This window comes from Porphyromonas uenonis DSM 23387 = JCM 13868 (genome assembly GCF_000482365.1).
GTDB lineage: Bacteria > Bacteroidota > Bacteroidia > Bacteroidales > Porphyromonadaceae > Porphyromonas > Porphyromonas uenonis.
In genome coordinates this window covers 57,672-115,342 of the sequence record NZ_AXVC01000018.1, presented here as the reverse complement: position 1 = coordinate 115,342, position 57,671 = coordinate 57,672, and the positions used below count along the sequence as shown (strand labels likewise).

The following is a 57,671-nucleotide window of genomic DNA, read 5'->3' as shown; positions in this document are numbered from 1 at the left end:
TTCTCTAGCTCTTGTTCGGTGGGGATCTCTACTTTTTGGTTCTTAGCGTGGAGTAGGTTCTTACCTTCTGCATGGAAGATGGCCGCCTCGGCAATGTTTGTCGCATTGTCACCGATGCGCTCTAGATTATAGGCTATACTGCTGATCGCCAGTGAAGCCTGTATAGAGTCTACGTCGGGACTCAGCTCTGTGTCTAGTAAGACCTGGGGTAGCGAATCGTTGACCTGATAGTGCAGGTCGTCTATATGCGTATCTCGGCCGATGACACTGCGTGAGAGCTCGGAGTCACCAGCAAAGAACGATGTGACCGCATCTGTAACCATCCTATAGGTCTCAGCAAGCATCTCACGAAGCGTGTCGGCATACTGTAGGTACAGCACATTGCCCGTGTCGATCGCACGGGTGAAGTTGGCCACATTGAGCAGTAGATCACCGATACGCTCTAGGTAACTGGTCATATCGTGCAGGGCAAACATGCGCCTCGCCTCAGAGGCTCGAGGCGTGTAGAGGATGATCCCGTTGATGACTTCGCTCCGTATCTTGACCTCTAAGCTATCTATGATGGTTTCGTTCATCTCAATATGCTCGTAAGCCTCAGGCTCGACGATCCCGCTGAGGAGATGCTGTATCGCCTCGACTTGGCGAGCGATTACTTTGTTGAGTACGTTGAAGTCTTCCTTGATTAGGACGACGTGATGATCCATATTGGGTGACATAGGCTGTGACAGTTTCGTTTTTTACTTGATAGTGTGTCTGTCTGTACGGCAGATCTAAGTTACAACGTTTTATCCGAAGTTGCCCTGTAGGTAGTCCTCGGTGCGCTGATCGCTGGGGTTGGTAAACATCTTGTCGGTGCGGTCATACTCGACCAGCTCGCCGAGGTACATAAACATCGAGCGGTCGGATATGCGCGCCGCCTGCCCCATATTGTGCGTGACGATGAGGATAGCTATCTCCTTCTTGAGCTCTAGGATCAGCTCCTCGATGCAATTGGTCGCTATCGGATCTAGGGCGGAGGTCGGCTCGTCCATCAGGAGTAGCCGAGGACGTAGTGCCAAAGCACGAGCGATGCAGAGTCGCTGTTGCTGTCCGCCCGAGAGGAAGGAGCCACGCTTGTCCAGCCGGTCCTTGACCTCCTCCCAGAGTCCGACCGACTGCAGAGAGCTGGTCAGGATCTCTTCGCGTTGCGCTTTGGAGACCTTGATGCCGTTGAGCTTGTAGCCCGCCATCACATTGTCGGCGATGCTCATCGTCGGGAAGGGATTCGGCTGCTGGAAGACCATCCCCGCCATACGACGGACGACCATCGGGTCTTTCTCTAAGATGTTCTCCCCCTGTAGGAGGATACGCCCGTCGGTACGTATACCGGGGTAAAGCTCGTGCATGCGGTTGATGGCACGTAGCAAGGTACTCTTGCCACAACCACTGGGTCCCATGATGGCGGTGATCTCATGGTCGTGGATCTCCGCCGAGACATTGGTCACGGCACTCTTCTCAGGAGTGTACCAGATGCTGACGTTGTCTAGCTGGAGGACCACGTCGGGCGTTGTCGTCTGTATAGCGTTTGGAGTCATGCTTTGGACAAAAAGAGGTTACTAGTAGCGTGTCCGAGCGGAGATACGCTTGGCGATAAAGTTTAGAAGGAGCACTAGGAGCAAGAGGAAGAGTGAAGAGCTCCATATCAGCTCCTGAAGGTTGGGATCACTGTAAAACTCCCAGATGAGTAGTGGCACAGCCGACGAAGGGGTGTCGAGCGTCCACGATATGCGGGCACTGCCCAGAGCGGTCATGATGAGCGGTGCCGTCTCGCCGATGATACGACTCACAGCTAGCAGGATACCTGTCAGCAGACCACCCATGGCGGAGGGAAGGAGGATCTTAAGGACCATCTTACGGTAGGAGCAGCCGAGAGCAAGCGCCGACTCTTTGAAGGACTTAGGCAGTCGCGCCAGCGTCTCCTCGGTAGAGCGTATGATGAGCGGTAGCATCATGATCGCCAGAGCCACAGCACCCGCCAGAGCCGAGTAACCCCGCATCGGTAGTACGATCCAAGCGTAGACGATGATACCGATGACGATCGAGGGGGTGCCTTGTAGTAGATCTGTGACAAAGCGTACTACACTGGCAAGGCGTGACGATCTATTCTCCGAAAGATAGATACCCCCCAGGAGACCTATGGGGATAGCGATGATAGAGGCTACGAGGGTCATGAGGAGCGTGCCGACGATACCATTAGCGATACCGCCTGGGAGTATCGTGCGAGAGCCTTCGATCGTGTTAGCGTTCTTAGCCATCATAGCCTCGACAGCTGTCGGTGCCGTCTTGGTAAAGAAGTCCCAGTTGATCTGATGATACCCCTCCATGACGATCTTACCGATGATGAGAAAGAGCGGTATGACGGTGATGCAGGCGAGTACGATATTGACTAGATAGACCGTACGGTCCCAGCCCTGTCTTACTTTGAGTGATGCCATGGTTGGTTAAGCTCGTTGCTTGTTTAGGATAATCTTCACAATGCCGTTGATGATGGCTGTGATGAGAAAAAGGACGAGTGCGATCGCTATGAGCGAACTGAGCTTGAGGCCATGTGCCTCGTTGAACTGATTGGCGATCAGCGAAGCCATACTCTGTCCCGTGTCAAAGATTGATGTAGGCACCTTGTCCGTGTTACCGATCAGCATGGTCACCGCCATCGTCTCGCCGAGCGCTCGTCCCAGAGCGAGGATGTAAGCTGCGATGATCCCGCTCCGCGCATTGGGTAGGATGACTGATCCGATCACCTCCGTGCGGGTGGCGCCGAGACTGTAAGCGGCCTCCTTGAGTGACTTAGGCGTGAGCATGACAAACTCTGCCGTGAGCGACGAGGCATAGGGGATGATCATAATGGTCAGTATGAGCACCGAAGTGAGGATCCCGTAGCCATTGCCCTGTGGTCCATCAATCATGTCAATGAGCGGACGAAGGGTGTAGAAGCCCCACAGACCGTACACGATAGAGGGAATGCCCGCCAGCAGGTCCGTCAGCGAACGTATGACACCGGCGATCCGCTTCCCCTTGAAGTACTCTCCGATGAAGAGCGCCACCGGTAGCGAGAAGGGGATGCAGAGGATCAAGGCTAGTATCGAGGTGACCACGGTCCCAACGATAAAGGGCAACGCCCCATACTGTTCCCGTCCAGCCGTAGGATCCCACTCGGAGGAGCAGATGAAGCGAAAGAAGCCAAACTCACTAAAGGCCTCCATGCTGTTACTAATCAGACTGATCAGCATCGCTAGGCAGATCAGTAGCACGAGGAGCCCAGAGCTCATGAGTAGACCTCGGAAGATCTTGTCGCCGATGGGACGTGACGCTTTACGGACGAGGGTGGACATACAGTTTGAATAGTAGGTGTGGAAGGTAAAGAGACATCTCTCCTCCGAATAGAGAGCGGTACAGGTCGGATGCGACTCACTAAGCAATCGGAGCTATCCAGACGGCACTACTGTTGAGAGGGGAGGAGAGACGTTCTTTTGGTGTGAGGAGACTGCTACAGAGACGGTAGCAGTCTCCTTTTTTTTGTTTTTCTGGTGTATATAGGAGCTACTTCTTAGGAGAGCTAGTTAAGTCTATCGGATTACCGCCATAGGTCAGCTGAGCCAGCTGCGCCTTGGCTGCAGCGATCATCTCAGGAGATAGCGGTGCGAAGTGGATCTGCGAAGTGATCGCCTGCGCCTCATCACTTAGCATCCAGTTGAGTAGACGAGCCGTCTCGGTAGCCTCAGCCTCTGAGTGGTTGCTGTAGCTGAGATCCTTGTAGGAGATGAGCCAGGTGAGGCAGCTGATAGGATAAGCCTCAGGGTGTGCCGAGTTGGTGATCATCTGTCGTGTATCGGGCGCCACCTCGCCAGCAGCTGCCGCAGAGATTGACTCAAGTGAGGGGAGGACAAAGTTGCCCGCCTGATTCTGCACCTTTGCTGTCGGGATCTTTAGCGAAAAGCTGTACTCGCTACCCACATAGCCGATTGCACCATCCGTCTGAGAGATCACGCCAGCGACACCAGGGTTGCCCTTAGCAGCCATACCGGTAGGCCACTTGAGCGACTTGCCCGTGCCGATCTGCGCAGCCCAGTCGGGGCTCACCTTCGTCAGATAGTCGCTGAAGACATTCGTCGTACCACTACCATCGGAGCGATAGACGGGTGAGATCTCCTTGTCGGGTAACTTTTCGTCGGGGTTGATCGCAGCGATAGCGGGGTCATTCCAGCGGGTTATCTTGCCTAGATAAATGTTTGCTATGATCTCGCCCGTGAGCTTTAAGCAAGCGATCTCGGGGCAGTTGTATGCGATGACGACAGCGCCCATGCAGGTCGGTATGTGGATCACCTCGCGAGGCATCTCCGCCAGCTCCTCATCAGAGAGGAAGGCATCAGAAGCGGCAAAGTCGACCACCTCGTCCTTGAGGCTACGGATACCACCGCCACTACCCACGGCGCCATAGTTAACATGTATCCCCGACAGCTCCTCATAAGCTTTGAAGGCCTCGGTATAATAAGGTAGCGGGAAGGTCGCTCCCGCAGCGTCGAGCTGGGTCACACGACCACCTTTGCCAGCACAGCTGGCAGTCATGAGAGCGATGGAGATGAGGACTAAAGCCTTGAGTGTACTCTTATTCATAGTTGTATTGGTAAGTTTGTTTGTTGCTGAGAGAGGGACCTACCGAGACGGTCGGGAAGGTTAGATCTCCCTTTTCGCTTGCAATATTACGCCCAATGGATTATTCCACTGTGACGAAAATGTTACGACACGGTGAAGTTGTTAAGTTCTCAGACGACTCCCCTATCGCTTTACCGCTCTAGGTATACGATTTCCACACCTTTCGTATACTCATCTCACTACGCAATAAAAAAGCTCCGCGAGAATTGCGAGATCCCCACGGAGCTATTCTTGATCCTTCACCGAGGAACGGTAAAATTCTTCGTACTTACCATTTCATTCTTCGGAACTTTCATTTCATTCTTCCGAACTTTTATTTCAGCCCTCCGTGGGGAATTTCCGTTTGCTCCCTAGAGATTCTCAATTTCCTCCGAAGAGACTCCTTTTTCCCATCAGCTGCTCAACCATAAGGAGACTGTTGCATAAAGGCGAATCGCTGTGTTGCTTTCGGGATTCGGCTTCGGTCACATACGGAGGTATGCTCCCTTCAGACCTCACCCTCAGCGCCTTGCGCTTCATCCTTTCTGCAAAGTCTAGACAATCTTGCTTGCAAGATTGTGAGACTGTTGACTTTTGCAACAGTCTTATAAGGTGAGAGGCATCCCCCTTTACAAACCTCAAAAAGCACGACGAGGATGACGCATCTGCATCACCCTCGTCGCAATATCACTGCTACGCACTTAGCTTAGGAGCGTAGCCGCTATGTCTCTGAGCTTTTTCTTACAGTATGAAGCGGTATGCCTCGCCGTCGATCTGAACTAGATAGACACCGCTAGGTAGTGTAGCGCAGTGGATCGTCTCGCCGACGACAAAGTTCGGACGCAGGTAGATCTGATTGCCCTGCATGTCGTAAAGCGCTACGTTGTAACCCTGCCCAGCAACGAGACCCTCGATGAAAATATTCTCACCATCGGAGAGTAGCTTGTAGCTACTGACGACAGGACTAGCAATAAGTGGTAGCGCTGTCGGCTTCTTGCTCGTGGAGAAGGTACACTTCGTCACATCCTTGCAAGCGAAAGCGGCACTGTAGTTGGCCTTCTGGGTGTAGTGCATCTGCATCTTACCATCTGCGAAGGTAATCTTCTGAATATCTGTGAGAGGGATTACCTCTTCAGGCTGACTGCTCTGCTCTACGACGAGGCTGAGCGGATAGCTCTCCTGTGCCTGCAGATAGGTCAGAGAGATGATGAGTAAGAGTGCTGCAGATAGAAGTCGTACTGGTCTCATATGGCTATTATAATATTGATGATTAGCGTGATAGATAGTCTTGATAGACGTGGCGCTCCCGTAGAGAAACACACGTCCACAGCGCAAATATAGTAAATTATATCTAATGTCGCACGCTCTCCTCAATGCCGCCATCTAACAAGTAGCCGTGCGACCCTACAAATCGTGGCTCGTCTCGCTCTAATCTCTAACCCCTACCCCGTCCGAATGCTCCTCTATAAAAACAAAGCGAGAGCATCGACACGACTAGCGTGTCAATGCTCTCCTTATGGTGTTCGCCTACCTAATTAGAGAGATGTGGATAACGTCCTCTCTACGGTAGCGACTCTATCTCGTATTCAGATTACTTCTTGAGGAAGTCCTGTACGTGGTCATTTGGTACCATCTCCTCTTGGAAGGTATAAGCACCAGTCTTAGGCGACTTGACCATCTTGATAACCTTCGAGTATGAGCGACCATCGCCCGTTCTAAAGGTTGCGACCGATTTCTTAGCCATTGTACTTAGTTCTTATTTGGTTAGTGAAGGGGAGAGATGATTACTTAATCTCACGATGTAGTGTGTAGCGCTTGAGGATAGGATTGTACTTCTTAAGCTCTAGACGCTGTGTCGTATTCTTTCTATTCTTTGTGGTGACGTAGCGAGAGGTGCCTGGCATGCCACTCTCTTTGTGCTCTGTGCACTCGAGTATCACCTGTACTCGATCGCCTTTACCTTTCTTAGACATAGTAAATCAGTGTAATTAAGGAGTGAGTGGTTTATTTGCTCTTGATGCTTAGGTAGCCAGCATCGCTAGCGCGACGGAGAGCCTCGTTGAGCCCTACGCGGTTGATGAGCCGAAGCCCTGCTGCTGAAACCTTTAGAGAGATCCAACGATCCTCCTCGGGCCAATAAAACTTCTTGCGGAAGAGGTTGACATCAAAGGTGCGCTTCGTGCGACGCTTTGAGTGGGATACATTGTTGCCCACCATAGCCTTCTTACCGGTGATCTGACATATCTTAGACATGACGGTGTGGTATTTCTTTTATACTTCTACGATGTTTCTGAGATCGACACAGCCCATCCATTAGCATCATCATGGTGTGGGTCTGCAATCAGACTGCAAAGTAACGGAAATATTTTGACAAAAGCAAATCCTCCTTTGCCCCCGTTGCGCTCTTTGCTAAGTGGAGAGGGCTCTTTTATTGAAATTCAAAGGGTAGCAAACTAGCGCAGATACAGCCTTACGGAAGGCGTCTCGTAGTGAGCTGGTTACCACTGGTTCCAGTGGATGACCTCGTCGGGGCGCTTGCGCTTCTTCTCACGGGTCGGCTGCTCCGAGTAACCGAGGAGGATGTCTAGGACTACCTGACGGTTGCTGGGGATGCCGAGCTCCTTGCGCAGAGCCGAGTCATTGATCCAGCCAAGGATACAGTTCCCGACACCCTCCGCCTGTGCGGCCAGGACGATGTGCGCCACGAGGATGCCTAGATCTATGGGGCGGTAGTCCACACCCATCACGCGGCTCCCCATACGCGCTATCCAGCGTCCACGCTCCGCTACGATGAGTAGGTGGGCGGGTGCCTCTAGGGCGAACTTATTCATATTGGTCACCCCCTTGATGACCGCCTGCCCCACACGCTGCACAGTCTCAGGGTCGGAGACCGCTACGATACTCCAGGGCTGCTGATTGGTCGCTGAGGGTGCCAGCATAGCGTTGTGCAGGATACGCTCCAGCACTTCCTGCGGTACGGGGCGATCGGCAAACTTTCGATCGCTCTGACGCTCCCGATAGAGAGCATATAGGTCTTCCGCTTTCATAGCTACAGTGGTTTAGTCGAAGGAGCGAAGACGAGCAATGTATTTGCCCAAGATGTCAAACTCGAGGTTGACCACGCTTCCCTCCTTAAAGTACTTGAAGTTGGTATGCTCTAGGGTATAAGGGATGATCGCCACCTCGAATGAGTTTTCCTGCGAATTGCAGACGGTGAGGCTCACGCCATTGACCGTCACGGAACCCTTCTCGACTGTCATATAGCCCTGGCGCATCATCTCACGATCCACCTCATAGGCAAAGGTAAAGTAGTGGCTTCCGTCCATCTCACGAATGGCTGTACAGCGAGCCGTCTGATCCACATGTCCCTGCACGATGTGACCGTCCAGACGACCTCCGAGCATCATGCTACGCTCCACATTGACATAGTCGCCTACCTGTAGGAGTCCCAGATTACTACGATCCAGCGTCTCCTGGACGGCTGTCACCGTGTAGCCTCCCTCCTCGAGCGAGACGACGGTGAGACAGACACCATTGTGTGCGATGCTCTGATCTATCTGTAGCTCTGCGGCAAAGCTACAAGCGAGTGTGATGTGCAGGTTGCTCCCTTCGCGGGTTAGGCGACGTACCTGCGCCATGCCTTCTACTATTCCACTAAACATATGTATATTCGGTTTGCTCTATTGATTGGTTACTTCGCAAAGATACGAAATCATTGCCGTCTTGTGAAGGCTTTTCCTCTAAACGAGCTGTCGCAGTAAGGGTACCTTGCGCATCAATGCGGTGACCCCTAGCGAGATGAGCGCAATGAGCAGGATGCGCAGGGGGACGCTTACGGCTGGGCAAGCGGACAATGCTGGGAGGAATAGCTCAAACAGCTTGAAGACCACTTGTAGCACCGCAAAGTGAACCAAGTAGATCCCCATCACGTAGGGATAGAGCGTACTTGCCGAGATGAGGAGCCGTGCCTTGGGACGCCAGCTATAGCAAAGGGCGAAGAGCGAGAGAACCTTGAGGACGACCAGTGGCTGGAAGTTGACACCCATCCGCTCTAATAGTTGGTAGGGCACGTAAATGAGCAGCGCTCCGTGTAGTAGCATACTCCCGATGAATAGGATCAAGAGCCAGCCCCTACCAGGCAACCGACTTGAGGTGCGAGCGAGCAAATGCCCCGCAAGGAAGTAAGGCAGGTACTGTACCCACCATAGCAGGCAAACTTGACGAACGCCGTACGAGCGGTAGTAAACATCTACCGTAAGCGCCACGAGATAGCTCCCGAGCGTTAAGATAAGTAGTCCACGATTGCCTCCATAGGTAGGACTATCGCTACGCTCGATCCGCTCACAGAGCCAGCGCAGCATAGGAGTGACCACGTAGAGCCCTGCCAGCATCACAAGAAACCACAAGTGATACCACTGGAAGGCGAGCCACGTCTGCTCCTTCGCACAGTGCCAGAAGTAGTAGCCCACAGACCAAACAACTAGTGGCAAGAGTATCTTGCGCCCTACCCTACGCTCGTAAAAGTGCGCCAAGCTCCCGATCTGCCGCACCGGCGACAGCATGAAAGCTCCGCTCATCATCACAAAGAGTGGCACCGCTCCCACCGAAAGCGCATACCATGGGGCAGCTTGCCAACGCTCTGCCAGCGAAGCATCTCCCATAAAGTAACCTCCCGCCGTGTGGATGCCGATCACCATCACGACTGAGAGGAGCCGTAAGAGGTCAAGTCCCTGATGACGTAACGTCTGCTCTGACATCGTAGCTGGGCTTAGTTGCGCAAGGCGAGTAGCATTCTCAGGAACGTGTCGAAGAGCACCATCTTCGTCAGCACATTGCCACGGATCTCTCGCATCGCCTCCTCGAGGAGTCTATAGCAAGCACCCATCGCCTTATTGTTGACCCGCAGCTCCCCCACACGAGCCTCACCACGGAGCGCACGGTGCCACTGCTGACCCACCTGCTGCATCAGTAGTTTGAGGAAAGCAACCGCTCCCTCGCGTCCCATCTTGTCCACCTCCTCACTGAGAAGCTTCAGACGCAGGATGTCGGCTCGTAATGTCGCATCGTACCACTGCTGCGCTAGTTCCTGTAGTTTGTCTTGCGAAGCGGAGCTGTCGAGTAGCCGTAGCGCATCGCTCAGGTTGCCGTCCACTAGGGGAATCATCGCCTCCAGAGCATCAGTCGCCAGCTCCGGGTGCAGAGCGGTCAGCGCCTCTCTCATCTCCGCCTCCGTCATCGGGGGCAGCTCGAAGCGCTGCACACGGCTCAGAATTGTGTCTAGGAGACGATCCGAATGTGCCGACACAAGAATAAAGAGCGTCTCGGCGGGTGGCTCTTCGAGCGACTTGAGAAGCTTGTTGGCCGCCGCATCATTCATACGCTCAGGCTGGTAAATAATAATCGTGCGCCAGCCTCCTTCGGTGGTTGTAACCGAGAGACGAGACAAGAGACTATTGATCTCATTCACATAGATGACAGGCTGACTATTGCCCGCCTCCAGCACTTCGAGCCAGTCCTGATCGGTGATGTAGGGCGACCGCTCGAGGAAGGTGCGCCACTCGTCGAAGTATCGCTCCGTGGGGGTCTCGTCTTGTGCCGCTTTGACCACGGGATAGACGAAGATGACGTCGGGATGAGCGATGGCTGCGACTTTCTTGCAGGAGGCACAGGCACCACACGAGTCCTCATCCGTAGGCGACTGACACTGGATGTACTGCGCCCAGGCCCACGCTAGGTGTAGCCCCGGGTAGCCCTCCTGTATCTCTAGGAGTACCGCATGGGGCATTTGCCCTGAGCGGGTCAGATGTGCGAACTGTTGCTTGAGGGCTTGGTATCCATATATATCGGCAAACTGCATGACGGCACTTTCTTCTTTAGATTTGGTAAAAGGGTTAACGGTGACTCTCTTCTTTATCTCACGAAATGACCACCCGCTGACCGCTAAACTGTCCTAGCATCTTACGTATCTCCTGCCATGTAGATAGCTCCTGGAGGAGAGGCTGATAGCTCTCGTAGTCTGCCTCTGGATGCTCCTGCTGTAGCGTCTGTATCTGCTGCGAAATCTGCTGACAACGCTCCTCGGCGTACGCTAGCTTGTAGGTGTATAGCACCTTAAAGGTCATCTCCTGCACCCACTCATCAGGTACTTTCTCATTCTCATCATCGGGCATCTGTAGCTCTTCGCGAGCCTTGCGAGAGAGGCGGTAGGGAGTCGCGTAGAGATCCACCGCCAGAGCTGACACCTGCGGGATCTCCGAGTTACAGAGGAAGGAGCCACAGGTACGCTCTGACTTGCCACCCGAGACGCTGAGCTCCTCCAGCATCATCTTATTACTATCGTTGAGAATGCGCTTGACCAGCGGGTGCTCGATGACTATATCATCCTGCTTGAGCTCTTGATAGACAAAGTTGGCCACAGAGACCTGTATCACCGTAGGCTCTGCCCCCTCGTCTGCCTCTTCGTCCTGCACGGAGATCTTGAGCATACGCTCCCCGTAGCGCACCACTAGACGTATCAAGTCCAGTGCCTCATTGCTCATCGGCGCATCTAGAGGCGAAACCTCCTGCGGGGTCTCCTCGGGAGTACTCTCCTCAGGTGTCGCTGGCGCTGGCGGGGCATACTGATAGACCCGTCCACGACTAAAGCGCTCCTGCTTGATCTGCTGCAAGAGTAGATCCTCCGCCACGCCATACATCTGAGACATTTGCTGGATGTAGACGATCCGCTCGAGGCTATCGGGGATCGTGGCAATGCTCTGCAAGATGTCTCGCATCAGTTGCGTCTTAAGCTGCGGATCTTGCGCCATCTGCGGAGCATAGAGCTGCGACTTGAAGGTAAGGAAGTCCTGCTCATGGGCGGCAAAGTAGTCCTCCACCTCACTGCGGCTACGCTTAGAGACAAACTCATCGGGATCCTCTCCATCGGGTAGGACTAAGAGCTTGATCTGCATCCCCTCAGCGAGGAGCATATCGACCGAGCGCAGCGCCGCCTTGACACCCGCCTCATCACCGTCGAAGAGCACCAGCACATTGCGTGAGAAGCGTCGCAAAAGCTGTATCTGACTATCCGTCAGCGCCGTGCCCGACGTCGCCACCACATTCTCTATCCCCACTTGGTGCATGGCGATCACATCTAGGTAGCCCTCGACGATGATACTTTGATCCAGACGTGAGATGGCACGCTTCGCTTGGTAGAGTCCGTACAGCTCACGGCTCTTGTCGTAGATGATGCTCTCGGGCGAATTGATATACTTGGCAATCTTGTCTGCCTTGCGCATCGTGCGCCCACCGAAGCCGACGACACGCCCCCCTACATTATATATAGGGAAGATAACGCGCTCGTGATAACGGTCGGCACTCGGGCGGCCCTCGCTCGGAGCGTAGAGCAGACCCGTCGCCACAAAGCTCTCCATATCGTAGCCATGCTCCTCGACAAACTTCGCCAGAGCACGTCGATCGCTCGGTGAGTAGCCCAGCCCAAAGGTCTGTATCGCCTCGGACCGCACCCCACGCTGTGTAAAGTAGGGCAAAGCGACGTCCAGTCCCTCCTCCTGGCTGAGGAGCTGCTCGGTAAAGAACTTAGCTGCCACCTCATTAGCAAGGTAAAGCGCCTCACGCTCATTCTGTCGCTGCTGTTCCTCCTCAGTCATCTCCCGCTCGGGCACGGGGATATTATACTTCTGAGCGAGGTAGCGTAGCGCCTCGACGAAGGAGCAGTTCTGTATCTTCATGATGAAGGAGACAGGCGTACCTCCCGCACCACAGGCGAAGCACTTGCAGATATTCTTAGACGGAGTGACGATAAAGGAGGGGTGACGATCCTTGTGAAATGGGCACAACCCCACAAAGCCCGACCCCTTGCGTCGTAACTGCACAAAGTCGGACACCACATCCTCGATGCGTGCCGTATCTATGATCAGCTGCTTGGTCTGTTCGTCCATCATCCGTCTACTTCACTTGCTCTGCAAATGTACTCATTTCACAGCAAAAGCCCCCGCTCGATACAAGGCTGATACATTATAACCAGCCGTCTAGAAGCTGCACATAACGATTAACTAAGAATGCACGGCTCGAGCATCGCTACAGAGTGGCTACGGGACCTCTCTGATTACGCCTTCCTTCCGAGGAATTGAAAGGAGTTCACTTTTATCATATCTTCGTCCTATCACCCGAAGCATACCAGCTCTAGAGCGAATAGATTACAATCAGCTGATTCATCCGAATTGTCTCAGAGGAGGTCTACGAGATCCTCTAAACGTAATAGTAGAGCGGTCTATAGAGTTTTCGGATATGAATATATGTTCAGGTCGCAGATCGCAAGTGTTGCATTGTGTCACTAGTTTTTTATACCTTTGACGGTAGATATGGTGGGTCGTCTCCTCGGTTGACACTTTTTGAGCATATTTATTTCGATTGAGGAGCGTGAGCTCATTACATCTTACACTAATCACTTAAGCATTATCAATCATCAACTTAATAGTTCAACCTATGAATAAAAAAATCCTACTTCTATGTACGGCTCTTGTAGCTCTTCTGAGCTTCAACGGAGCCAAGGCACAGGTCAAGGATGCCAGCATCACCGTCGGTGGTGGCTTTCAGTATGAATTCCTTGACGATGCACTCAACATCGACAACGCTATGCTCTGGGGCGTACGCGCTGGTTTCGGCTTCGGCCCGATCGTAGAGCTACGTGGTGTCTATGATCGCTCTTTCGGAATCAAGTCTAAGCTCAGCGACCCTAATGGAGAATGGAATATCGATCCAGTCTTCAAAGATAAGATGACAGATCGCAAGATCGACATCGAGCGCTACGGAGCTGAGCTCAAGTTCAACCTTCTCGATGGCTACATCCTAGCACCCTACCTACTCGTAGGGGGTGGTGTACAAAACATGAAGTACGAGCTTCCCATCGCTGATGACAAGATCGAGATGATGAAGACTGATCACCTATACTTCTCTGGAGCACTAGGCTTTAAGATCAATCTAGCACCTCGTATCGCCCTCAACCTATCAGGTAACTACCTAGGCTTCCGCACAGACCTACTCAACCCATACATCAATCTAGCAAAGGCTAGTGAGAAGGTCGACAAGCATGGTCTAGCTCTGATGAACAACTTCTCAGCTCGTGCTGGTCTCTCTGTCTACCTCGGTGGCTACGACCCCAGAGGTGGCAACGAAGTAAGCCGTGCTTACAGAGACTTCTTCTCTAATGGTTTCCGTGGTATGGTCTTCACGATCGAGCCCTCTATGCTATACATGGACTTCAACCAGAACTCTTACTGGAATAGCCGCGACTCATGGTTCTACGGTGGTCAGGTAGGTGTAGACTTCAACAACACCTTTGGTGTACGTGGATTCTACTACCAAGCTGGCAAGCCTGGTAAGAAGCTCGACTTCGACTTCGACAAGGAGCGCGCTATGTATGGTGGTTACTTCACAGGCCGTCTCAACCTACCTCGTGGCGTGACACCTTACATCAATCTAGGTGCTGGTTACCTCGATGCTAAGCTCTCTAAGGAGGCTACTGAGCTCGACAAGGCTAACCTACATGATGTCGTCTTCGCTATGGCTGGTCTCGGTCTAGAGGTACCTATCTTCCGCTATGTCAGCGTGTTTGGTAGTGCCAACTTCATTGCACACCCAGCTCCTGGCGTCAAGACAGCTTCTATCACAAAGAGCTCTGAGATCCTTGCCAAGAATATGGCTTACCAGTTCGGCGTACGCTTTAACCTAGGCAAGCCAGCTCGTCACTATCAGTTCGACACTGAGGAGGATCAGACTACTCAAGAGCGTATCAACGAGTACCGTGAGTACCACTACTATGGTCAGGATCGTGACGACGAGTATGTACGCATGACTCCATCTGAGATCGAGGATATGGCACAGCGCATCATCGATCGCAACCGCAGCAAGAAGGGTCAGTCTTGCCAGCAGGGCTGCAAGGAGGCTCACAACCACTACTATCGCCAGCCAAACGATGACGCACTCACACCACTAGAGCGTGAGCTAGTCCATGCACTCATCGGCAACTCACCTCAGTACATTGCGCAGCAGCAGATGCTCGCTAATGAGCAGGTAAAGGCTCAGAACGGTACTACAACCGCTACCTCTGATCTAAAAGAGCAGAATGAGAAGATCCTCGACCGTCTTGACGAGATCGATAGAAAGATCGAGAACAACGAGGCTCGTATGCAGCAGTACCAGCCCACACAGCCTACGACGACTGTCGTAACAACTCCTCCTACACATCCTGCATACACGACTCCTGCTGGTGCTACATCTAGCACGATGGCTGTCGGTGCTGATGCTACTCCTGTAGATAAGACTTCCAATAGTTTCATACGTTTCAACTCCGTAGGACTACTAGTAGGAACCAACCTTGTAAAGCCTAAGGAGGAGGACCTCTTCGGTACTTTCGCAGTAGGCGCACGCGCTTATATGCCTATCAGCAATACGAACCTTGACTTCGTTCCTGAGATCTTCGTAGGCTTTGGTAAGAAGACTACACTAGGTATATCAGGCAACGTTGTTTACAACTTCAACTTCAAGGAGCTAGGCGACTTCGTACCTTATCTAGGTGCTGGTGTCGGTGGTTTTACAGACACGAAGCTTGGTGTCAACTTCCTCGTAGGTACTTCCTACAAGCTGCCACAGCTCAACAGTGCTATATTCCTAGACTACGGTCTACGTCACTCACTACGCAATCATAGCGTATCTCTCGGATATCGCTTCTACTTCTAATCACCTATCACTACAACAGTATGACTAAGAAATCAATAATAGTCGGGCTGTGCGTGATCCTTCTGTCTGCTGCTGTCTCCACATCTGTGGAGGCACAGCAAGACCAGCGTCAGGCACCTCGCCAGAAGCGCGACCGTACGGAGCGCGTTGAGCAGGGCGAGCGTGGCAGACGTGAGAAAGAGGTAGTTATGACTAAGCAAGAGTTAGCTACGCTCATCAATGCTATAGTCACCGCAGCCGAAGAGCAAGACGCTCAGGAGCAGTGCCTCAACTGTCCACAAGAGCGTGACATCACGATTGTAGACAATAAGGATAGAGACCTTCTCTACTTACTCCTACAGTATCACAACCTCAACGCTATGAGGGCCACGCCAGTCTATACACAGCCTGGACAGCCTATCAACGTCGGAGGACAACTCTACTACCCAGCTGGTAGTAATCTCGTCGTAGCTCAAGGTGCACAAGGCGCTCAGGGCATGACTAATGACGAAAGGGTCAAAGCGCTCGAAGAGGAGCTAGCTCGCCTCAAGGCTGCTCAGCAAGATCCGCAGCGAGACAACGATCAGATAGCTCAGCAGCTAGCTGCGCTACGTCAGCAGATCGATGAGCTAGAGAAGGCTCCCGAACAGGCTCCTGTGTACAACTACGATAACCGTCGGGTGATCCACCAAGACCGCTCACGCAACAACGTGCAGCTCAGTCGTAGTGTATTCTTTAAGGTCAATTCGGACGTCATCAATGCTGAGGGTCTCGAGGCTGTACGCAACGTCGCTGACTTTGTCATCAACGATCCACGTGCCCTCGTCCTCGTATACGGCTACGCTAGTATAGATGGCCCCGTAGACTTCAACAACAAGCTTGCTGCTAAGCGTGCTGCCAGTGTCATCAAGGCACTCCAAGAGGCAGGCGTACCTGCAGTTGCTATCAAGCGCTACGACAACGGTGTCGACACGACTCCGGCCAAGCGTACCGATGCACGCCGCGTAGATATGGACGTCATCTACTAGTAATACAACTCCAGTCTGCCTATAGCTAGTCAATAGCAAGAGCAGTCTAATCATACCGAAGGAGACTTACACCAAAGAGTGTGTAGGTCTCCTTTTGTATTAAGCTCATGCCCGCCAAAGGGCACAGTGCGACAAGTGATATGTTTTTTCTACCTTTGTATCACTCAGACAGAGAGACTCTTTAGATCCCCTAAGACCCAACCATATGTTCATCAAGACACTACCATTAAGCGTTTTACTCCTAGCTCTGACGCTCTCGATCATAGCTTGTCACAAGGAGCCTGGTACAAAGCCGAAGCCACCCACGGAGCCTACTCACACGACGCTCTCCGTCTCACCCGAGAGACTCTCTCTACGGGTAGGGAAGCGTGCACAGCTGAGCGTCTCAGCGACACCCGCCGATGCGACACTACGATACACCTACCAGTCAACAAGTGAGGCCGTCGCCACCGTCAGCATCCAAGGCTTAGTAACCGCCGTGGCTGAGGGACACTGTACTATAACTATCGCTACTGGCGAAGCGCGCGTCACCGTTCCTGTCCAAGTCTTGCCCGCCGTCCAGATTGATGTCAAGAGATATATAGGAGCTGATGACCCCGACAGACGATTTGTCCCAATCTACATACCAATCCTTGCGGAGATAGAGCAACGCAAGGATGAGATACAAGAGGCAAACGAAGCTAAAGATTGGCTCTTGGAAAGTGATCGTAAGGTGCCTGGGGGCTCTTCCTACGCACTCTCCTTTATTGCCCCGAGTCAAGGAGACAGTTATACCGACATACGCTACATCAAGCGCATCGCTTACAGGTACACTCCTGGACGTACGGATCGATCTTTCCTGCTACTCTTCACCGCCTATCTATCCAATGAAGACATCCTCATCAAAGCGTACCAAAAAGACAGCGAAGCTTACGACCTACTCAAGAGTATCGCTCAGGGGTACGGCTTTACCGAAGACTTTAGTATGACAAAGGATGACAAGAAAGGGCCGCTCTTCAATGCTTACTGTAGAGGCCGATACCCCGAGGGTGACTTGTGGCTTTGCATCCAGTCTGTGCCAGCTACCGATGGGGCTGGCTTCGGCCTGAGACTACAGATTGCCACGTCTACGGTACCAAAGAAGTAAACTACCAGCCAAGATACCTTTATATAGTATTAAGAGGAGGTGAGCGAAGTGTGCTTGCCTTCTCTTCTTTTGTATGAGCTCAAGGCGCTAGTGCGTGACATTTTGTCCTTTGGCACATCACTTGCTTGAGTTAGTCAGAATCAAACCTTAAAAACATGAACATAGATAAGTACACCATTAAATCGCAACGGGTGATCCAAACGATGATCGCCCAAGCGCGCCAGCAGGGGCATCAGGCTCTAGAGCCGATCTGTCTCCTGGATGCGTTGCTACGTGAGGGTCGTGACGTCGTCGAGTATGTCGCTACCAAAGCGGGTGCCTACATGCACCAGATAGAGCAGTCGGTAGCGCAGCAACTAGAGCGTCTACCTCACGTCTCTGGTGGAGAGCCTTACCTCTCCGACCAGACGAACCAAGTGCTCACCCAGTCGGAGCAGATAGCTAGCAAGATGGGTGACCAATACATCGCTGTAGAGCATCTCCTCCTAGCTCTTCTCAAGGTGTCTAGTGATGCTCGTCAGCTACTCCTAGATGCAGGCTTGAACTACGCCGATGCTGAGGAGGCTATTCGTGAGCTTCGCAAGGGGCGCAAGGTAGACTCCGCTACGAGTGATCAGCAGTACAACGCCCTTGGCAAGTATGCGATCAACCTCTGCGAGCGTGCTCGTGAGGGCAAGCTAGACCCTGTCATAGGTCGTGACGAAGAGATACGTCGTGTCCTACAGATCCTCTCTCGCCGTACGAAGAATAATCCTATCCTCGTCGGTGAGCCAGGTGTCGGTAAGACCGCTATCGCCGAGGGATTGGCGCACCGTGTCATACGAGGCGACGTGCCGGAGAACCTCAAGGACAAGCTCATCTACTCACTCGATATGGGCGCTCTCATCGCAGGTGCGAAGTATCAGGGAGAGTTTGAGGAGCGTCTCAAGTCAGTCGTCAACGAGGTGACCGCCTCCAATGGTGAGGTGATCCTCTTCATCGATGAGATCCATACGCTCGTCGGTGCGGGAGCTTCGCAAGGAGCTATGGATGCGGCAAACATTCTCAAGCCGGCCCTGGCTCGTGGTGAACTACGGGCCATCGGAGCCACCACCCTCGATGAGTACCGCAAGTACTTTGAGAAGGACAAGGCGCTTGAGCGCCGCTTCCAGATGGTGATGGTCGACGAGCCAGACGAGATGAGCAGTATCTCTATCCTGAGAGGTCTGAAGGAGCGCTACGAGAACCACCACAAGGTGCGTATCCAGGACGATGCTATCCTAGCGGCTGTACAGCTGAGCGAGCGATACATCACCGACCGCTTCCTCCCCGACAAGGCGATCGACCTTGTGGACGAGGCTGCTGCACGACTACGCATCCAGATCGACTCAATGCCCGAGGAGCTAGACGAGCTGGAGCGTCGTATCAAGCAGCTAGAGATAGAGCGTGAAGCGATCAAGCGCGAGCACGACGAGCCTAAGCTGGCTGCGCTCTCTAAGCAGATAGCTGACCTCGAGGAAGAGCGCAATGCGCTGGCTGCTCAGTGGCACGGCGAGAAAGATCTGGTCAATGAGGCGCAGCAACTGAAGGTCGAGCGTGAGCAAGCCACTATAGAGGCGGACAAAGCCGAGCGACTAGGCGACTACGGTCGTGTAGCTGAGCTACGCTACGGACGGCTCAAAGAGATAGACGATCAGATCGCTCAGATCAATCAGAAGCTTGCCGAGCAGCGTGCCTCTGGTACCGCACTGATCACCGAAGAGGTGACAGCCGAAGACATCGCTGACATCGTAGCCCGCTGGACTGGCATACCTGTTAGTCGTATGCTCATGAGCGAGCGCGACAAGCTCCTCAACCTAGAGGACGAGCTACACAAGCGTGTCGTCGGTCAGGATGAGGCGATCACCGCCATTGCAGATGCGGTGCGTCGTAGTCGTGCTGGCTTGCAGGATCCCAATAGGCCGATCGGTTCCTTTATCTTCCTCGGCACGACAGGTGTCGGTAAGACAGAGGTCGCTAGAGCCTTGGCCGAGTGCCTCTTTGACGATGAGCACATGATGACCCGTATCGATATGAGCGAGTATCAGGAGAAGTTTAGCGCCACTCGTCTGATCGGTGCACCTCCTGGCTATGTCGGCTACGATGAGGGTGGTCAGCTCACCGAGGCGATCAGGCGTAAGCCCTACTCGGTTGTGCTCTTTGATGAGATTGAGAAGGCTCACCCCGACGTCTTCAACCTACTCCTCCAAGTACTGGACGATGGTAGGCTGACCGACAATAAGGGTCATGTGGTCAACTTCAAGAACACGATCATCATCATGACCAGTAACCTCGGCTCCGACTTGATCCGTCACAACTTCGAGCACATCGACGAGCAGAACCGTGAAGAGGTCATCGAGCGGACCGAAGAGGAGGTCAAGACGCTACTCAAGCAGACGATCCGTCCTGAGTTTGTCAACCGTATCGACGAGACCATCGTCTTCACACCTCTGACGAAAGCTCAGATCGCTCAGATCGTACGACTACAGCTCGACAAGGTGGCTCGTACACTGCAGGAAAATGGCGTGACGCTCCACTACAGCGACGCCGCCATCGACCTACTCTCCGAGCGGGGCTACGATCCCGAGTTTGGCGCACGTCCTGTCAAGCGTGTCATACAGCGGCTCGTCCTCAACGAGCTCTCGAAGGCACTCCTAGCAGGCACCGTAGAGCGCACCAAGCCTATCACGCTAGACGTAGGGGCTGACAAGCAGCTCACCTTCGTAGACTAAAGGAACTAGACAGCTTCCTAAGACTTTACTGATACTTCCAGTCGGAGGTACAGGACAAAGAGATCAAGAGCACAACTCACGACACTGTGGGGTGTGCTCTTTTTTTGTACATTTGTGGAGGGATACGATGTACCCTCCTGCAATTAACCGTGCGCCCTAGAGATGCCCATCACACCAAGTACTACCCCCACGGAGCAATTGGATAGGCTCCTGAGGCAGTTTCCTGCGCTCTCACCAACTGCCACACAGCAGTTGACCGCTCTCTATCCGCTCTACAGAGAGTGGAACGCACGCATCAACGTCATCTCCCGACGAGACATTGACAATCTCTATCTGCACCACGTGATGCACTCACTGGCGCTCGCCTGGCTCCTGCCCGACGAGCCGACCAGCTTCACCATTGCCGATGTGGGCTGTGGCGGAGGCTTCCCCAGCATCCCGCTAGCTATCCTGTTTCCTCAGTACCAGTTCCTGCTGATCGACAGCATCGCCAAGAAGCTCCACGTCGCTCAGTCCATCGCTGACGAGATAGGCTTGACCAATGTCTCTACGCATCACACACGTGTCGAGAGCTGCGACCAGCGCTGCGACTACGTCGTGTCTCGTGCGGCGATGCCTCTGGAGCTACTCTATAAATACACACAGCATATGCTCCACGGTTCACGGGCTCCCCGCTCGGGCATCTACTGTCTCAAGGGCGGCGACCTCAGCGAGGAGATAGCGCAGGCGGGCGTGAACGCACAGCTCACAGCGATCAGTACACTGGCCGACTACCCCGACTACTATCAGGACAAATGGATCGTCTATGTCGCTAAGCAGGGCAAACGAACCAACTAACAGAAAAAGAACTATGAACTGCGAAGTATCTACATTCGTATGTAACATCATACAGGAAAACACTTACCTCCTCTCGACCAGCGACGGCCACGCAGCCATCATCGACTGCGGATGCGCCACCGTGAGCGAGCAGGAGCGTCTCGCACAGCGCATCAAGCAGTGGGGACTGAGCGTAGACCTGCTCCTCTTCACGCACCTACACTTTGACCACATCTGGGGCTTGTCCTGGGCGCTCCAAGCTTTCCCCGAGGCAAAGGCGTATGCGCACGCTACCGAGTTAGCGCAGGCGGTCTCTCCCGAAGCGCAGATGCGTGCTTGGGGCTTTGAGGTACCAGAGGAAGCCTTCGACCTGTCTCAGATACGCCCTCTACCGAGCGATCAACCGCTACGACTGGGCGAGGTAGCTATCTATGACCTCTTCGTACCAGGACACACAGCAGGACACGTCGCCTACTACCTACCGAGCGAGCATATCGTCTTCACGGGCGACGTACTCTTCAGAGGTGACATCGGTCGTAGTGACCTACCAGGCGGCGACTACCAGACGCTCCTGCACAGCATCAAGACTCAACTGCGTCCCCTACCCGACGACACCATCGTCTACCCAGGTCATGGGCCGCACACAACCATATACAACGAAAAAAGTAATAACCCTTATATCAACTAAAATAGATGGATACAAGAAACTTTGCCTATCGTCACATAGGCATTTCCGAGGCTGATCTGCCTGAGATGCTCAAGGTCGTCGGCGTAGACAGCGTCGATGCGTTGATGCACAAGGTCTACCCCGAGGGTATCTTCCTTGAGAAGCCCCTTGACCTACCTGAGCCTATGACCGAGCGTGAGCTCAGCGAGCATCTCTTCGAGCTAGGGTCTCGCAACCGTATCTTCACCTCATACATCGGTATGGGCTGGTACGATACCGTAACCCCACAGCCTATCATTCGCAATGTCCTAGAGAACCCCGTTTGGTACACCAGCTACACACCTTACCAGGCTGAGGTATCGCAGGGTCGTCTTGAGGCGCTCTTTAACTTCCAGACGGTCATCACCGACCTGACGGGACTACCTCTGACGAACTGCTCACTACTCGACGAAGCTACCGCAGGAGCCGAGGCTGCCCTCATGCTCTACAACGAGCGTCCGAGAGAGCAAAAGAAGGCGGGCGCCAACCAGCTCTTCATCGACAAGCGTGTCTTTGCCTCTACGCAGGCGGTCATTCAGACACGCGTTCCCCAGCAAGGCATGGAGATCGTCGTAGGCGACTACGAGACCTTTGACTTTACGGACAAGGTCTTCGGAGCTATCATCCAGTACCCCGACGAGAAGGGTCGTATCAATTGCTACCACGACTTTATGGAGCGTGCCAAGGCTGCCGGCACACGTGTTGCCGTCGCGGCCGACCTGATGAGTCTCATACTCCTCACGCCTCCAGGCGAGTGGGGCGCAGACATCGTCTTCGGATCGGCTCAGCGCTTTGGTATCCCGATGTACTTCGGCGGACCTAGCGCAGGCTATCTTGCCTCGACGATGGACTTCAAGCGCACCATCCCTGGACGTATCATCGGCATTTCCAAAGATACCTACGGTCATCCCGCTTACCGCCTAGCTCTCCAGACACGTGAGCAGCACATCAAGCGTGAGCGTGCCACCAGCAATATCTGTACGGCACAAGCTCTGCTGGCTACGATGAGTGGCTTCTATGCTGTCTACCACGGTCCCGAGGGACTACGTGACATCGCTCACCGTATCCACGCTTATGCGGGCTATCTAGCCGATCAGCTCGTAGCGATGGGCTACAAGCAGCTCAACGACAACTTCTTCGATACCCTATACATCGAGCTACCCGAAGGCCTTTCAGCCGAAAAGCTCCGTGAGATCGCCCTCGACTGTCAGGTTAACCTGCGCTACTACGAGGATGGTCGTCACATCGGTATCAGCATCGACGAGACCACGCTCGAGAGCGACCTCTCAGTCCTCCTCTACATCTTCTCTCAGCTTCAGGGCAAAGATGGAGACATCGAGGGTACCGAGGTAGACGACACGAAGGTTTACTTTGATAAGAAGTTCGCTCGCCAGAGTGACTTCCTACAGTATGAGACTTTCCAAAAGTATCACTCCGAGACCGAGCTGATGCGCTACATCAAGCGACTAGACCGCAAGGACATCTCGCTCGCTCAGTCGATGATTTCGCTAGGCTCCTGCACCATGAAGCTCAATGCGGCTTCGGAGGTGGCTCAGCTGAGCAATCCGCAGTTTGCCTATATCCATCCCTACGCTCCCGATGACCAAGTCGAGGGCTACCTAGAGATGATACGCAACCTGTCGGCACTCCTCTGCGAGATCACCGGTATGAAGGGCGTTTCGCTACAGCCTAACTCAGGTGCTGCGGGTGAGTACACCGGTCTGCGTGTCATACGTAGCTACCTACAGGCTACAGGTCAGGGCGCTCGTGACCTCATCATCCTTCCCGCTTCTGCACACGGTACCAACCCCGCCAGTGCTGTACAGGCAGGCTTTGACACGATCACCGTCCGCACGGCCGACAATGGCGACATTGATATGGATCACTTTATGGAGCTCACCGAGCAGTACAAGGATCGTATCGCAGCCATCATGATCACCTACCCAAGTACGCACGGTATCTTCGAGAGCAACATCCGTACGATCATTGACCGCATCCACGAGATCGGCGGACAGGTCTACATGGACGGCGCCAATCTCAATGCTCAGGTCGGCTGGACCAACCCAGGCTATATGGGAGCTGACGTCTGCCACCTGAACCTGCACAAGACCTTTGCTATCCCGCACGGTGGTGGCGGTCCTGGCGTCGGTCCGATCTGTGTCACTGAGCACTTGGTGCCCTATCTACCCAAGCATGTGGAGCGCTGGTCTGATGCGACGAACCAAGTGTCGGCAGCTCCCTTCGGTAGTGCTGGCGTCTTTGTGATCACCTACGCTTACATTCGCTTACTAGGCTACGAAGGCCTACGCCAGGCAACCGCTATGGCGATCCTCAATGCCAACTATCTGAAGGCTCGCTTCCACGACAACTACGGCGTCGTCTACACGGGCGACCGCGGCTTCGTCGGACACGAGATGATCCTCGACTGTCGTGGTGTCAAGGCTCAGGCAGGCGTCGACGAGGGCGACATCTCTAAGCGTCTGATGGACTTCGGTTATCACGCTCCGACGGTTTCTTTTCCCGTTCACGGTACGCTCATGATCGAGCCGACCGAGAGCGAGAGCAAGGCTGAGCTCGATCGCTTTGTCGCAGTGATGAATCAGATCTACCAAGAGGCACAGGATATCGCCTCGGGCAAGGCTGACGCTGAGGACAATGTCATCAAGAACGCACCTCACCCCCAGTACGAGGTCTGTGCCGACGAGTGGCATCACGCTTACACACGTCAGCAAGCCGCCTTCGCACTACCCTATCTACAGGACAATAAGTTTTGGGTCAATGTCTCTCGCATAGACAATGGCTTTGGCGACCGCAACCTGATCCCAGCTTTCTGTGCCTGCACGCCTGAAGTAATCGATCAACTAACTAAATAAACAAGATTATGGCAAGCTTCAAGCAAGAATTCAAAGAGTTTGTCCTTCGGGGCAACGTCATGGACATGGCTGTCGGTATCATCATCGGGGGAGCCTTTGGCAAGATCGTCTCCTCACTCGTTGATGACATCCTGATGCCTCTCATCGGGCTCTTTACGGGAGGTATCAACTTCTCCGAGCTAGCCTATGAGATCAAGCCCGCTGAGTTCAATGAGGTCGGCGAGGAGATCGTCTCAGCGACTACGCTCAACTACGGTCTCTTCATACAGAACGTCGTTGACTTCCTCATCATCGCTCTCGTCATCTTCATGATGATTCGTGCGATCAACAAACTGAGGAGAAAGCACGAGGAGCCCGAAGCACCAGCTCCTGAGCCCTCTGACGAGGTCAAGCTACTGACCGAGATCCGCAACCTGCTCGACAAGAAGCAGTAAGTCGACCGACCTCTAGTCTACAGAACTAAAGCACCGCTCTCGAAGGTCTCTCCTACGAGGGCGGTGCTTTTTCTTGCTCCTCAGGGCTGATGCTTGATAAAAAACCGCGCTCGTCTGATTTCCTACCTAGAAATTTGCCCATTTGCTACCTAGGAAATGGGCAAATTCTTCGGACTTATTTTTTGATTCCTCCGAAGTATCATTTGATTCCTCCGAAGAATTTTTTCTTTCCTCCGTGGATATTTTTGATTTCCTAGGTAGCTATTGGGGAAATTCTTACGGAGGAATTCCATTCTTCGCGAGAAAGGTGTAATCAGAGAGGTTCCCTAGCCACTCTGTAGTGATACTCGAACCCTCTGTAGCGATGGTCGAACAGCACATCCCTAGTTATCGTCCTGCGCAGTCCCTAGACGGCAGGTTATCATGCGTCGGCCCTATCTTGCTTCTTAGGAATGTACGGTCAAATCGTTTTTTTCCTTACCTTTGGAGCTAGATTACCTGTCAGATGCTTGCGGATGGTCTCTATCTCATCTACCGAGACTGCAAGCCGAGCGCCTGACACTTAAACTGAATCTATGAATCGGACTTTACTACATACCCTCCAGATGCCACTCCTGATCTGCATCTTATGCACTTTAGGACTCACCTCTTGCAACGATGCTTACTCCACACTCGGAGGCAGTCTGCGACCCGAGAGAGACCTTGTCGCGGCGCGTGGGGATTCGCTCATCTTTCGTGCTGAGACGATACCTCTAGACTCTATATATAGTCGTAGTGCTATCTCGTTGCTGGGACAGATATCAGATCCCGTCTTTGGAGACTTTGAGGCTTCCTATATCAACCGCTTGCAGTGCGCTCCAGGCTTCACTTTCACCCATAAGCCTGTCAACGATCGCATTGACTCGGTCAATATCATCCTCTCTTACCTCAGCGGCGTCGGTGACACGACAACCTGGGGCAAGGCGCAGGTCTATGAGATCACCAAGCCTCTGCCCAAGAGTCGCTACTCGGTAGACGACTTGACACCTTATACACAAGGGGCCAAGCTACTCGGCGAACTGACTTACCGTCCCTCCGACACGACAGGGATCAAGGGACTGACGATACGAGTGCCGAATGAGCTGGGAGAGCGCTTTCTCAAAGCCTCTCGTGAGCATCCCGAGTGGTTTGCCTCGCAGGATGCCTTCGAGTCCAATCTACTTCGTGGACTCTACGTCACCTCAACAACGGGTACGGGACATGTCATCTCGGTCTACTCAACGGCTCTCCGCATCTTCTACACCTATGAGACTACGCAAAAGTCGTCCAAGGGGGTGGACTCGACAGTCTACAAGCCCACTTGGGAAGTTTTTAGCAACAACAAGAGCCTCTACGCGCTGAACAGTCTGAAGCACACCTATCTGGATAGGTTGCTCAAGCCATCGTCTGAGGGCAAGACCTATATCAAGTCTCCAGCAGGCGTCGTCACGAAGCTCACCTGCAGCAAGGATGAGCTCAGCCGACTGCTCCACGAGTACGAGAAGATGAGTAAGGATAAGGAGGGCTTCGGCTGGGTCATCAACGAGGGCAAGCTACAAATAGCGGTGGACGTCCCCAATGTGGATACCCACTTCAACCCGCCCCCTCAGCTACTCCTCATACCGAAGGACAGTGTGGCGCACTTCTTTGCGAAGAGTGTCAACGACCCCTTGGTCGCCTCTACCTCGTTCGTCTCTGGGCGCTATAGTGTCCTAGATCGCAACTATACATTTAGCAATATCAGTCACCTCATTGAGGCGCATATGCGGGGCAATATGGTGACTGATGCGGATGGCACCCATCGCGTCACCAAAGACTTAGAGCTACTCCTGATCCCCGTTGCCACGGAGCTAGCGTCGACATCAGGATCGGCTGGGCAGGCGGTTGCTATCACCAACCTACTCTACCCCTCAGCGGTACAGCTCAAGTGGGGTGCTAAAGGATTCAAGCTGGGCGTCATCGGAACAGGTTTTTATAATCGGCGATAAGCCTCAGAAGAGACACATTAGCGACTAAAGGTATGACTAAAGAAAAGGAACAGATCAAGCTCAAGCTAATCGTGATGAACTTCCTTCAGTTCTTCATCTGGGGGGCATGGCTCATCTCTATGGGACGCTACATGGGCAATGTGATGCAGTACGATGGGCAGGAGGTCGGCGGACTCTTTGCTACCGCAGGCTTTGCTGCTATCATCACACCCGCACTGACTGGTATCATCGCTGACCGCTGGGTCGGTGCTGAGCGCCTGCTCTCGATCTGCCACCTGCTGACAGGCGCCTGTCTGATCGCTGTCGGCTGCCTACCCGTAGGGACACCCTTTGCAACCACTTGGCTGGTTATCTTTGGGGTCAACCTCTTCTTCATGCCGACCCTATCGCTCTCCAATACGGTCGCTTATCACGCACTTGGCACAGTGCAGGCTGACATCGTCAAGGACTTTCCCCCGATACGTGTCTGGGGTACCATCGGCTTTATCGTAGCGATGTGGCTGGTCAACCTATTTAAGTGGATGGACAGCCCGATGCAGTTCAATCTAGGCGCCTTTGCCGCTATCGCCCTAGCGATCTACGCCTGGACACTACCTGCAGTACCGCACGGCGTCAAGAAGGCTCAAGAGGGTCGTCGCTCTCTCCTATCTATACTAGGGCTGGATGCTCTGGTGCTCTTTAAGAATAGGCAGATGGCGGTCTTCTTTACCTTCTGCATACTCCTGGGTGCAGCGCTACAGGTGACCAATGCTTACGGCAATATGTACCTCGACCACTTCAAGGGGGCCGCTGAGTATGCCGATAGCTTTGCGGTCAAGTATCCTAACATCCTCCTATCGCTCTCCCAGATCTCGGAGACACTCTTTATCCTAGCGATCCCGTTCTTCTTAAAGCGTTTTGGCATCAAGGGCGTGATGACGATGAGCTTCGCGGCGTGGTTCCTACGCTTCGGACTCTTTGGCATAGGCAACCCCGGGATGCCGGGCATCATAGCACTCGTTCTATCAATGGTCGTCTACGGGATGGCGTTTGACTTCTTCAACATCTCCGGCTCCATGTTTGTCGATCAGTCCGTCTCACCCTCGATGCGCGCCAGTGCTCAGGGGCTCTTCCTCTTGATGACCAACGGGTTAGGCGTCGTCATCGGTTCGCTAGGCGCCGGCTGGGTTGTAGAGCACTTTACCATAGCCAAGGTGACCGACTGGACGACCGTCTGGTACATCTTCGCAGGCTATGCGCTAGTCACGGGAATCCTCTTCTGGCTTCTCTTTCATCCCAAGCAACTCTCGAAGGCTCAGTCCGCTTAGGAGAGAGAAAATGAGCTAAGCACCATCCGAGTCCGCTAAGCTATGGCTAATCCGATCAGCAATGCGCTCAGTGTCATGGGCGAGTACACACTCCTCATGGCGCAGGTCTTCAGACGCCCGAAGAAGTGGGGCATCTTCTTCAAGCAGCTGATCCGCGAGATGGCTAAGTATGGTCTTGACTCCATATGGATCGTGGTGATCATCAGCTTTTTCATTGGCACGGTGATTACGATCCAGTTGACAATCAATATGAACTCGCCACTGATTCCCCGTTTTACCATAGGGTATGCCAGCCGCGAGATTATGTTTCTCGAGTTCTCATCCTCTATCATGTGTCTTATCCTCGCGGGCAAGGTCGGCTCTAGCATCGCCTCCGAGCTAGCCACCATGCGTGTGACGGAGCAGATCGACGCTATGGAGATTATGGGAGTCAACTCGGCCAACTTCCTCATCCTCCCCAAGATCCTTGGGCTCATGCTCTTCATCCCCGTACTGAGCGTCATCAGCATGTCTACAGGGCTGGTGGGCGGATACTTGGCGACTTACTTTATTCCCTCGATCACGCCGTCGGACTTTGAGATGGGACTGCAGACCTTCTTCGTCACTCGCAACATCTTTTACTCCATCATCAAGTCTCTTGTCTACGCCTTCATCATCTCGTCGGGCGCTAGTTACTTCGGCTATACGGTCAAGGGGGGCGCTCTCGGCGTAGGACGCGCCAGCACCAATGCGGTGGTCTCTAGTTGCGTGCTCATACTCCTCGCCGACGTCGTACTCACCAGTCTATTGTTTATGTAGGTATGACAAAGGGTAAGGGAACTAAGATCATAGAGGTCAGGGAGCTCTGCAAAGAGTTTGACGACAAAGTGGTGCTGAACCAAATCAACGCCTCCTTTAAGCCTGGGAGCATCAGCTGCATCATCGGACGCAGTGGCGCTGGCAAGACCGTGATGCTCAAGTGCCTCATAGGTCTCATACAGCCTTCGTCGGGCGAGATACTCTTTGACGGGAACAATATGACGCTCTTGTCTAAGGAGGATCTCAAGAGCCTAAGACAAGTGACGGGCGTGCTCTTTCAGGGGTCGGCACTCTTCGATAGTATGACCGTTCTAGAGAATGTCCTCTTCCCGCTCCAGCTCTTCTCCAAGCTATCGCCACGAGAGCGCAAAGCGCATGCGATGGCACTCCTCGATCGAGTCGGTCTAGAAGGCGCTCAGAGCAAGTTCCCCTCCGAGATCAGCGGGGGCATGATGAAGCGCGTCGCCATAGCTCGAGCTGTGGCGCTCAACCCGCACTACCTCTTCTGCGATGAGCCAAACTCTGGACTAGACCCCACCACCTCGGCTTCGATAGACAAGCTCCTCAAAGAGCTCACCGAGGAGTACCAGATCACGACAGTCATCAACACGCATGACATGAACTCCATCAAGACTATCGCTGATCACATCCTATATCTAGACAAAGGGCAGGTCGCATGGCAAGGTTCGCGTGAGGAACTCAAAGGCGATATTCCCGCTTCTCTCAAAAACTTTCTTTACCTTTGATACGTCCCTTCCCTTTTTTCTCTCATTGACCAATAAGATGACACAAGCTAAGCGATATATAGGTTACCTCTTCCTCCTCACCCTCCTCCTCTCGTGGGGGTGCAAAGACCACAGCAGTGATTGTTCCGCCCAAGGTATCTTTGAGGCAGACGAAATCGTCGTCTCAGCGACCACCTCTGGCGAGTTGCTTCGTCTAGATGTCTCTGAGGGAGACCAGCTAGAGGAGGGACAGGTCGTAGGCTTGATTGATACCACCTTCCTGGCGCTACAAAAAGACCTCGTCGACACGCAGCAGGCGACAGTCAATGCGGCGGGACATACCAATGCAGCGACACAGGTAGCGCCTCTAGAGGCTCAGCTCGAAGCGCTCCACAAAGAGCGTGACCGCTATGCTCCACTCGTGGCTCGTGGCATCATGGCTCAGCGCACGCTAGACGAGATCGATGCCAAGATCTCCGCTGTCCAGGGGCAAATAGCTGCCGCACGAGCTACCATCGGACAGCAAAACCGCTCCGCCACAGGGAGCGGCAATGCGCTCTCTGTACAAGAGAGTCAGGTCGACCAAATGATCTCTCGGAGCTTCATCAAGGCGCCTATCTCGGGGACGGTGCTCACCGTTTACCTTCATCAGGGCGAGCTGGCAGGGCAAGGCATGCCACTCTTTCGCCTAGCCAATCTCAAGCAGATGTATCTGCGTGCTTACCTCACAGCGGAGCAGCTAGAGTATGTGACCCTCGGGCAAGCTATCTCCGTCTTTAGCGACATGGGCGAGGAGGAGCCACAAGCCTACACAGGCGAAGTGGTATGGATCTCCGACCGCGCTGAGTTTACCCCCAAGAACATCCAGACGCCAGACGCCCGCGCCTCGCTCATCTATGCGATCAAGGTGCGCGTCCCCAACGACGGCAGGCTACGCATCGGACAGTATGGACGTGTAGAGCTAGACCAGTAGACCTATGTCTGTAGAGGAGGCGACCCGACCAGCAGTATCTTGCCAGGGCGTATGCAAGAGCTTTGGCAAGACCGTTGCGCTCCAGGGCATCGACCTCAGCGTCCGTGAGGGCGAGCTGCTCGGACTCATCGGCCCTGACGGAGCCGGCAAGACAACCCTCATACGCATCATCGCCACGCTCCTCAATCCCAACGCTGGCGCAGTCACCGTCCTAGGTCACGATGTCAAGCGCGACTACCGTCCGCTGCGCCATCAGATCGGCTATATGCCCGGTCGCTTCTCCCTCTACCAAGACCTCACCGTGCGGGAGAATCTTGAGTTCTTCGCCACCGTCTACAAGACGACCGTCGAGGAGAATTACCACCTCATCGAGGACATCTACAAGATGCTCCTCCCCTTCGAAAAGCGCCCCGCTGGCAAGCTCTCAGGTGGTATGAAGCAAAAGCTAGCGCTCTCCTGCGCACTCATACACAAGCCCCGTCTCCTCCTCCTCGACGAACCGACCACAGGCGTCGACCCCGTCTCGCGCCGAGAGTTCTGGCAGATGCTCTCCAAGCTACGCGAGCAGGGCGAGATCACAATGATCGTCAGCACACCCTACATGGACGAGGCAGTGCTATGCGACCAAGTTGCCCTGATGAAAGATGGGCAGATCCTCTCCATAGACACCCCCGACGGGCTCGTTTCACAGATGGATCGAGCCCTGTGGTCCGCCACCGCAGAGGATATGGGCGACCTACTCCTCAAGTTGCGCAGCCTCCAGGGCGTGCTCAGCAGCTTTGCCTTTGGAGAGGCGCACCACTTCACCTTCGACGAGCAGGTGATCACCCCCGAGGAGATCCACACACGACTCCTAGAGCAGGGCGTGCGGGGGCTAGACATTCGCAAGATCCCCCCTTCCATCGAGGACTACTTCCTCATCATCTCCCAAGAGTCCTAGCCCATGCCCTCCACCGAGTATAGTATATTGGCCAATAAGCTCACCAAGCGCTTCGGCGACTTCACCGCTGTCGATGAGATCACCTTCGATGTCTTGCCTGGCGAAATCTTCGGCTTCCTCGGAGCCAATGGTGCTGGCAAAAGCACCGCCATACGTATGCTCACGGGACTCCTCAAGCCCACCTCAGGCTATGCCGAGGTGGCAGGCTATGATGTGCGCAAAGAGACCGAGCTGATCAAGCGCAACATCGGCTATATGAGCCAGAAGTTCTCACTCTACGACTACCTATCTGTCGAGGAGAATATCTTCCTCTACGGACGCATCTACGGTCTCTCGCGACGCATCATACAGAGCCGTATGGAGCGACTCCTCGAGGAGCTCAACTTTTACGATCAGCGCAAGCTTCGCGTGGGCAGCCTTCCCCTCGGGTGGAAGCAGAAGTTGGCCTTCTCCGTTGCCATCTTTCACCGCCCCAAGATAGTCTTCCTCGATGAGCCTACGGGAGGTGTAGACCCTGTGGCACGGCGACGCTTCTGGGAGCTGATCTACAACGCTGCCGCTGAGGGCATCACCGTCTTCGTCACCACACACTATATGGACGAGTCGGAGTACTGCGACCGCATCTCCATCATGGTGGACGGACAAATCAAAGCGCTAGACACCCCACGAGCCTTAAAGCGACAATTTGACTGTGACTCGATGGACGAGGTCTTCTACCAGCTAGCCCGCGGAGCTAAGCGCTCTGAGTAGTCCCCGTCACAGCGAGACGTGTAACGACAATACGTGTAACCCTTTGTAGGGACGCACGGTCGTGCGTCCGTCCCCGTTAAAACACAACGCTGTAACCTTTGACACAACGGACGCTCGACCGAGCGTCCCTACGTTATCGTTACACGTCAGCATGTTGAGTGCAACTTGAGTAGCTTCGCCAGTCGCCTCTTGTGACAGATTGTCGCACTTTCAGCCGTTGGCTTACCCTTTGCTAGATAGTTAGTGCAGGTCACCCTGAGAGATCGGAGGCCCTGCACAGAGTAAGTACACAAACACCTATTAAAATCAATACTACTATGACACTATCAAGAAGAGACAACAACTGGAGGCCCGCACTATGGAGCGACCTCTTTGACAGCAACTGGATGGTAAGACCCAATGCTACCGCACCTGCTATCAACGTACTAGAGACTCCCGAGGAGTTTCGCGTAGAGATCGCAGCTCCAGGCATGAAGCGCGAAGACTTCAATATCGAGATCAACGAGGAGCACGACCTGGTCATCACGATGGAGCGCCACAACGAGGAGGAGCAGCACGACAACGAGCAGAGTCGCTACCTACGTCGCGAGTTCTCCTACAGCAAGTTCGAGCAGACCCTCATCCTGCCAGACAATGTCGACGAGGAGCGCATCCAGGCTCGCATGGCCGACGGCGTCCTCACCCTCTCGATCCCCAAGATCAGCGAAGAGGAGCAGCAGAAGGCTCGTCGCACCATCGCTATCGAGTAATAGCGCCACACCGCTAGACCAGAGCCTCCGCTCTAGTCTCACCATAAAAGTCTAACACACCCAGTAGCCCCGCTTGGTTCGCACCGAGTGGGGCTACTGGCTTGTAGGGCTTTCTGATCGCTCCCCCAGTGGCGGAGGAGTCACCGATCAACTTTCCAAAAAGTTCCTCCGCTGGAACTAAAAAGTTCCTCCCTTGGAACTAAAGAGTTCCTCCCTTGGAACTTTTTAGTTCCAAAAGGGGAACAGTTTTTGGAACTCGTATCCACCACACAAACAGCGCAATACGAGTAGCCCTTTGTAGGGACGCACGGGAGTGTCTAGTCGGAGGGCGTCCGTTGTAGTACTGCGAGACGAGTAACGGTTGTAGGGACGCTCGGTCGAGCGTCCGTCTCCGTTAAAACCACGGATGCTGTAACCCTTGACACAACGGACGCCCTCCCGCTAGACACTTCCGTGCGTCCCTACTTTATCGTTACACGTCTTTACGCTCTACAAACCGCTTTGCGTCTTGCTTTGCCGCGATCTCGCGAGATTCAAGTTATCAACAGTTAAGCGTCTATGTCTAGATTATTCTGTAGCTTTGACGCGTTATTTATGACCGATATGTATCATGGGTAGAATCATCTCTCTTGCTAATCAGAAGGGTGGAGTCGGCAAAACGACCACTACGATCAACCTCGCAGCCTCCCTGGCTGTACTCGACAAGAAGGTGCTCGTAGTCGATGCTGACCCGCAGGCAAACGCTTCGTCGGGACTGGGAATCAACTCCACGACCCTCAGCGAGACTATCTACGAGTGTCTCATAGGTGGACTACCGCTCGACAAGGTGGTGCGCCCCACGCACGTGGACAATCTCTTCATACTCCCCTCTCACATTGACCTAGTCGGAGCGGAGATAGAGATGCTCCAGCTCAAGGATCGGGAGACCGTCATGAGAGAGATGCTCCGCCCTGTCGTAGATCAGTATGACTACATCCTCATCGACTGCTCACCCTCGCTCGGCATCATCACGGTCAATGCTTTGGTCGCTAGCCATGCGGTGATCATTCCCGTGCAGTGCGAGTACTTTGCACTGGAGGGAATCTCTAAGCTCCTCAACACGATACGTATCATCAAGAGCCGCCTCAACCCGGCGCTGGAGATCGAGGGCTTTCTCCTCACTATGTACGACAGCCGTCTGCGACTGGCTAATCAGGTGTACGATGAGGTCAAGGGGCACTTCGGGCAGCTCGTCTTCGACACGGTCATACAGCGCAATGTTAAGTTGAGCGAGGCGCCTAGTCACGGTTTGCCTGCTCTCCTCTATGATGCGGACAGCAAGGGAGCGATCAACCACCTCCAGCTGGCCGAGGAACTGATTCGTCGCACGGCTCAGCGCGCTGCGCTATAACTACACCCTACCCCTACGATCATCATGACAAACAAGAAGAAAGAGAACAAAGTAATCGGCAGAGGACTAGACGCCTTGCTCGGCGATGTGAGCAACTCCTCTAGCATTAGCGAGATAGCCATCGACAAGATCGAGCCTAATCCAGACCAACCTCGCAGACACTTTGACCCAGAGAGTCTCGAGGAGCTGGCCGCCTCCATACGTGCCCTCGGCATTGTGCAGCCTATCACGGTGCGGGAGCTGACCGACGGACGGCACCTCATCATATCGGGTGAGCGTCGCTGGAGAGCCTCTAAACTGGCCAAGCTAACCTCCATACCGGCATATATCGTCAAGGCAAACGATGAGCAGGTGGTCGAGATGGCACTGATCGAAAACATACAGCGCGAAGACCTCAACGCTATCGAGATAGCGCTCACCTACAAGCGTCTCCTAGAGCACTCCGAGGGGACACAAGAGGAGCTCGCCAAGAAGGTGGGCAAGACCCGCTCCTCTATTAGTAACTACCTACGTCTCCTCCGTCTGCCCGCAGAGGTGCAGCTGGGACTGACGGAGAAGAAGATCGACATGGGTCACGCTCGTGCCATACTGAGCTTGACCGATCCAGCACAGCAGCTGAAGCTTTACCAGACCACCCTCTCAGAGCATCTGAGCGTGCGACAGGTCGAGGCTTTGGCCAATGAGATGCGAGAGCCGACCGAAGAGACTACAAAAGCGAGCAAGAAGAGACAGACGCTCTCCAAGCTCGCTTCCAGTGGCAATGACTACGCTCCTCTAGCTAAGCAGCTGAGTAGCTTCTTCGGGACGAAGGTCTCTCTGCGTTGTAAGGAGAGTGGCAAGGGGAGCATCACGATCCCCTTTAGCTCTGAGGAGCAGCTCATAGAGATCTGCTCAATCCTAGAGGGTGGAGCTAACCACTAGTCAACTACCTAAGAGATGTCCCGCACCGCCCTGACCCGCTCACTACTCATCTTCGTGATGAGCTGCGCTATAGCTTGCTACAGCGGGATGGCTCTCCATGCGACCACACCCGTAGTGCCACAAGACACGACTACGCTGGTGGCCGACACGCTGGGTACCTCCCTGCCCGACACGCTGGGTACGAAAGAACCGAGCAAACTCGTCACTACCCCACCGACGGCTGCTCCAGACTTGGCCGAGAAGGGCAAGGCTGAGAGCAAAGCTTTGCAAAGTACGACAGCAATGAAGGGGGACAAGCGCCCTGAAGGAGTGCCTTTTATCAAGAAGATGACTAGGTGGTTCACCCGCTACCCCAACTCTAGTGTGGCGCTCATCTGCTCCATCGTACCAGGGGGTGGTCAGCTCTACAATCAGCGCTACTGGAAGATACCGATTGTCCTCTCGGCCATGACGGCGGGGCTCTATGCGGTCACGTGGAATCAGCGACTCTACAACGAGTACCACACCGCCTACGCTGATCTACTGAGCGAGAACCCACTCGACCACACCTCTTGGCAAGCTTTTATCCCGTCTGGGGCTGATCCTAGCAAGTATGTTTCTGACGGCAATCTGCGCTCGCGTCTGGAGCGCGGCTCTAAGCAGTACAAGGAGAGTAGAGACCTGAGCATCGTCATCACGGTAGCGCTCTATCTTCTCTCGGCGCTAGATGCGTATGTTGATGCGGAGCTATACTACTTTAATGTATCCCCACAGCTCACGATAGATATGGGCGAGGGGCTACGTGACAAGCCTTCAGGGCCTCGACCTCAAAGCGTGACGGTCGGTGCCTCGGTTCGCTTTTAGACAAGAACTCTTTATGAAGATTCCCTATCTAAGACACACTTGTGTCAGAATCACGACCTATATAATACTCTTCTGTTGCTTGCCGACACTCCTAGCCGCAACTCCTTGGTATGAATCTCTAGACAGTGTAGATACGGAGGGAGCTGTCGAGCTGGATGCTATCACGGCTCGCAAGGAGCTACAAGAGAGCCTGCCGAAGAGTCTAGACACTGACCTCGGTCTGCTCATGGAGACCTGGCGTACGGGCTATGCCACACAGCAACGCTTTGAGGTGCCGTGTGGCTCTTACAAGGCTGAGAACATTCGCTCTCTAAGCGACTCCGTCCTGATCTCCCGACTGAAAGCACTGCCCACCGTCATACCGATTCCCTACAACGCTATGGTCAAGGAGGGCATTGCAACTTACATCACGGATCGTCCTCGACTGATACGTGTCATCCTCGCACTCGGGGACTACTACTTTCCCATTATGGAGGAGATCTTCGACCGTCATAGGCTACCCGTCGAGCTCGTTTACCTTACCGTCGTTGAGTCTGCGCTCAACCCCTTTGCCGTTTCACCTGCCGGGGCCTCTGGACTTTGGCAACTTATGCTTCCCACGGGACGTAGCTTGGGCTTGACGGTCAATAGCCTTGTCGACGAGCGCTTTGACGTGTACAAGAGTAGTGAAGCAGCTGCACTATATCTCAAGCAACTCTACGGGCTCTTTGACAATTGGCTTCTAGCTATCGCTGCCTACAACTGCGGCCCGGGCAATGTCACCAAAGCGATCCGACGCTCTGGTGGAAAGACCACCTTCTGGGATGTCTATCCTTATCTGCCTCGTGAGACGCGCAACTACATTCCCCTCTTTATCGGAGCCTACTACGCTTGCTACTATCACAACGAACACAACATCTGTCCTCAAGCGCAGTCGATGCCACTGGCGACTGACACGCTAGCCGTGCAGATACCGCTCACCTTTGCCCAGATCTCGCAAAGCACAGGCATACCCACCGAACAGATCCGCACGCTCAACCCGCAATACAAGAGAGGTGTCATCCCCGCCGCTGGATCGACACCTTACACCATACGACTACCACTGAAGGGCATCACACGACTGGACGATGCGCTCATCTATCTTCGTCGCGATCACAAGGAGGAGCTCTCCAAGCAGATAGCCGAAGCACAACAAGAGATCAAGAAAGCGCCGACCCCCACGCGAAAGAGCAAGGCCACGCGGGCTGGTCACAAAACATACAAAGTGCGACGTGGAGATACACTATCCAAGATTGCCAAGCGACACGGGGTCTCCGTCTCTGCCATCAAGCGAGCCAACGGCCTCAAAGGGCGTAATCCGAAACTTCGCCCTGGACAACGCTTGAAGATCCCCAAATAGTTCTAACTTCTAACCTCTCAAGTCTAACCTCTAATCTCTAAGGTCTAATATGTCCGCCATCCAAAACCTCTACGACCCCGAGTACTGTCACTGCTGGGGTTGCGGAGCTGCGCATCCTTATGGTCTGCATCTCAAGAGCTATCTCAGCGACGACCACGCTTACTGTTACTGCCATCACACACCCGACGCTGTCTACACAGGCGGAGTGCCCGACAACCTATACGGAGGCTTCATAGCTATGCTCTTCGACTGCCACGGCACAGCCGCAGCCGCTGCTCTTTACTTAGTAGCACACGGGGAGGAGCTTACGGCTGATAGCCTACAGCGCTTCATCACCGCACATCTAGAGGTGGACTACCTCGCCCCGACCCCGATGGGCATCGAGCTAGAGATCCGCGCATACCCCGTAGAGGTGACCGACCGCAAGGTTATCTTGTCGCTCGAGCTGCACTGTGGCGAGCGCATCACCGCCCGTGGCAAGATGGTCGCCGTCAAGCACCGCCGCCCCACCACTACAGCCTAACCCCTCACAAGCGAATCGGGGCTGACGCACGATACAGACGAGCCTGCCTAAGTCTCTACGGAGGAAATCGAACACCACTCCGTAGGGATTTTCATTTTCCGCCGAGGGATGGCAAGCGAAAGTCAGACAGCATATCCTTGTTTATCGTCATGCGTAGCTTCTTACGTTAATTGAGACTGTTGCATAAAGGCGAATCGCTGTGTTGCTTTCGGGATTCGGCTTCGGTCACATACGGAGGTATGCTCCCTTCAGACCTCACCCTCAGCGCCTTGCGCTTCATCCTTTCTGCAAAGTCAGGGCAATCTTGCAAGCAAGATTGTGAGACTGTTGACTTTTGCAACAGTCTCTAATTCTGAATGCCCTCTACTCAGCACTTCAATTGCAAAGATTGAGTAACTTTGCAATCAAGCTATCATCCATTCGTCTTCCTTCTAGCAATCTATGTCCAGCACGCCCCTGAACCTAAAGCAACAACCAGCGCCACCGCCTCACGAGAGACAGACCTTCACGCCTCGGCGCTCTCCGCTTGCCGTGGAGATACTCTACCTCGTCATCGGAGCTGTATGCCAAGCGGTCGCTTACGCCTGCTTTATCGCTCCTGCCGACATTATCCCAGGCGGATGTTACGGAATCAGTATCACGATCAACTATCTGACGCAAGGGACCTTTGAAGCGTTTCCCGAGGGGCTACCCATTGGTGCTGTAGCGCTCTGCTTCAACGTGCCCTTCTTCCTCTTAGCGGCACGCTCTCTAGGTTTGCGCAGTGGGGGCAAGACGATCGCCACCTTCCTACTTATCTCTATCTGCACCGACCTGATCACCTCAATGACACGAGATGTGATCATCGTGAGCAATGATAAGTTTCTCTCCTCAGTCTATGGTGGCGCTATCCTCGGACTAGGCGTACTACTCACCTTCAAGGCAGGCAGTACCAGTGCCGGCACCGACGTCATCGCCCGGGTACTCGCCAAGGGCAACAACCTCAAGACCAGCCATATGATCATAGCGGTAGACTCTGCTGTGGTGCTCTTCGGACTGGTCGCTTTTGGAGATGTTAGCGTGCCTCTCTACTCCTGGATCACCATCTTTGTCTATGGCAAGGTAGTCGACTTCCTACAGCCTGAGAACCCCAACAAAGCGATCTTCATCGTCTCCGAGCATACCGCCGAGCTACGCACCATCATCATCGAGCAGCTGAATCTGCGGGGCACCTTCCTCCATGGTAGCGGTATCTACGCCGGGGCCGAGCGGGACATCATCTTTATGATTGTGGAGCGCAAACATGTCAATAAACTTAAGAAAGCTGTACTGCTCGCTGACCCCAAAGCCTTTATAGCAACAACCAATGCGACCAACGATACCGCGCCTCAGATCCTCTAAGCTATGAAACCATTTGCCACGCTTTTACTCCTTCTCGCTCTCTGCGTCACCTCACTCACAGCTCAGACTGAGCCCGAGGCACTTCCTGCCGGGCGACGGGTGCTCGTGGAGACTTCGCAAGGAGACTTCACGCTCCTACTCTATGACGACACGCCTCTACACCAAGCGGCCTTCCTAGAGCATGTACGTCGGGGAGACTACGAGGGAGTCTTGATGCACCGTGTCATAGCGCAGTTTATGATCCAGGGGGGTAACCTCTCGACCCGTGGTGCGACACGCAAGACGGATGTCTCCATAGACACCCTCTCGACGACCATTCCTGCGGAGATCCTACCACACCACATACACAAGCGTGGCGCCCTAGCGGCAGCGCGTTTAGCAGATGAAGAGAATCCGAAGAAGGACTCTTCGGGCAGTCAATTTTACATTGTCACGGGTACCTATTACACCGACTTTGACCTGGACGACATAGCAGCTCAGCGTGAGTGGGACTACACGCCTGAGCAGCGTCAGGCCTACAAGAGTGAGGGCGGTGACCCGTGGTTGGACAGGCAGTACACGGTCTTTGGCGAAGTGATTGATGGTATGCGCACGATTACCAAGATCGAAGACCTACCGACCGACAGCACGAACCGCCCCAAGCGAGATGTGATCATCAAGCGTATGACGCTCCTGCCCTAACACATCCGACACCATGCAGACTCCCGTCCCGTCAGAGCTAACAGCTAAGCTAACGCAAGCATACCCCGAGCATGCCTCTCGCATTGTTGAGGCACTAGAGACGCCCTCCTCAGTCTCTCTGCGTCTTAACCCGGCTCGCACCTTATCACCACACCCCTTTGCAGAGCTAGAGGATGGGACTATACCGTGGCTACCGACGGAGCTGGAGGGTTACTGGCTCAGCGAGCGACCCACCTTTGCGCTAGATCCTCTGTGGCACGCTGGCGCTTACTATGTACAGGACGCTAGCGCTATGACGCTTGCCACGATTTGGGAGCAACTCGGCTGGCACGAGACGCCTAAGTTAGCTCTTGACCTTTGTGCTGCGCCTGGGGGTAAGAGTACGCTCCTGCGTGATCTGCTCCCCGCAGAGACACTCCTCGTGAGCAATGAGATACTACCCAAGCGATGCAAAATCCTTGTGGAGAATATGGTCAAGTGGTGCGGTGCCGACCAAATGATCATCACGCAAGAGGAGCCACAGCGACTCACACACTGGCTACAAGGCTCCTGCGACCTCATCTTAGTTGATGCCCCTTGCAGTGGCGAGGGACTGATGCGCCGTGACGAAGAGGCAAGGCGTATGTGGTCACCTCAGCTCGTCACCGACTGCGTGACCCGCCAGCGAGCTATCCTACAGGAGGCGATGCGTATGCTAGCTCCCGAGGGCGTGCTCCTCTACGCTACCTGCACGCTCAACCAAGAGGAAAACGATCAGATGGTCCAGTGGCTCCTTGACCACTACCCCTGCCAGCTCATCAACCTCTCTCACTGTGCCGAGCGCATCGCTGGAGCTTACGCCACCGCTTATGGGCTGCACCTCTGGCCAGGCATCGTACGAGGTGAGGGGCAATACCTCGCCGCGCTACGTCTCACCAACACCGTCGAGACCCCAAGCGAAACGCGCAAAGCCAAAGGCTTGACACGCACCAGCCGACAAGCCTTCGACTCGCTCTCTTGGTTCAGCAAAGCAACATCCGCAGACTACTACACCATCGGCGAGCGCATTTACCAGCTCTCCCCCGAGGCGGCTCAGCTTCTTGCCGAGGCTTACAAGCAGCGTCTCGCCATTGCCACTCCAGGACTTGAGATAGCCTCCATGCGCCATCAGGCGAAGGGCTACGAACCCTCCTTTGCCCTGCTGCATCACCCTCTATATGCGACAGCTGACCTGCCCGCTCTAGAGCTTCCCCTGCAAGAAGCACTGCGCTATCTGCGAGGCGAGGCGCTCACGACAGAGACACCGACAGAGCGGGGCTTCACCGTCATCACCTATCGGGGCATCCCCTTAGGCCTGGCACACAGCACGGGCACACGGCTCAACAACTTATACCCTAAGCCGTACCGCCTACGTATCTAAACAAACACCTAACCTGATATATCTTATGGACAAGAAAAAGAAAGTACTCATCTCCTTTGACACCGTACGACCCGGCTTCGAGGAACTTGCCGAGTGGGCCGACATGACCCGCCGTCCTGCGGGCGAGAGCTTCACTCGTGAGGAGATGATGGAGATAGGCGCGCAGTATGATGCGCTCGCCACGCAGTTTACCTTTCCCGTGGATCGTGAGCTGATTGACGCTTTCCCCAATATCAAGCTAATCGCCAACTATGGCGTCGGCTACAACAACATCGATGTCGCCTACGCACACAGCAAAGGGATCACCGTGACCAATACGCCTCGTGCCGTGATCCAGCCTACCGCAGAGCTAACGATGGGACTACTCCTCAGCTGCAGTCGCAAGATCGCTATGTGGGATCGTCACATGCGTCGCACCAAGAGCAGTAGCAAGTCGCTCTCCGACAGCTCCGGCATGGCGACCAACCTTTGTGGCAAGACTATCGGAATCATTGGCTACGGCAACATTGGCCGAGCCGTGGGACACATGGCGCAAGCCTTTGGTATGACCGTCCTCTACAACAAGCGTCACCAGCTCGACGCTGCCACGGAGCAGGAGCTAGGAGTCACCTATGCCGACCTAGACAAGATCTTTACGGAGTGTGATGTCGTATCCCTCCACACTCCTTACAATGAAGACTCGCACCACCTCGTCTCAGCTAGTCGTCTAGCTCAGATGAAGCGCTCGGCTATCCTCATCAATGCAGCGCGCGGAGCGGTCGTTGACGAGGCTGCTCTCGTGCACGCCCTCCAGACTGGCGAGATCGCCGCTGCGGGGCTAGACGTCTTCGAGCATAGCGACAACCCGCTCCCCGAGTTGTACGAGATGGAGCAAGTAACCATGACGCCACACGTAGGCACGCAGACCTACGAGGCGCGTGTTGCCATGGCGCAGGAGCTGTGCAACTGCATCATCGGCTACTTCGAGGGCGACCGCCCCATCAGCATCGTCAAGTAAGAGCTTACTCTTGGCTCTCGTCGAGCTGCTGGAGAAGCTGTGAGACCTCCTTATCGATAGCGGTGAGTCGTGTGGAGCAGAACTGTATCAAGCCTGTCGCCTCCTCGATGAGCTTGGTCAGTTCGTCCACCTCTATGTCTCCCGCCTCGAGGAGTCGCACGATCTCCTGAATACGTGTGATCGCCTCTTGGTAGGTCTGCTGAGGCTCCTCGGCGAGGCTCTTGCTAGCGTCTGTCATAGGGTATATGTTTTATTATTAGTATCTTTGTCTCGTGTAGTGCCACATCTAGGCACCTCATTGCTATGCAAAAGTAACTATATAAATCATACAAACGAACTAAGACTATGCGTAAACAAGTAATTATGCTATTAGCCATCGCCACGATGCTACTCGCTTGCAACAAGCAGAAGAAGCAGGCGGACCTGGCTGACAATCCATTCGTTCATCCTAGTGAAACTTACATGAATGCACCCGACTTTACCAAGATCAAGGCAGAGCACTTTGCGCCCGCCTTTGACGAGGGTATGCGTCAGCACAACGAGGAGATAGCAGCCATCGTGGACAATGCTGAGGCACCCACCTTTACCAATACCATCGAGGCGCTCGAGCGTGCTGGACAGGTTCTCCAGCGCACCTCTGCCGTCTTCTTCGCACTGACCAGTGCCGACACCAACGATGAGCTACGCGCCATCGAGGCTGAGTACGTACCTAAGCTCACCGCCCACAGCGACGAGATCATGCTCAACGACAAGCTCTTCGCTCGCATTAAGACCGTCTACGAGACTGGTCTAGAGGGTCTACAGCCCGATCAGGTACGTCTCACCAAGCAGTACTACGACAACTATGTCAAGGCTGGTGCTAACCTCTCTGCCGAAGATAAGGAGAAGCTCAAGAAGCTCAACGGCGAGGAGGCCGAGCTCACCGCTAAGTTTGGCAATATGCTGACCGATGCGACGAACGTGCCTGTCTTCTTCACCGACAAGGCTCAGCTCGACGGCCTCTCTGACAGCGAGCTACAAGAGGCTGCCGACCTAGCCAAGGAAGAGGGCAAAGAGGGTCAGTGGGCTATCCGCCTAGTCAATACGACCCAGCAGCCCGTCATGGCTAAGCTCAACAATCGTGACAGCCGCAAGGTTATCCTCGAGGCTTCCATCAATCGTTGCAACAACGGCGACAAGTACGACACGCAGTCCATCATCAAGCGTCTCGCTACGCTCCGTGCTGAGAAGGCTCAGCTACTAGGCTTCAAGACCTTTGCTGACTGGACGCTACAGGACGCACTCGCTAAGAATGGTGAGACAGTTCGCAATTTCCTCGAGCGTATTGCTAAGCTTTACCAGCCCAAGGCTGCTGAGGATGCTAAGATGCTAGAGGCGTTTGCACAGAAGAGCGAGGGCCCCGACTTCAAGCTTGAGGCTTACGACTGGGCTTACTACGCTGAGAAGATGCGCAAGGAGCAGTTTGATATCGATGAGGCACAGCTGAGCGAGTACTTCGTTCTAGATAATGTCCTCAAGGATGGTGTCTTCTACGCTGCCAACAAGCTCTACGGTCTCACCTTCGAGCAGCGCACTGATGTCTCCGTCTACAACCCAGACGTGACCGTATATGATGTCAAGAATGACAAGGGCGAGGTGATCGCACTCTACTACTTCGATCCCTACGCACGTCCCTCTAAGAGCGGTGGTGCCTGGATGAGCAACTTCGTCGAGCAGTCTACGCTCCTAGGCAACAAGCCAGTCATCTACAACGTCTGCAACAATAAGAAGCCCGCTGCTGGTCAGCCCTGTCTGATGACTTGGGACGAGGTGACGACACTCTTCCACGAGTTCGGTCACGCGCTGCACGGTATGCTCTCTACGCAGACCTATCCTTCGATTGCTGGGACCAACGTCTCGAGAGACTTCGTCGAGTTCCCCTCACAGTTCAACGAGCACTGGGCTACCGAGCCTACTGTCTTTGCCAACTATGCAAAGCACTACAAGACAGGCGAGCAGATGCCTGCCGAGCTACGTGACAAGATGATTGCTGCGGGCAACTTCAACCAGGCCTACTCTGTTGGCGAAAACCTCGCTGCCTCACTCATCGACCAGTGCTGGCACGCACTCGCTGTAGGTGACAAGGTTGATGACGTTCAGGCCTTTGAGCAGGAGGCTCTCACGAAGTACGGTATGCTCAATGCGCAGATCCCCCCACGCTACCGCTCACCATACTTCCGTCACATCTGGAGCAACGACTACTCTGCAGGTTACTACTCCTACCTCTGGAGCGAGGCTGTAGACAACGAGGTCTACGCTTGGATCGAGGCTCATGGTGGCATGACCCGTGAGAACGGACAGCGCCTTGCTGACATCCTCCTCTCTCGTGGTAATAGCGAGGACCTGATGGTACTCTTCGAGCAGTTCACCGGTCACAAGGAGGTCGACATCGAGCCGCTCCTACGCTTCCGCGGTCTCCGCTAATGACACAGTGCAGCTAGCTGATCAAACGACAGCTAGCGCCTGATCCATACAAATAGCGCAAGAGCCTGTCACGACATCTCGTGGCAGGCTCTTCTCTTGCTACCTCTTCTCTAATCTCTCACCCCTACGCTCCACTCCCTAGGCAGAAAAATCCGAATAGCTCGCTGGGAAGCAAAAATTCTTCACGGAGGGCCGAAATAAAAGTTCGGAAGAATGAAATGAAACTTCGGAAGAATGAGATCAAAGTTCGGAAGAATTTTTCCGTTCCTCGGTGAAAAATGAACTATCCCCTCCGAGGGAGTTTTGCACTGGTGGGACCGTCACAAGAGATCGATTCGACGCTCTCGTAGTCTATCAGCCTTCACGCTTTATCTCAATGAGATATGGCTGTCCAAAGCCTGTATTAGCCTGTAGTTCGAAGGTCGCTGGGCCACCCGCTGCGACCGTGAAGGTCTTCGCATCGAAGTCAACCGTGATGCCCTCTGGATTACCACTTACATTGAGTCCAAAGTTGCAATCACCGAGATCGCGCTCCTCAACGACGTTACCTTCGAAATCTGTGACATAGTTCGTTCCTATCACTTTACCAGTCCCGCCCTTCGAGGTAAATTGACTTGGCTCGGCTTTGAAAGAGAACCTGTTGCCACCACGCATGATGAGGACGGTCTGCTTACAGCCTTTACCCTTGCCACTGATGACCTCAGCTTCAATCTTAAAGGTCTTAGAGTCAATACCCTCTCGGACTAAAAACTCATTGGGTCGATACACACAGGGCGCTATCTCAGATGAATACTTCTCAAAGTGTAGCGTAAACTCTGAGTTCTCCAGCGGGGTCTCATGGAGTAGTTCTCCGCTGGGAGATAGTTCTTGTAGCACTCCGTGAACCTTCCCATAGCCTCCATAGCCTGAGAAGGTATTGGGCGTAGCCGTAAACTTGGCTTTGAAGGTGTTCTCTTGTGGCTCCTGAGGAGTCGGTGGCACACTGTAACTGCAAGAAGTGGCTAGCAGCAAAAGTGCAAGAAGAGAAGCTGCGCATCTCATGTAGGTAATGGGCTTCATCATTGTTATAGGGTTTTAGTTTGTGAGTGTCTAGTGTCAAGGGTGTTACGCCTACAAATATATATAAATCATTCATAGTACGCTACATCTTTCGCATTAGTCAGTCCGGGTGATGGGCGAAGTAGCTGGTCGTACGAATTCACTACCTTTGCAGTGGTGAGGCTGTCACAGGACGGTCGCACCCTCCTGCTCAGCAGATCCTATGGCACAAGAGCTACACGACCAGACTACCGACGCGCACACGATGCCATCGTCTCGCACGCAGCGTATCGCTCGCAATACGCTCTTCCTCTTCGTGCGTATGGCGGTGGTCACGCTACTCTCTCTATATATTTCTAGGGTGCTCCTAGCAGCGCTCGGGGTAGAGGACTTCGGGGTCTATCAGGTGGTGGGGAGCTTGGTGACCGCCTTTGGCTTTGTCAATGGGGCGATGGTCGCCGCCACACAGCGCTTCTACTCCTACGAGCTGGGACGGGGCAACGACTCAGGCGTGGGGCGCGTATACAGTGTCTCAATCGTGGTGCAGCTACTACTGGTTCTGCTCATCTGCGCCGTGGCGATCCCCTTCGGTCTATGGTACGTGCCGAGCCATCTGGTGGCTCCTCCCGAGCGACTGACGGTGGCGCTGTGGATCTACTTTATCTCCTTGGGGACCTTTGTGGTCAACATGCTGCTCACCCCGTTTCAAAGCCTCATAGTCTCTCACGAGCGGATGAATCTCTTTGCCCTGCTCAGCATCGTGGACATCTCGCTACGACTGGGTGCCGTGCTACTCCTGAAGGCTTACGCTGGCGACAAGCTCCTCCTCTACCCTATCCTGCTTCTTGCCGTCAGTGGCGTGATGGCGCTCTGCTACGTGGGGTGCACGCGTAGGCTCTTTCGTCAGGTACACTTTCGCTGGGTTCGGGACAGGTCGGCTTACCGAGAGATACTCTCCTACTCGGGGTGGAACCTCTTTGGCAATCTCGCTGCTGTGGCTCAGACGCAGGGTATCAATATCGTCTACAACTACTTCTTCGGGCCCCTTCTGAATGCGGCCTTTGGCATTGTCAACTCGGTGCGTGGTGCGCTGCTTACCTTTGCCAATAACTATCAGATGGCGGCCAATCCGCAGATTATCAAGTCGTACGCTGCCGAGGAGTATGGCTACCTGCATAAGCTCATCTGCGCCAGTGCTAAGATCTCCTACCTGCTGATGCTCTGCGTGGTGATCCCCTTTGCGCTAGACCTGGACCTACTGCTCCGTCTGTGGCTTGTCAAGCCACCGGCCTATGCGAGCTTACTGCTCCAGTTGACGCTGATCGTACTGCTCATAGAGAGTCTCTCGGGGGCGCTTATGACGGGGATCCAAGCGACGGGGCGGGTACGCATTTACCAAGTAGTGGTCGGGGGGATGATCATCATGATCCTACCGCTCTCTATGCTGGCTTTCTGGTTGGGCGCACCACCAGAGTACTCTATATACATCAACATATTGGTCTCCATAGCGTGCCTAGCGGTACGACTGGTGCTCTCCTACAGATACCACGCTCTAGGCGTGGGCTACTACCTCAAGCGGGTGGTGCTACCCATCTTACCTCCAACCATCGTCATGCTAGTGGGGGCTTACATCTATCGGCACCTGCTCCACTACGTCGGCTCTATCTGGGGACTACTGGTGGCATCTATCTTGCTTGGCGGATTGTGTGCCGTGGTCATCTTAACGCTCTCGCTAACTGTCGAAGAGAGACGACTCGTAAAGGGCTACCTGCATCTCTCCAAGAGGCGACAGGCTCCAAAGAACTTACTAGACTAAGACGATGACGACTAAACGAATCCATATATTGACCCACCCACTAGGGGCTAACTATGGGGGTATCATGCAGGCCTATGCGCTACAGCAAGCCTTGCGCCAGATGGACTACGAGCCTGTGACGCTGGACATACCTTTCGACCGTCGCTCTCGGCTAAGGCGATGGGCTGAGGCGCAGGTTCGCACCGTCAAGCGGATCTCCTACGATCAATCTATACGATCGGAGCGTGTCGTACTACAGCACACGTCTCGCTTCGTACAGCAGCACATCACGCTCTCGCCACCGCTACGCAGTGACGCACAGCTACGGCAATACTACCGCAAGCAGCCTGCTCACGCCTATATCGTGGGGAGTGATCAGGTGTGGCGACAGGAGTTTGTCCCGATGCTGGACGACTACTTCCTCGGCTTTATCCCTGAGGCGGACCCGGTGCGACGCATCGCCTATGCGGCTTCCTTCGGAGTGGATCCGATAGACATAGCTCCTGAGCGGACGGCTCTCTACAGCGAGCTCTTGAGTCGCTTTGTAGCTATATCGGTGCGTGAGAGTTCGGCCGTGCCGCTCTTAGCGCAGCGGTTTGGCGCCTCAGCTCAGTGGGTGCTGGACCCGACGATGCTCTTCACAAGAGAGGAGTACATGGACCAGCTTGGACTGCGGGAGGAGCCTTCGGGAGAGGTCTTCGCCTATATGCTGACGCACACGCCGCACAAGGAGGAGCTCGCACGGCAGATCGCTGAGTCGCATCATACGACGTGCCAACTCTTCGCTCCGTGGCGCCACTGGATGGAGCGTGGACGAGGTCTGAAGGCGTGCATCTTGCCACCCGTAGAGGCATGGCTCGAGGGGATCCTCAACGCTCAGTGCGTGGTGACGGACTCTTTCCACGGGGTCGCCTTCTCGCTCATCTTTGGCAAACCCTTTGTCGCCATCGTCAACAACCATGGCGGTTGCAGTCGCTTTGACACCCTGACCGAGCTCTTCGGTCTGGAGCGCCATCAGGAGGGAGCGCATGAGCTGGTCAGCTCGCCAAAGCTCTACGACGTGGAGGCCGTCGCACAGAGCCTAGCATCACATCGAGCAGACTCTCTCAACTTCCTCCAGAACGCTTTAAGGTAAAGGGGTGTGTATTTTGTCGCGAAAAGAGTCTCTTGAATCATTTTTTATAAGTATCTTTGTCCATGCTAACTAAATAATCAATAGAAATTGCCTGAAGGAAGAAGCTTTCGAACGAGAGAAAGGTGGCTTTTCCTTGCTTTTTCTGGAGCCCCCCCTCTAAGCAAACAAAACAACGCATCTACTTAAGGATGAAATCTTTATTTCGAGTGCACATGCACTTATTTGGAGTTTTTCTAGTAGCGTCACTCTGTCTTATAACGACCTCGTGCGCATCACGTAAAGAGGTCGTCTACCTACAAGATGTCTCCATGAGCTCTCAGAGCCAATATAGCGTACCCGTCCTGCGTATTGCTAAGGGCGATATGCTCGGTATCACGGTCAACTCCAAGAATCGAGAGCTCTCTGATCCCTTTAACCTCCCGATGGTCGGATACTATAGTGCGTTCGGCATCTCAGCGTCTAACACCCAGCAGGGCTACATGGTAGACGAGGAGGGTTACGTCACTTTTCCTGCACTAGGGCGTGTCCATGTGGAGGGACTGACCCGTAGTGAGCTCAACACGAAGATCGCTACGGAGCTTCGCGACAAGGGCTTACTCAACGATGCTACCGTCACGGTCTCTCTACTCAATGCACAGATCTCTGTACTGGGCGAAGTGGCTCATCCAGGGCGCTTTCCTATGGTGAGTGACCAAGTCTCCATACTGGACGCTATCGCTATGGCGGGAGACCTAACCATACAGGGACGCAGAGATAACGTACTAGTCATACGAGAGATCAACGGAGAGCGATACATCGTAGCACACGATTTACGTACTAACAAGATATTTGACTCACCATGCTACTTCCTCCGTCAGGGAGATATCGTATATGTGGAGCCAAACGATGCCAAAGCTCAAACAGCTAACATTAACCCCAACAACAACGTGGGAACCTGGCTCAGCGTGGTCAGCACAGCGACCTCTCTGACCACCTTCGTCTTCACGATTATGGCTAGCCAGAAGAAGTAAGCGCCTCTAGCCCCCCCCACTATACTCAGCACGGTTTATTAGAATGGAATACCCCACAACTTCTAGCCAGCAGGAGCCTATACGCTCCTCTGAGGAGGTCAGCGCATTCTCCCTACGAGATGTTTTAGTGATCCTTCAGGCCAACTGGCTCTTCATACTGCTATCGTTTCTCATCTGCCTTACTCTAGGATTTCTCTACATCAAGTCCTCATCCCATCAATACAGTCGCTCTGCGAGTCTCTTGATCAAGAGTGAGACCTCGATCAACTCTGCCATAGAGCGGCTAGCGCAGTTTACGGGAGACAAGCACTCCTACAGCGATGATGTCTCTAATCAGATCATCGTCTTAGGCACCGAGCGTGTCGTCAGCGAGACCGTACGTCGTCTCGGACTAGATGTGCAGTACCATTACGATGCTGGGCTGAGGAAGAGAGAGCTCTACAAGCAGTCGCCCGTATCTATCCGCTTTGTTGATGCCGATCCAGACGAAAAGGTCAGCCTCCGTGTCAAGCTGGACAAAGATGATGCAGACAACCAGGTGATCCTCTACGACATTAAGAGTTCGCTGACCGGCAAGGTGCAAGAGCCTATCGTCGCAACGCTAGGCGACACCATCGCTACGCCCATTGGCAAGCTAGTCGTAGAGAACACACCATACTACAGCGACTTTCCAAACTACGAAGTACTGAAGGTGCAAAAAGACAACTTCAATGCGGTCGTACGTGACTACATGAGAGCCTTGCAAGTATCTCTCCAGCAGAAAGACGCCTCCGTCATCAAGCTCACCATACAGTCGGGCAACCCACTGCTAGCTGAGGACTTTCTCTCCACACTCATCCTCGTCTACACAGAGCTAGAGCGCTCGGACAAGGTCAAGATAGCAGAGAGTACGCAGCGCTTTGTCGATGATCGTCTAGCTATCATTAGCTCCGAGCTGGGACAGGTCGATGCAGAGATCGAAGACTTCAAGCAGTCGCAGCAGATTGCTGACATACAGGCCGAAGCGCAAGAATACATCAAGGGAAGCTCTGAAGTCAAGACGCGGCTAGTCGATCTCAACAATAGCATCTCCATCGCTCAGTTTGTCCGAGGTCACCTCAGGGACAAGAGTCAAATGGAGTCTCTCATCCCAGCCAATGTGGGCATTGCCTCTCCAGCCATCGAAGCTGCTATTGCTAAGTACAACGAACTACTGCTCAAGCGTGACCAGCTACAAGCTAACTCTAGTAGCAACAACCCGCTCGTCCAGGAGATTAACACCCAGCTTGCTGCACAGAGACTCTCTATCATCACCTCTATAGACAACCTCATATCGACACTCGAGGTGGAGCGTCAAGGCATCCTCTCCGAGCAGTCTAGCTACAAGGGGCGTATCACCTCCGTGCCTATGCAGGAGCGCATCGTGGGGAGCATCTACCGACAGCAGAAGATCAAGGAGGAGCTATACCTCTTCCTCCTCAACGTACGGGAGCAAAACGCACTCTCTATCGAAGCCGCCGAGTCTAACGCTCGTCTCATCCAGGCACCGACAGGGCCTGCCGGGCCAGTCAGTCCTCGTGTACCGATCATCATGCTGGCAGCTGGTCTACTCGGACTTCTGATCCCAATAGCCATACTGTATATACGTAGCATAGCTAACAATAAGGTACGTGGCAAGGTAGATATAGAGCGCTACACCACCATACCTATACTGGGAGAGGTGCCACACTACAAAGCTTCTAAGCGCCATCTGAAGAGTACTGCTGAGCAACTCAAGAGTAGGCTCACAGGACTGACAACTAAGGAGCAGAGCGAGGTTATTGATCAGGCTTCACGCACATTTATCGTCGGTCGCCATCGGCGTACTATCGTCTCAGAGGCTTTCACGGTGATACGCTCTAACATCTCCTTCTTAGCGCCTAATAGTGGAGCTCCAGTCAAGCGAATTCTAGTCACCTCCGCTATTCCGAGCTCGGGCAAGACCTTCACCTCGTCCAACCTAGCTCTAAGCTTAGCACAGTCAGGCAAGCGTGTACTCCTCGTAGACTGTGACATACGCAAGAGCGCTCTATCCAAGGCCATCGGCATACACTTAGCAAGTCTGCAGGGACTCACCTCTTACCTCTCCGACAGTAAGATATCTCCACAGCAGATCATTTATCCCACGTCAGAGTCCGAGTTCCTATTCGTCGCTCCCAGTGGTCCCACTCCACCGAATCCCACCGAGCTCCTGATGTCGCCACGCTTTGAGGAGTTACTACAGTATGCTGATGGATCCTTTGACTATATCGTGCTAGACACGATACCTGTACTCAAGCTTGCTGACACACGCGTCATCAGTCATCTGACTGACATCACGATTATGGTGGTTCGTGAGAATCACCTGCCACGTCGACTCCTCCCCGAACTAGAGGATCTCTATCAAGAGCGACGCCTCAAGGGACTCTGTATCGTACTCAACGATACCGGCGTAGGAGCCTCCTCCTATGGATACGGCTACGGCAGCTACGGATATGGGGGCTATGGAGAGTATGGCAGTGACAAGGAGTAGCGTAAAGAGCCCCAACTAATCCATCGCTGCAATAGATATCTAGACACTATGTGGTGGCTCACAAAGCATAAGAAAGTAGATATCATCTCTGCCGGCTGGCTCGAAGGGATGACAGACATACACTGTCACCTCGTCCCTGCGGTCGATGACGGGAGCCGCTCTCTTGACGAGACCCGTCAACTCATTGAGGCGATGCACTCTATCGGCATCCAGCGTATCATCACCACACCACACATCTATAGGCGCTACCCGCATAACGATAGCAGTACTCTCCAGCAGGAGCTAGAGCGACTGCTCCCAGACCTGTCGGATCTAGATGTTCCTCTGATGCTTGGCGCAGAACATATGCTGGACGAAGGCTTCGAGGCGCACCTCGCCAAGCATCTACTCACACTAGGGACTAGCAAGTACCTGCTCGTAGAGACCTCGTTCGCAGGAGCTCCACTAGACCTCTTCCGACTCATACAGCAAGTCATCTCTGCAGGGACGATCCCCATGCTAGCGCACCCTGAGCGATACCTATATATGGATGACAGGATGTACGACCAGTTGCGTGGTGCAGGCTGTGCCTTCCAGCTCAACCTCTTCAGCCTCACAGGGATGTATGGAGAGCAGGTACAGCGACGCGCTCAGCAGCTCCTCGAGCGTGGAGTCTATAGCTTTGTAGGCACAGATACCCACCGGATAGAGCTCTTCCGCAGGACCATCTCATCTGCCAAGACCTACGCTCGATACGAAGAGCCTGTACGCACACTTATTAGGAACAACGAAACACTCATAGCTACACACGTGTGAGTCCCATCATGCCACAAAAACAACAAACAGCACTTGATAATCATGAAGACAAAGGTATTCCTACGGAAATGCTTAGGTAGTCGCTATGTCAACTACCGCATCATTGCGCTCATCGACTTACTCCTGAGTGTCATCGCTTCGCTATCCGCTGTCTTCATAGCCAGCTATGCACTCCTGACGCTCACAGGGGTTTACTTTCACGAGGTTGTGGCTGAGTACACGGGGCTTGGACACCCGACCCTTTCGTTTTCTGGGTTTTCGGGAGTAGTCTCATTGATTGTGCTACTCATCTTTCCCGTTTATAAGGGGATTATCCGTATCCGCACATTCTCTTACGGCTTTAACTACCTCTGGCTCTCACTATGCAAGTCGCTTGTACTAGGAGTGACCTTAGGCATAATGTCTAGCGAGTGGCTCTTTGGGGTGGTATACTTCGCACTAGACACCCTCTTCACCCTCTTCTTCCTGACGGGCTTCAGGACCGTCGTACAGTTCATCTGGAGCATTGTCAATGGAGCTCCCGCTACGGGCAGTCGCACGCCAGCACTCATCTTTGGGGTCAATGACAAGTCCTCGCAACTTGCCGACAAGCTCTCCAACTCCTATCAGGACAAAGGGCTCTACGTCGTAGGCTTTGTCGAGACCAACCAACCGACCGAAAAGATGACCGTCGGAGGCAAACCGATCTTCTACACGCCAGACACGGCCAGCTTCTCCGCACTACTAGACAAGCACCATATCTCCGTCCTCCTCTTCTCTGGCTACGATGTGCTACACGAGAATGCACCCTTTGCATCGGTCTGCATAGACCGCAAGATACGTCTCTTCGTCGATCAGGAGCCACGACGCATACTCAACGTGGACAGTCGCCCTCCTATTGAGGAAATCCAGATTGAGGACATACTAGGTCGTGAGTCCATCTTCCTCAATATGAAGCCTATCTCTGAGGCGCTGCACGACAAGACTATCCTCGTGACTGGAGCGACAGGCTCTATCGGTAGTGAGATAGTACGCCAGCTTGCTCGGCTAGAGCCTCAGCAGATTGTGCTCTTTGACATAGCGGAGACGCCTATGCACGAGTTGCGTCTGGAGCTACAGCGCTGCTATCCTAAGGGTTGCTTTGCCTATGTCATGGGTGATATACGCAATCCTCAGCGACTAGACTTTGTCATGCGCAAGTTCCATCCCGACAAAGTCTTTCACGCGGCTGCTTACAAGCATGTACCTCTCATGGAAGAGAACCCCTGCGAGGCGGTCACCACCAACATCATCGGCACCTTCAACATAGCGAGCAAGTGCCTCGAGTATGGTGTCGAGCAGATGGTCATGCTATCGACCGACAAGGCGGTCAACCCCAGTAGCGTCATGGGGGCTACGAAGCGCTTCTGCGAAATGATCGTCCAGAGCTTAGACCTAGCCATCAAGAGAGGAGAGATCCAGGCGACCGTCCCGACACGCTTCGCGACGACCCGCTTCGGCAACGTGCTCAACTCGGCAGGCTCCGTCATCCCCACCTTCAAGCGTCAGTTACAACGTGGCGGTCCTCTCACGGTCTCCGATCCACGCATCGAGCGTTACTTCATGACCATCCCCGAGGCTAGCCAGCTCGTCCTAGAGGCCAGTATGCTCTCGCGTGGTGGCGAGGTCTTTGTTTTCGATATGGGCGACCTCGTCAAGATTGTCGATCTTGCTAAGCGTATGATACAGCTAGCAGGCTACGAGCCTGACAAAGACATCAAGATCGTCTACACTGGCCTACGACCTGGGGAGAAACTCTACGAGGAGACCATCCACGATAAGGAGAAAGACCTCCCCACGGCACACAATAAGATACACATCGTACAGACCCGCGAGGAGTCGTTCGAGCAGATTCACCTGATGGTGCAGTTCTTCAAACGCTTGTCCTATGCGGGGGATGTCAATGGGGTCGTCTACCTTCTCAAACAGGCTATCCCAGAGTACAAGAGTCTCAATAGTGAGACCTTTGCCGCCTTCGAGCGTGGAGAGCTGATACCCTTCGACCTAGAGGCAGAGCTAGGTAAGATAGCCACAGAGCTGACACAGTGCGAAAGCATCTCTCCAGTCGCTCTCCTCTGACACAGCACGTAGAGAGCAAGACCTTTCTCACGACTCTCCGCGGAACATTGCGCAGTACGTGCTACGCCTCTAGACGTAGTTGCTGGACGATCCAACTGGCTATCTTCGCTTCGGTGTTGATGCCTTGCTTAGCGAGAGCCTCCATATCAATGATCCGGTGAGCACGACTGTAGATCGGTTCGCGCAGACGCATCGCCTCTGCGACATGCTGGCGAAGCTCCTCGCCCGAGAGGTGCGCCACTGAAGGTCTGGTGCGCTTGGTTAGCTCCAGTCGCTGAGCTAGCGTCTCACTGCTGTAGCGCAGGTAGAGCACGGTGCCACTCTCTAGGAGGAGATCCATATTGTCATGGTAGATGGGTAGGCCCCCGCCCGTAGCGATAACCGCATCAGGTAGGCCTGCGATCTCCTCGAGGATCATCCGCTCTTTCTGCCGAAAGTACTCCTCGCCGTGTAGCCGAAAGAGATCGGACACCCGCTGACGAAAGCGACTCTCGATGTAGATGTCTGTATCTACAAATTCGTATCCTAGTAGCTCCGCCAGCATGCGACCTACGGTACTCTTGCCCGCACTCATATAGCCGATCAGATAGAGTGTCATCGCTTGAGCTCGGGGTAAGCAATACGTGAGTGGTAGATGGTGGCAAGCTTCTCAGCAAAGATATCCTTGATTGTCTGGATATCTCTAAAGGTCAGCGGCGTATCGTTGAGTAGCCCATCAGCAACGATTGAATCAATAATCTTATTGACATGAGCTATCAAGGTCTCCTTGCTCAGATCCTTGAGACTGCGGCTACTCGCTTCGATAGCGTCCGCCAGCATCAGGATACCTGTCTCCTTAGTGTTAGGATTGGGTCCTGGATAGGTAAACTTATCCACATCGACCGTTTCGTCAGGATGTTCATTGCAATACTGATTGTAGAAGTACTTCGTCACCCCTCGCCCGTGGTGCATGCGGATGAAGTCTTGGATCGCCTGCGGGAGGTTATGCTTTTGCGCCATGGCCAGACCATCCGTCACATGCTTGATGATGACCGATGCGCTTTCGGTAGGAGTGAGCTGGTCGTGTGGATTGATAGCACCTTGATTCTCTGTAAAGTATGCTGCATTGCGCATCTTGCCTATGTCGTGGTAGAGAGCGCCAGCACGTACGAGTCTCGCATCAGCCCCGATGGCAGTAGCCGCTTCACTCGCCAAGAGTGCTACCTGCAACGAGTGCTGGAAAGTACCAGGCGCCTGCTCCGAGAGCTGACGTGGCAGAGGGCGATTGACGTCGCTCAGCTCCACGAGCGTAATGTTGGAGACATAACCAAAGGCACGCTCGATGAGGTAGATGAGCAGATAGCTAAACATATTGAAGATCAGGTTGAAGGAGAAGTAGAGCAGATTGCTCAGGTCATTACTGCCCAAGGCTCCACCCGTCATCAGCGAGTAGCTACAGGTCATCACATTGTATATGACGAAGATGAGGAAGGTCGCACGGATGATCTGCGCCCGTGAGGAGAGTGAGCGAAGGCTAAAGACAGCCACCAGACCAGCAACAAACTGTATCACGACAAACTCCAGCGGAAATGAGACGTAGAGCGCACAGATCAGCACCGTCGTCAGAAAGGCATAGATAGCCGTACGAGACTCGAAGAAGGTGCGCACCAGTATAGCCACCGAGACAAATGGGATCGCATAGACCCACGTCCCCAGCTCATTGCGAGCGAAGATGATCGTCAGGACCGCATAGATCAGTATCAGTAATGAGAGGAAGAGCGTGTTCTTATACTCCTTGACAATCTGCGGTCGGTAGTAGAAGAGGAAGAACCACAACCCCAGTAGTAGCGAGACTATAATAAGGAAGGTCCCCACACTCATCGGTAAGACCTGACGTAGATTGCTATCCTGCTGCTCCTCTGTGACACGGCGCAACGACTGCAAGA

50 protein-coding genes (2 of these 50 cut by a window edge) are annotated in these 57,671 nt (G+C 53.9%); 32 read left to right on the top strand and 18 right to left on the bottom strand.

What is annotated here, in order from left to right:
* The 14 genes from L215_RS0100520 to dnaG form a co-directional block, all read right to left on the bottom strand.
* Positions 1-704, bottom strand: partial view of a phosphate signaling complex PhoU family protein gene (locus L215_RS0100520; RefSeq protein ID WP_238296584.1) — the 5' portion only. Its footprint begins 22 nt before the window's first position; the window shows 704 of its 726 coding nt (coding positions 1-704); the start codon lies at positions 702-704; its stop codon lies off the left edge, out of view.
* 81 nt (positions 705-785) lie between these two features.
* Entirely contained in the window at positions 786-1,574 is a 789-nt protein-coding gene (locus tag L215_RS0100515) for a phosphate ABC transporter ATP-binding protein (RefSeq protein WP_025883978.1), read from the bottom strand.
* A 21-nt stretch (positions 1,575-1,595) separates the two neighbouring features.
* A complete protein-coding gene (gene pstA / locus L215_RS0100510; RefSeq protein ID WP_025883977.1) occupies positions 1,596-2,474 on the bottom strand; it encodes a phosphate ABC transporter permease PstA in 879 nt (292 codons plus the stop codon).
* Positions 2,475-2,480: 6 nt separating this feature from the next.
* Positions 2,481-3,371, bottom strand: a complete 891-nt coding sequence (pstC, locus tag L215_RS0100505) for a phosphate ABC transporter permease subunit PstC (RefSeq protein ID WP_036872028.1) — start codon at positions 3,369-3,371, stop codon at positions 2,481-2,483.
* A gap of 208 nt (positions 3,372-3,579) precedes the next feature.
* Complete coding sequence (gene pstS, locus L215_RS0100500) at positions 3,580-4,653, bottom strand: phosphate ABC transporter substrate-binding protein PstS (protein ID WP_025883973.1); 1,074 nt, start codon at positions 4,651-4,653, stop codon at positions 3,580-3,582.
* Positions 4,654-5,412: 759 nt separating this feature from the next.
* Positions 5,413-5,919 carry a T9SS type A sorting domain-containing protein gene (locus L215_RS0100495; RefSeq protein WP_025883483.1) on the bottom strand — a complete coding sequence of 169 codons (507 nt, stop codon included), beginning with the start codon at positions 5,917-5,919 and terminating at the stop codon, positions 5,413-5,415.
* 343 nt (positions 5,920-6,262) lie between these two features.
* Positions 6,263-6,415 (bottom strand): DUF4295 domain-containing protein, encoded by a 153-nt coding sequence (locus L215_RS09690; RefSeq protein ID WP_004331849.1) that lies wholly within the window; start codon positions 6,413-6,415, stop codon positions 6,263-6,265.
* A gap of 40 nt (positions 6,416-6,455) precedes the next feature.
* Complete coding sequence (rpmG, locus tag L215_RS0100485) at positions 6,456-6,644, bottom strand: 50S ribosomal protein L33 (RefSeq protein WP_007366007.1); 189 nt, start codon at positions 6,642-6,644, stop codon at positions 6,456-6,458.
* Between the two features lie 31 nt (positions 6,645-6,675).
* Entirely contained in the window at positions 6,676-6,924 is a 249-nt protein-coding gene (gene rpmB / locus L215_RS0100480; protein ID WP_004331861.1) for a 50S ribosomal protein L28, read from the bottom strand.
* A gap of 245 nt (positions 6,925-7,169) precedes the next feature.
* A complete protein-coding gene (locus tag L215_RS0100475; protein WP_025883481.1) occupies positions 7,170-7,718 on the bottom strand; it encodes a nitroreductase family protein in 549 nt (182 codons plus the stop codon).
* 12 nt (positions 7,719-7,730) lie between these two features.
* A complete protein-coding gene (locus tag L215_RS0100470; protein ID WP_007366047.1) occupies positions 7,731-8,333 on the bottom strand; it encodes a riboflavin synthase in 603 nt (200 codons plus the stop codon).
* A gap of 78 nt (positions 8,334-8,411) precedes the next feature.
* The gene (locus tag L215_RS0100465) at positions 8,412-9,428 is read right to left on the bottom strand and encodes an acyltransferase (RefSeq protein WP_025883479.1); all 1,017 of its coding nucleotides are present in this window, start codon (positions 9,426-9,428) and stop codon (positions 8,412-8,414) included.
* Positions 9,429-9,439: 11 nt separating this feature from the next.
* Positions 9,440-10,528: a DNA polymerase III subunit gene (locus tag L215_RS0100460; protein WP_025883477.1), complete on the bottom strand. Its 1,089-nt coding sequence runs from the start codon at positions 10,526-10,528 to the stop codon at positions 9,440-9,442.
* Between the two features lie 58 nt (positions 10,529-10,586).
* The gene (dnaG, locus tag L215_RS0100455) at positions 10,587-12,614 is read right to left on the bottom strand and encodes a DNA primase (RefSeq protein WP_025883475.1); all 2,028 of its coding nucleotides are present in this window, start codon (positions 12,612-12,614) and stop codon (positions 10,587-10,589) included.
* A 544-nt stretch (positions 12,615-13,158) separates the two neighbouring features.
* Here dnaG and L215_RS0100450 point away from each other — a divergent pair.
* From L215_RS0100450 to L215_RS0100330, 25 genes are all read left to right on the top strand, one after another.
* The gene (locus L215_RS0100450) at positions 13,159-15,411 is read left to right on the top strand and encodes a porin family protein (RefSeq protein ID WP_027451174.1); all 2,253 of its coding nucleotides are present in this window, start codon (positions 13,159-13,161) and stop codon (positions 15,409-15,411) included.
* 20 nt (positions 15,412-15,431) lie between these two features.
* Positions 15,432-16,418: an OmpA family protein gene (locus tag L215_RS0100445; protein WP_025883470.1), complete on the top strand. Its 987-nt coding sequence runs from the start codon at positions 15,432-15,434 to the stop codon at positions 16,416-16,418.
* Between the two features lie 205 nt (positions 16,419-16,623).
* Positions 16,624-17,544 carry an Ig-like domain-containing protein gene (locus L215_RS09555; protein ID WP_025883469.1) on the top strand — a complete coding sequence of 307 codons (921 nt, stop codon included), beginning with the start codon at positions 16,624-16,626 and terminating at the stop codon, positions 17,542-17,544.
* Between the two features lie 155 nt (positions 17,545-17,699).
* The gene (clpB, locus tag L215_RS0100435; protein WP_025883468.1) at positions 17,700-20,294 is read left to right on the top strand and encodes an ATP-dependent chaperone ClpB; all 2,595 of its coding nucleotides are present in this window, start codon (positions 17,700-17,702) and stop codon (positions 20,292-20,294) included.
* Between the two features lie 162 nt (positions 20,295-20,456).
* A complete protein-coding gene (gene rsmG, locus L215_RS0100430; protein ID WP_025883467.1) occupies positions 20,457-21,131 on the top strand; it encodes a 16S rRNA (guanine(527)-N(7))-methyltransferase RsmG in 675 nt (224 codons plus the stop codon).
* Between the two features lie 13 nt (positions 21,132-21,144).
* Positions 21,145-21,798, top strand: a complete 654-nt coding sequence (locus tag L215_RS0100425; protein WP_025883465.1) for an MBL fold metallo-hydrolase — start codon at positions 21,145-21,147, stop codon at positions 21,796-21,798.
* Positions 21,799-21,803: 5 nt separating this feature from the next.
* Positions 21,804-24,689, top strand: a complete 2,886-nt coding sequence (gene gcvP, locus L215_RS0100420; protein ID WP_027451173.1) for an aminomethyl-transferring glycine dehydrogenase — start codon at positions 21,804-21,806, stop codon at positions 24,687-24,689.
* A gap of 8 nt (positions 24,690-24,697) precedes the next feature.
* Positions 24,698-25,123, top strand: a complete 426-nt coding sequence (gene mscL, locus L215_RS0100415; protein ID WP_027451172.1) for a large-conductance mechanosensitive channel protein MscL — start codon at positions 24,698-24,700, stop codon at positions 25,121-25,123.
* Positions 25,124-25,698: 575 nt separating this feature from the next.
* Entirely contained in the window at positions 25,699-27,129 is a 1,431-nt protein-coding gene (locus L215_RS0100410; RefSeq protein WP_027451171.1) for a DUF4270 domain-containing protein, read from the top strand.
* Positions 27,130-27,161: 32 nt separating this feature from the next.
* Positions 27,162-28,436, top strand: a complete 1,275-nt coding sequence (locus L215_RS0100405) for a nucleoside permease (RefSeq protein ID WP_027451170.1) — start codon at positions 27,162-27,164, stop codon at positions 28,434-28,436.
* Between the two features lie 42 nt (positions 28,437-28,478).
* A complete protein-coding gene (locus L215_RS0100400; RefSeq protein ID WP_036871878.1) occupies positions 28,479-29,234 on the top strand; it encodes an MlaE family ABC transporter permease in 756 nt (251 codons plus the stop codon).
* A 26-nt stretch (positions 29,235-29,260) separates the two neighbouring features.
* Positions 29,261-29,980 (top strand): ABC transporter ATP-binding protein, encoded by a 720-nt coding sequence (locus L215_RS0100395; protein ID WP_025883461.1) that lies wholly within the window; start codon positions 29,261-29,263, stop codon positions 29,978-29,980.
* A gap of 37 nt (positions 29,981-30,017) precedes the next feature.
* Positions 30,018-30,932 (top strand): HlyD family secretion protein, encoded by a 915-nt coding sequence (locus tag L215_RS0100390; RefSeq protein WP_025883460.1) that lies wholly within the window; start codon positions 30,018-30,020, stop codon positions 30,930-30,932.
* Between the two features lie 4 nt (positions 30,933-30,936).
* Positions 30,937-31,872: an ABC transporter ATP-binding protein gene (locus tag L215_RS0100385; protein ID WP_025883457.1), complete on the top strand. Its 936-nt coding sequence runs from the start codon at positions 30,937-30,939 to the stop codon at positions 31,870-31,872.
* A gap of 3 nt (positions 31,873-31,875) precedes the next feature.
* On the top strand, positions 31,876-32,622 hold the full coding sequence (locus L215_RS0100380) for an ABC transporter ATP-binding protein (RefSeq protein WP_025883455.1): 747 nt from the start codon (positions 31,876-31,878) through the stop codon (positions 32,620-32,622).
* Between the two features lie 317 nt (positions 32,623-32,939).
* Positions 32,940-33,371, top strand: coding sequence for an Hsp20/alpha crystallin family protein (locus L215_RS0100375; protein WP_025883454.1), 432 nt, complete (start codon positions 32,940-32,942; stop codon positions 33,369-33,371).
* A 610-nt stretch (positions 33,372-33,981) separates the two neighbouring features.
* Positions 33,982-34,761, top strand: a complete 780-nt coding sequence (locus tag L215_RS0100370; protein WP_025883452.1) for a ParA family protein — start codon at positions 33,982-33,984, stop codon at positions 34,759-34,761.
* Between the two features lie 24 nt (positions 34,762-34,785).
* Entirely contained in the window at positions 34,786-35,682 is an 897-nt protein-coding gene (locus L215_RS0100365; RefSeq protein ID WP_025883450.1) for a ParB/RepB/Spo0J family partition protein, read from the top strand.
* A 15-nt stretch (positions 35,683-35,697) separates the two neighbouring features.
* Complete coding sequence (locus L215_RS0100360) at positions 35,698-36,525, top strand: DUF5683 domain-containing protein (RefSeq protein ID WP_025883449.1); 828 nt, start codon at positions 35,698-35,700, stop codon at positions 36,523-36,525.
* Positions 36,526-36,538: 13 nt separating this feature from the next.
* Positions 36,539-37,903: a lytic transglycosylase domain-containing protein gene (locus L215_RS0100355; RefSeq protein WP_025883448.1), complete on the top strand. Its 1,365-nt coding sequence runs from the start codon at positions 36,539-36,541 to the stop codon at positions 37,901-37,903.
* A 49-nt stretch (positions 37,904-37,952) separates the two neighbouring features.
* Complete coding sequence (locus L215_RS0100350) at positions 37,953-38,426, top strand: hotdog domain-containing protein (RefSeq protein ID WP_025883447.1); 474 nt, start codon at positions 37,953-37,955, stop codon at positions 38,424-38,426.
* 441 nt (positions 38,427-38,867) lie between these two features.
* A complete protein-coding gene (locus L215_RS0100345; RefSeq protein ID WP_025883671.1) occupies positions 38,868-39,806 on the top strand; it encodes a YitT family protein in 939 nt (312 codons plus the stop codon).
* A gap of 3 nt (positions 39,807-39,809) precedes the next feature.
* On the top strand, positions 39,810-40,487 hold the full coding sequence (locus tag L215_RS0100340; protein WP_027451169.1) for a peptidylprolyl isomerase: 678 nt from the start codon (positions 39,810-39,812) through the stop codon (positions 40,485-40,487).
* A gap of 13 nt (positions 40,488-40,500) precedes the next feature.
* Complete coding sequence (locus tag L215_RS0100335; protein ID WP_025883669.1) at positions 40,501-41,886, top strand: methyltransferase RsmF C-terminal domain-like protein; 1,386 nt, start codon at positions 40,501-40,503, stop codon at positions 41,884-41,886.
* Between the two features lie 25 nt (positions 41,887-41,911).
* A complete protein-coding gene (locus tag L215_RS0100330; protein ID WP_025883668.1) occupies positions 41,912-42,883 on the top strand; it encodes an NAD(P)-dependent oxidoreductase in 972 nt (323 codons plus the stop codon).
* Positions 42,884-42,887: 4 nt separating this feature from the next.
* Here the strand turns inward: L215_RS0100330 and xseB are convergent, their stop codons facing one another.
* Complete coding sequence (gene xseB / locus L215_RS0100325; protein WP_007366056.1) at positions 42,888-43,121, bottom strand: exodeoxyribonuclease VII small subunit; 234 nt, start codon at positions 43,119-43,121, stop codon at positions 42,888-42,890.
* A 107-nt stretch (positions 43,122-43,228) separates the two neighbouring features.
* Between xseB and L215_RS0100320 the strand changes: the two genes are divergently transcribed.
* Positions 43,229-45,346: a M3 family metallopeptidase gene (locus L215_RS0100320; RefSeq protein ID WP_025883667.1), complete on the top strand. Its 2,118-nt coding sequence runs from the start codon at positions 43,229-43,231 to the stop codon at positions 45,344-45,346.
* 354 nt (positions 45,347-45,700) lie between these two features.
* Here L215_RS0100320 and L215_RS0100315 read toward each other — a convergent pair whose 3' ends face one another.
* Entirely contained in the window at positions 45,701-46,327 is a 627-nt protein-coding gene (locus L215_RS0100315) for a hypothetical protein (protein WP_025883665.1), read from the bottom strand.
* 280 nt (positions 46,328-46,607) lie between these two features.
* On the opposite strand from L215_RS0100315, the gene L215_RS0100310 reads away from it, so the two are divergent.
* The 6 genes from L215_RS0100310 (at position 46,608) to L215_RS0100280 (ending at position 55,746) form a co-directional block, all read left to right on the top strand.
* Positions 46,608-48,200: a lipopolysaccharide biosynthesis protein gene (locus L215_RS0100310; RefSeq protein WP_027451166.1), complete on the top strand. Its 1,593-nt coding sequence runs from the start codon at positions 46,608-46,610 to the stop codon at positions 48,198-48,200.
* A 4-nt stretch (positions 48,201-48,204) separates the two neighbouring features.
* Positions 48,205-49,314: a polysaccharide pyruvyl transferase family protein gene (locus tag L215_RS0100305; RefSeq protein WP_025883664.1), complete on the top strand. Its 1,110-nt coding sequence runs from the start codon at positions 48,205-48,207 to the stop codon at positions 49,312-49,314.
* Between the two features lie 308 nt (positions 49,315-49,622).
* The gene (locus tag L215_RS0100295; protein ID WP_244869658.1) at positions 49,623-50,324 is read left to right on the top strand and encodes a polysaccharide biosynthesis/export family protein; all 702 of its coding nucleotides are present in this window, start codon (positions 49,623-49,625) and stop codon (positions 50,322-50,324) included.
* Between the two features lie 43 nt (positions 50,325-50,367).
* Complete coding sequence (locus L215_RS0100290) at positions 50,368-52,854, top strand: polysaccharide biosynthesis tyrosine autokinase (protein WP_027451164.1); 2,487 nt, start codon at positions 50,368-50,370, stop codon at positions 52,852-52,854.
* A 48-nt stretch (positions 52,855-52,902) separates the two neighbouring features.
* Positions 52,903-53,649, top strand: coding sequence for a tyrosine-protein phosphatase (locus L215_RS0100285; protein WP_025883662.1), 747 nt, complete (start codon positions 52,903-52,905; stop codon positions 53,647-53,649).
* A gap of 42 nt (positions 53,650-53,691) precedes the next feature.
* Complete coding sequence (locus L215_RS0100280) at positions 53,692-55,746, top strand: UDP-N-acetylglucosamine 4,6-dehydratase family protein (RefSeq protein ID WP_044111502.1); 2,055 nt, start codon at positions 53,692-53,694, stop codon at positions 55,744-55,746.
* 61 nt (positions 55,747-55,807) lie between these two features.
* On the opposite strand, the gene L215_RS0100275 is transcribed toward L215_RS0100280, so the two are convergent.
* Positions 55,808-56,344, bottom strand: coding sequence for a shikimate kinase (locus L215_RS0100275; RefSeq protein ID WP_025883661.1), 537 nt, complete (start codon positions 56,342-56,344; stop codon positions 55,808-55,810).
* Positions 56,341-57,671, bottom strand: the 3' portion of a protein-coding gene (locus L215_RS0100270) for an HD family phosphohydrolase (protein WP_027451162.1). It continues 721 nt past the right edge of the window; the window shows 1,331 of its 2,052 coding nt (coding positions 722-2,052); the start codon falls outside the window, past its right edge; its stop codon occupies positions 56,341-56,343. Before L215_RS0100270 ends, L215_RS0100275 begins: the two co-directional genes overlap by 4 nt.

Coding starts and splice junctions, on each gene's coding strand:
- L215_RS0100340 (WP_027451169.1), top strand. CDS start 39,810: ATGAAACCATTTGCCACGCTTTTACTCCTTCTCGCTCTCTGCGTCACC.
- L215_RS0100515 (WP_025883978.1), bottom strand. CDS start 1,574: ATGACTCCAAACGCTATACAGACGACAACGCCCGACGTGGTCCTCCAG.
- L215_RS0100470 (WP_007366047.1), bottom strand. CDS start 8,333: ATGTTTAGTGGAATAGTAGAAGGCATGGCGCAGGTACGTCGCCTAACC.
- pstS (WP_025883973.1), bottom strand. CDS start 4,653: ATGAATAAGAGTACACTCAAGGCTTTAGTCCTCATCTCCATCGCTCTC.
- L215_RS0100280 (WP_044111502.1), top strand. CDS start 53,692: ATGAAGACAAAGGTATTCCTACGGAAATGCTTAGGTAGTCGCTATGTC.
- L215_RS0100320 (WP_025883667.1), top strand. CDS start 43,229: ATGCGTAAACAAGTAATTATGCTATTAGCCATCGCCACGATGCTACTC.
- L215_RS0100425 (WP_025883465.1), top strand. CDS start 21,145: ATGAACTGCGAAGTATCTACATTCGTATGTAACATCATACAGGAAAAC.
- pstC (WP_036872028.1), bottom strand. CDS start 3,371: ATGTCCACCCTCGTCCGTAAAGCGTCACGTCCCATCGGCGACAAGATC.
- L215_RS0100360 (WP_025883449.1), top strand. CDS start 35,698: ATGTCCCGCACCGCCCTGACCCGCTCACTACTCATCTTCGTGATGAGC.
- L215_RS0100380 (WP_025883455.1), top strand. CDS start 31,876: ATGCCCTCCACCGAGTATAGTATATTGGCCAATAAGCTCACCAAGCGC.
- L215_RS0100305 (WP_025883664.1), top strand. CDS start 48,205: ATGACGACTAAACGAATCCATATATTGACCCACCCACTAGGGGCTAAC.
- L215_RS09555 (WP_025883469.1), top strand. CDS start 16,624: ATGTTCATCAAGACACTACCATTAAGCGTTTTACTCCTAGCTCTGACG.
- rpmG (WP_007366007.1), bottom strand. CDS start 6,644: ATGTCTAAGAAAGGTAAAGGCGATCGAGTACAGGTGATACTCGAGTGC.
- xseB (WP_007366056.1), bottom strand. CDS start 43,121: ATGACAGACGCTAGCAAGAGCCTCGCCGAGGAGCCTCAGCAGACCTAC.
- gcvP (WP_027451173.1), top strand. CDS start 21,804: ATGGATACAAGAAACTTTGCCTATCGTCACATAGGCATTTCCGAGGCT.
- L215_RS0100290 (WP_027451164.1), top strand. CDS start 50,368: ATGGAATACCCCACAACTTCTAGCCAGCAGGAGCCTATACGCTCCTCT.
- L215_RS0100335 (WP_025883669.1), top strand. CDS start 40,501: ATGCAGACTCCCGTCCCGTCAGAGCTAACAGCTAAGCTAACGCAAGCA.
- clpB (WP_025883468.1), top strand. CDS start 17,700: ATGAACATAGATAAGTACACCATTAAATCGCAACGGGTGATCCAAACG.
- L215_RS0100355 (WP_025883448.1), top strand. CDS start 36,539: ATGAAGATTCCCTATCTAAGACACACTTGTGTCAGAATCACGACCTAT.
- L215_RS0100495 (WP_025883483.1), bottom strand. CDS start 5,919: ATGAGACCAGTACGACTTCTATCTGCAGCACTCTTACTCATCATCTCT.
- L215_RS0100475 (WP_025883481.1), bottom strand. CDS start 7,718: ATGAAAGCGGAAGACCTATATGCTCTCTATCGGGAGCGTCAGAGCGAT.
- L215_RS0100345 (WP_025883671.1), top strand. CDS start 38,868: ATGTCCAGCACGCCCCTGAACCTAAAGCAACAACCAGCGCCACCGCCT.
- L215_RS0100330 (WP_025883668.1), top strand. CDS start 41,912: ATGGACAAGAAAAAGAAAGTACTCATCTCCTTTGACACCGTACGACCC.
- L215_RS0100295 (WP_244869658.1), top strand. CDS start 49,623: ATGAGCTCTCAGAGCCAATATAGCGTACCCGTCCTGCGTATTGCTAAG.
- L215_RS0100410 (WP_027451171.1), top strand. CDS start 25,699: ATGAATCGGACTTTACTACATACCCTCCAGATGCCACTCCTGATCTGC.
- L215_RS0100310 (WP_027451166.1), top strand. CDS start 46,608: ATGGCACAAGAGCTACACGACCAGACTACCGACGCGCACACGATGCCA.
- L215_RS0100450 (WP_027451174.1), top strand. CDS start 13,159: ATGAATAAAAAAATCCTACTTCTATGTACGGCTCTTGTAGCTCTTCTG.
- L215_RS0100400 (WP_036871878.1), top strand. CDS start 28,479: ATGGCTAATCCGATCAGCAATGCGCTCAGTGTCATGGGCGAGTACACA.
- rpmB (WP_004331861.1), bottom strand. CDS start 6,924: ATGTCTAAGATATGTCAGATCACCGGTAAGAAGGCTATGGTGGGCAAC.
- L215_RS0100370 (WP_025883452.1), top strand. CDS start 33,982: ATGGGTAGAATCATCTCTCTTGCTAATCAGAAGGGTGGAGTCGGCAAA.
- L215_RS0100365 (WP_025883450.1), top strand. CDS start 34,786: ATGACAAACAAGAAGAAAGAGAACAAAGTAATCGGCAGAGGACTAGAC.
- dnaG (WP_025883475.1), bottom strand. CDS start 12,614: ATGATGGACGAACAGACCAAGCAGCTGATCATAGATACGGCACGCATC.
- L215_RS0100385 (WP_025883457.1), top strand. CDS start 30,937: ATGTCTGTAGAGGAGGCGACCCGACCAGCAGTATCTTGCCAGGGCGTA.
- L215_RS0100375 (WP_025883454.1), top strand. CDS start 32,940: ATGACACTATCAAGAAGAGACAACAACTGGAGGCCCGCACTATGGAGC.
- L215_RS0100460 (WP_025883477.1), bottom strand. CDS start 10,528: ATGCAGTTTGCCGATATATATGGATACCAAGCCCTCAAGCAACAGTTC.
- L215_RS0100390 (WP_025883460.1), top strand. CDS start 30,018: ATGACACAAGCTAAGCGATATATAGGTTACCTCTTCCTCCTCACCCTC.
- L215_RS0100350 (WP_025883447.1), top strand. CDS start 37,953: ATGTCCGCCATCCAAAACCTCTACGACCCCGAGTACTGTCACTGCTGG.
- pstA (WP_025883977.1), bottom strand. CDS start 2,474: ATGGCATCACTCAAAGTAAGACAGGGCTGGGACCGTACGGTCTATCTA.
- mscL (WP_027451172.1), top strand. CDS start 24,698: ATGGCAAGCTTCAAGCAAGAATTCAAAGAGTTTGTCCTTCGGGGCAAC.
- L215_RS0100405 (WP_027451170.1), top strand. CDS start 27,162: ATGACTAAAGAAAAGGAACAGATCAAGCTCAAGCTAATCGTGATGAAC.
- L215_RS0100465 (WP_025883479.1), bottom strand. CDS start 9,428: ATGTCAGAGCAGACGTTACGTCATCAGGGACTTGACCTCTTACGGCTC.
- L215_RS09690 (WP_004331849.1), bottom strand. CDS start 6,415: ATGGCTAAGAAATCGGTCGCAACCTTTAGAACGGGCGATGGTCGCTCA.
- L215_RS0100445 (WP_025883470.1), top strand. CDS start 15,432: ATGACTAAGAAATCAATAATAGTCGGGCTGTGCGTGATCCTTCTGTCT.
- rsmG (WP_025883467.1), top strand. CDS start 20,457: ATGCCCATCACACCAAGTACTACCCCCACGGAGCAATTGGATAGGCTC.
- L215_RS0100285 (WP_025883662.1), top strand. CDS start 52,903: ATGTGGTGGCTCACAAAGCATAAGAAAGTAGATATCATCTCTGCCGGC.
- L215_RS0100275 (WP_025883661.1), bottom strand. CDS start 56,344: ATGACACTCTATCTGATCGGCTATATGAGTGCGGGCAAGAGTACCGTA.